This window comes from Nitrosopumilus sp. b2, from assembly GCF_014078535.1.
Lineage (GTDB): Archaea > Thermoproteota > Nitrososphaeria > Nitrososphaerales > Nitrosopumilaceae > Nitrosopumilus > Nitrosopumilus piranensis.
Genome location: NZ_MU078704.1, coordinates 1 through 54,968 on the forward strand (window position 1 = coordinate 1; position 54,968 = coordinate 54,968).

Below are 54,968 nucleotides of genomic sequence, written 5' to 3' on the forward strand. Positions count from 1 at the left end.
TGCCTTTTTACTCTTTGTCGATAAATTCTTCTGCTCTTGGAGGGTCTGGAGCAAGTCCCTTTCTCTTTCGAATGTCAGCAACAGCTGCTGTAAGCATGGATTTAGGAACTTCGGTCCATGCCTTAAAGGAAGTATTCCATGTTGCACGTCCTGCAGTTTGACCTCTCATCTCTTCAGATAATGTAAATGTCTCAGAAGCTGGTATCTCACCTGTAACAATACTTGATGCACCTTTTTGTGCCATATCTAGAACTTTGCCACGTTTTCCAGAAAGAACTGTTGCAACATTTCCAACTAGATCAGTTGGTACACGAACTTCAATTGCCAAAGTTGGTTCCAAGACAGCAGTTCCTGCAGTTAGCAATGCACCCATACATGCTCTACGAGATGCAGGTCCTAATTGAGATAGACCTCTGTGTGCAGTATCCTCGTGAGGAACAAAGTGAGTAAATATGAATTTACAGTCCCTCATCTGCTCTTTACAGAGAGGCCCCTCTTTCATTACTTCATCAAATCCAGAGTTTATAGAATCAGTTGATTCCTGTACAAATTGAACACCTTTTGTTCCGTTAATCAAAACATTACCACGAGAATCAAATCGCATAACTCTCTTTATTGTATCAGTATCCCATCCGGCGCCCTTTAGCAAATCTGAAACAATCTTCTTGTCTTTCATATCACTGATTTCACCGGTTCTTAGCATGTTTGCAATTTCAGGCTCTAGTGGTTCAACTTTCATGAATATTTTGTTGTGCCTGTTTGGAGATTTTGCCATGATTGGCTCACATGCAGATTTTACAGTTTCTCGATAGTTAATCAAAGGCTCAGATGTAACAATCTCTACTTTAGCATCCTGAATACGGTGAGTAGCAACATCAAGGTGCAAGACACCCATTCCTGCAACAATTGTCTCTCCGCTTTCTTCATCAATTTTTACAATCAAGTTAGGATCTTCAATGGTTAGTTGTTTGAGAACTTCGACTAGTTTAGGTAAATCTTTAGGATGTTTTGGTTCAATTGCAACTTGGACAACAGGTTCTGAAACATATTTGACTCCTTCAAACATTGGAATGTCTTTAACAGATGATAATGTGTTACCTGCTCTAGCTTCAGTTAATCCTAATAATGCAGGAATGTTTCCAGCACCAAGTTCTCCTACTTGTTCTCTTTGGTTTCCCATAAAGAAATTTACAGATTGAACTCTTCCTTCACGTTTTGCATCAATGATGTTGATTGTTTGTCCATCTTTGATTGTTCCAGAGAATAATCTTCCAATAGCAACAGGCCCTGCTGCAGGATCCAATACCATGTTTACAATCATCATAATTGTGGGACCAGTATCATCACATGCAAGTAATGCCTTTCCAACATCAGATTCTAAATCACCTTTCCAAATTTGAGGAATTCTGTATGTGACTGCCTCATGAGGGGCAGGATGATGTTTTACAACCATACCAAGAACTGCATCAGCTAGTGGTGCTTTCTCAACTAGATCGTCGACTTTTTCATTTTCATAAGCGTCAATAACATCTTTGAATGTAATACCTCTTTCTTTCATTAAATCAATGTTGATTGCCCATCTATCTTTTGCAGAGCCAAAGGTCACACTTGCATCTTGAATTGATACCTTCCATTTTTCTTTGTATTCAGGTTCTGCATATGTATCGATTAATTGATTAAAGTTTGAAACTACTTCTGCTAATTGAGCCTGCATTTTTTCAGGAGTTAATCGCAGTTCTTTGATTAGTCTATCTACTTTGTTGATAAATAAAACAGGCTTTACTCTCTCTTCAAGTGCCATTCTAGTAACAGTTTCAGTCTGAGTCATGATTCCTTCTACTGCATCACACACTACAACTGCACCATCAATTGCCCTAAGACTACGAATTACCCTTCCACTAAAATCTACGTGTCCAGGTGTATCAATCATGTTAATGACATATTCAGTACCTTTTTGGGAAAAGAGCAAAGTAACATTTGCTTGATAAATTGTAATTCCTCTTTGTTGTTCTTCTTTATCAAAATCCATAGCAAGTGCTTTTCCAGCAGCTGATGGGGCAATAATTCCAGAGTAAGCTAAAAGGCTGTCACTCATAGTAGTTTTTCCATGGTCAACGTGAGCAATTACACCAAAGTTTCGTATCTGATCCTTATTTTTGATAATTTTCATTACTTCACTTGTTGACTTGAATTTTACCATATTCGCAAACCCTAGGATTCAGCTATTAAACCTTAGCCTTCCAAAAAGATCAATAGATCATGTCATTACTTACATTACGAATCTTTTTTGCCGTCACAAAATAACAGTCTTTTTTCCGTTTTCTTTTTGCCTCATTTAGTGCAATGAATTGAGAGAAAAATGTACAGTACAACACTTGAGATATTTTATCAGATGGCATACTGAGATGAACCACATTAATTCCAATTTTTTTAAGATTTTTTGTCAATTGCACATTATGTAGATTTTTTTCTTCAAAAATTATGACAGTGTCACCACTTTTAGCTGAAAATAACTCCATGTGAGAAAACTGCTCTATTCTACAATAGTGTGCATCATACCCCAACACCTCATAGAATTTTGCAGCACAATACATTGCAAGAGGGAAAGTCAATAAATTGCCAAGGATGTAAATTTTTTTAGAGATTTGGACTCGCTTGGAATCAGATTTTGCTTTTGAATATAATCTAGCAGGATGGGAGATACGTATAGGCGCAACTAGAGAAATGCAACATAAGGCACTTTCTAAAAATGAGATGCTGCCTGCAGTAAAAACTCCATTATCAGGAGAGTCAAGTAGAATTACATCATTAGAGACTTTAGCTAATTGGCCATCAGACTTTGATGTAATTGCAGTTGATTTTTTTGTAATTTTTGCAACCTTGACATTAGTAATGGTGTTACCAGAAATTGAAACAAAGTAAACATGTTTTGATTTTACTAAAGATCTATTTTTGTACAAGTCTAATGGATCCATTGCCTTTACCAATCCATTAGAAAAAGATTCAGCCAACATAGAAGACACCATTGAATCACCACTTCCAGAAAAAATGATATTTTTTTGCAGAGTCTTTGAAATAGGTTTTTGCTTTTGAAAGGATTTTAGAAAATCTACTTGGAGATGAATGTCTTTTTCAAATGCATCCATAGTATTCATCAATTCAAATAATTTTTTGGCATATATTAGAAAATCTGTTTTAGCTGTGTTTTGATTTTTATTACGACTAGAATTGAACTAATTATGGAAATTTCAGTAGGGCATACTCCTGATTCTGATGATGCATTCATGTTTTATGGTATGTTTACAGGAAAAGTTCCATCTCCAGATTTTGAAGTAAATCATGTCATTGAAGATATTGAAAAATTAAACCGCAAAGCAACAAATCCACAACTAGATGTCACAGCAGTTTCAGTTCATGCATGTGCATATATTCCAGGATACACTGTTTTACGAAGTGGCGGAAGTTTTGGAATTGGATATGGCCCCATAGTTACTGCAAGAAAACAAATGACTATTGATGAGATAAAAAAATGCAAAATTGCAATTCCAGGAAAGATGACATCAGCATTTTTACTACTACAACTAATGATCGGAAAATTTGATTATGTTGAAATGAACTTTAGCGACATTCCAGAAGCTGTAAAATCAGGCAAAGTCGATGCAGGGCTAGTAATTCACGAGACACAATTATCATATGAGCAAGAAGGGAATGCCAAAATTCTAGATGTAGGAGAATGGTGGGATAAGACAACTGGCGGATTGCCAGTACCACTTGGAATTAATGTCATGAGAACAGACTTAGGATCAGAGACAATACAGAAATTTGACAAATATCTTCAAGCATCAATTGAATATGGATTAGAAAATTTTGATGATGCACTAGAGTATGCAATGCAGTATTCCAGAGAAAAGCCAAGAGAATTGATTGAAAAATTTGTAAAAATGTATGTAAATCAAGTAACAGTCAATATGGGAGATTCTGGGGAAGAATCCATAAGAAGAGTATTTGAGATGGCAAAAGAAAAAAATCTAGTTCCAGATTTTGAACTAAGCATAGCCATCAAGTAATTATAGAACAAAAAATTTTTACAATTAATGGGTGACGGAATAGGCGGTCCAGTAATTGGCATTCTAACTAACAATGCATTTGAATTACTTGTAAGTCATGTTAGAAAAGACAACAAAGATGAATATGGTAAAACAGAAAAAATTATCATGAGCAAAATTGACAATCCAGACGACCCACAATATGAAGAAAAAACAAAAGAAGACTTGGAAAGAGCACTAAAAGGAAAGTTTGTTTCATGCAATGTTCAATACAGAGATAAAAAAACAGATGCACTCATTTGCAATGTATTTGTACAAAAGCCACCTGAAGGATTTTGAAATTTTAGCTAGACTCAATGATGTAATGTAATTTTGTCACACGTGATCGTTCTTTTATGCTAATAGAGCACAAAATTTTCGTGAGATACATTTGAGATTTACAGCATGACTATTAGTATTGTATTTATCACAAAAATGGAGTCTGCAAAGTTGCAGATTCAGCAGGAATGCTGATAATTAATTCAGGAGATCAAGGTACAATTTCACTCAAGTTGCACATGGAAGAAAAATAAATACTGAGGATCCAATTTCCTAATATATGATAAATACAAAATAATATCAAATTGGTACTAATTGACAAGAAAATTTTTGGTGGAGGCATTGCCATGATTGTTGCAGGAATTGTTATCGGCTTATCAATTGGAGAGCCACCCACAGGTCAAGCTGGAATGTCTGAAGAAGAGATTATTGATTTAATGGTAGCAGAAGATGAAAACCAGGCTTTGCAGTTATTGTATGGACTTTTAATTGGTGTAGGATTTTTGTTGATTTTAATTAGTTTTGGAGCAAGGCGTAGAAAGGGCAGTGCAAAAAGATCAGAGAAAAAGCCTGCAGAGTAATTCAAACTTTTTAATCCAATTAAAGTACAGAAATAAAGTTGATTCATGCAGAAATTAGTATATATCCAATAGCGACAAAAACTACTAGCGCAAGTTTTTACATTGCAAAAGCAATTGAATCAATTCAAAAGATAGAAAATCTCACATACGAAATTAATTCAATGGGGACAGTTTTAGAGTCAGATGATATGGATGTAATTAACAAAGCAACAAAACAGATGACAGAAACAGTTCACAATCTAGGAATTGGTAGAGTAGAAGTTGTAATTAAGATAGATTCAAGAAGAGACAAACATCTAAAGATGCATGAAAAGATAGAGTCAATTAAAAAACATTTAGATTAAAAATTCTTTAAAATTCCAAAATGAGTATTACGTTGGGCAGGAGTACGGCCTATTTCTTTTACCATAGTTGCAAGCTCATCAACTGATGATGTTGTCGGTTTTCCTGCAGCACGATAAATCTCCTCAGAAAATGCAGTTCCAACCAAGTCACTTCCACCATTAGACAAGGCAACTTGAGCAAGTTTCTTTCCATATGCTACCCAATAAACAGAGATGTTGTTTAGAGTATTTGCAAGCATAAGTCTTGATAATGCAATGATTCTCAAATCATAAACAGAAGAACATTCATTATTTACCAAATGCTCTTGTTCTAGTTCGGTATTATCTAAACTGAATTTTAGTGGAATGAGTGTGATGAATCCATTTGTCTTTTTTTGTAACTCACGAATTTTTACAAGATGATCAACAATGTGTTCAGGTTTTTCAATGTGTCCATAAAGCATAGTTACATTACTTTTGATTCCCATATTATGGGCTTCTTCAATTACATCTAACCATTCTTGACCAGTACATTTTCCTCTTACAATCTTTTTTCTAATTTCTGGATGAAATAGTTCTGCTCCACCACCAGGCATTGAATCAAGTCCAGCACCTTTCAGTCTAGACAGAATTTCTTTAGTGGAATTTTTTGTAAGTTTTGATAGATAAAAAATCTCTGCTGCAGTTAATGCTTTGATGTTTAGTTTGGGATGATTTTTCTTAATTATTTTCATCATGTCTTCATAGTATTCAAGGGGAAGTTTGGGATGAAACCCTCCAACAATGTGTACTTCAGTTGCACCCATCTGTTTTGCAATTCCTACTCGCTGTTCAATTTCTTGAGGAGTTAATGTGTAAGCATCTTCAGCACCATCTTTTCTATAAAATGCACACATCTGACAACTTGCAGCACACACATTTGTGTAATTCATGTAGTATGATGCTGCAAAAGTTACAGTGTCACCAACTAGTTCCTTTCTTCGGGCATCAGCTACTGCTCCAAGCAAGTGCAGATTATCATAATTCATCAATTCAAGACCATCTTTGTAGGATAGTTCTTGACCTGCTATGGCGCGATCTAGTGCCTGAGAATCACCTACTAGTTGTTCTAGCATACAATAAGACTAACCCATCATGATATATTCCTTAGTCAGACTCAAGAAATAAGTAGTCAGATAACAATATCACTACATGGTGCTCCCACTAGTAGATGAACACAAACCAAAATGCTATCTATGCCATGAAGGGTTTGATAATTTAGAAAAACTCAGAGAGCATCAAAAATCAAAACATACAGATTTTTTTGAATCACATGAAAAAGAGATGAATCGAGAGCCAGCACCTGGCGATGTTACAGTGTTTTAGTTTGTTCTTTAATTGATTTCAGTAAATCTTGTGCCAAATCTTTTGAAATATTGGCCAGATCAAATCCTTTGTCAATAGATAATGCTTTTTTAAAATGTTTTAGTGCATCTTGTAATTGTCCAATTTCACCTAAAGACAGTCCTTTGTATGCAAGAGCCATTGTGCATTTTTTATCAATTTTTAAAATCTCATCATAGCATTTTATTGCCTCAACATATTTTTGATCAGAATGCAGTGCAGTACCTTTGTTTAATAGAGCATCAAGGTTTGCAGGAGAAATTAGCAAGGCTTTATTGTATGAGCGGATTGCAAGTTTAATTCTGCCCATATTTTGTAATGTAACTCCTTTATCAATAAGGGCACTGACATTTGCAGGTTCACTTTTCAATACTAAATCATAGAGGTCTAGCGCATCATCAAAATTACCATCTTCAACACACTCATAGGCTTGAGACAACATCTTTTTTGTATTATTCAATATATCAGATAATATTTTGTTAATAAAGTAGTTTTACTTTACAAGATATTATACGTACAAACAATGAATTTACCTCCATGATCGGTTTATGATAATATGGTATAAAATTAGATTTTTTGATTAATTATTGATTAGAGGTAAACTGTGGATTAACTTCAGATCAGGAAATTCTATCCACTCGCATGTATCCTTGAGGCTTGCTATTTGACTGATCCCAACAAGTAATCAAGAAGTTCATTTTTCTTCTTGTTTTTGTACTGTATAGTGTAGTATGAGGTCTATGAGCATTGCCTAAAACAATTGTTTTTTTACCATATTGCTTGAATTTTCCATCTACAACATATCTCATGATATTTGCACCAGATGGAAATTTTACTTTCTTTTTTAGATTATAATCTTTTACCGTAAGTATACCAAAATTATTTTTCCAATATACCATAGAAGACATTGAATAGTTATGACCAGTTTTTTGAAGAATTTTTGAACTTGATGTAATTTGCCATTTTTTATCAACAATTAAATGAATTAAGCTACCTTCAACTGTTTCAACTATTTTTTCAGGCATGAATGCCATAAAGCATGGAGACACATGAGCAGGGCATCTTCCCGTTTGTAAATAAGCAGTGCCACCGTTTGAGTAGTTATGGTGAGAATCAGTAGGAACAGTTTTGACACCTTTTCCAATTCCATTAATGCCAAACTTGCAAATAATCATTCGAGGTTTACCAGTGGAAGATTTGTCACCATGTTGAAAAAGTGCAACTGCAATACCATTTTTTTCTTCTACAAGAAAATGATCATTTGTTACTGTATTTGGGAATCCTTTTGAATTTCGACTGCTGTATACTGAAAATTTTCCAATACGATTAAAATTACTATCTAGTTTTAACAAAAAACACTTCTTTGCACTTGCTGTGGAAAATGAAATCCAATGATACCCATGAGCAAAAACATGCCAGTGATCTGCAATATTTTCACCACCAGAATCTACTGAAGTTGCAACTGTAGTCCAAGATGGCGAACCAAAAGATGAGGGATTAAGAGGATCAACTCTAGACATAATAATTTCTCCGTTTGTTTCTGCAGACAAAACTAAACCTTGGGAATCATCTACTACTGGGAATAACCACAAATCTGTACCATAAACTGCAGTTTTTTTTACAAGTGAGACTAGTGTGGGAGGTTCTTTTGTCACAGAATACAATAAGATCATATATTGATAAGGGTTCTATCTTTTATTATCATACAGAATTAAGTTATTTTTCATAATATATGAAATAATAATATAGATTCAATATTTGTCAATATAAAATCAAGAAGAATACCTATCACGAGGATCAATTTGCAATGATTTGTTAAAACAATCCATTGCTTCTTCGTATCTCCCAAGACTGCGAAGTGTAATTCCTTTGTAATTCCACAAGTCAGGATCATCTTGATTCAAAAGAAGGGCTTGCTCAAAAAATCCTAGCGCATCATCAAAATTGCCATCCTCTAGGAAAGACTTTCCTTGTGAGATAAGTTCTTCAATTTCACTCATGAAAATATGATTCCAAGCATTTGTTTTAAATTTGACATGACTGAAAAAATTTGAGCCTAATCAATTAAACAGATTTTTAGTTATTTAGTGAAAATTTAAATAAATTTTTTCAATATAACTAGTGTGAATTTAGATAAGACAGATGAAAGAATTCTAAAAAATTTGATGGTAGATGCAAGATTATCAGCAAGACAACTTGCATTGAAATTAGGAATGTCAACTGTAACTGTTCTATCTAGAATAAAAAAAATGGAGAAAGCCAACATCATAAATGGATACTCAGCAATAGTTGATCATGAAAAACTTGGTTATTCTCTTACTGCAATAATTGAAATTATTGCAAATAATGACAAAGTTGTGGATATTGAGGAAGAGTTATCAAAATTTGAAAATGTTTGTGGAGTGTATGATATTACTGGTTCAACAGATACGATAATTATTGCAAAATTTAAAGAAAGAAATGAACTAAGCAAGTTTGTCAAAGGTCTTGCAGTTATCCCAAATGTTGAAAACACAATTACACATGTAGTATTAAATACTGCAAAAGAAGATTTTAGATTAGCATAGTGAAAAAGAATTGAAAATTGTAAGTATTTTTCTAGTTTTAGTAATGTTATTTCTAATACAATCATCATACGGACAAAATGAAGAATTAGATATGGAACTTGAAGTTTCAGATGAGGAAAAAATTATTCTATTTGGAGGGTTTGCAATAGCTATAATTGGATTATTCTTGTTTTTAGCTAGAGATATCATTCTTAGAAGAAAGACATCATATGATAAAGAAGAGTTAGAATCAAAAAAAGACAAGACACAAGAAAAATATCATTCTGATTGGGGAGATGATTACGAAGAGATTGGAAAAAGAAGAAACACCATTAAAGATAAAGAATTTAGAGATGCTGTAAAAAATAATGAATTACCAAATTACTATAAAATTTTAGGGGTTTCAAAGGATGCAACACAAGAAGAGATAAAGAGTAAATTCAGAGAACTAGCAAAAAAGACACATCCAGATATAACAAAAAAAGACTCTGAAGAAGAGATGTCAAAACTAAACAAAGCTTACGAAGTACTTTCAGATAAAGAAAGTAAAGAAAGATATGACAAGTATTTTGTAGATTAAACTGATTCTAGTTTTACAATAATCATACTAAGTTCAATTGAATCAGGTGTTTGAACACTATTTGTTAGATTTGTGAAAATTTCCAAATTTTTTGTGGAATCATTAATGCTCACAATAGTTGTGATTTTTATTTCGCCAAATTCTGTATTGGGTCCAAGCATCTTTTTTGTAAGTAATGGAACTACAGAAAGATCCTTAATTGTACCCTTCATCTTATAAGCAAATTTTTCTGAAAAATATACCCCACCACGGGTGGTGGGTTTGTTTACTGGAATAGGAGAATAAGTTACAGAAACATCTGTCAATATGTATGAATTATCTTTTAAATCGAGTTTGAATTCAAGAGAATCAGATTTTGTTGAATCAATTAAAAATTTTAAAATGTTTTCATCAACAGTCATTTAAAAATAGCAAAATAGTAATTCTATTGAATCTTTCTACAGGAAATTAAAATTTCAATCAGATCAACTTTAAAAATAAGAAAAAAGACTGATGAATAATGCAATTATTTGCAAATACGCAGGTAATGAGAAATAATATTTTAGATTTATTGATAGAGAATAGACTAGAAGACGATTGCTATGTAGAAATGCTAGATTACACTATTGACTTGTTTGAAAGTAGGGGTCTTGGTAGAGATTATTATGGATATCATAATATCAATCATGAATTAGAAGTAACATATTTTTCATTATTAGCTGCAAAACAAGAAAAAATAAAATTCACACGTGAGGACATAAAATATCTATATGTTGCAGCATTGTTTCATGATTTTGATCCAGAAAAAAGTGTCGACAAACCTCATGAAGAAAGTGTATTAAAATTTATTGCAACTGACAAAAAACTTGGTCAATTAATCAAAACTGCAAAAATTGATTTAGAAATAATCAAAGTGTTAATCTTAAGAACAACATATCCTTGGGCAGGTCAACTTAAAAAAAATGCTGAAGAGCAAATCAAGCAATGTTTTCAAAATTCAGAATTGACTAGAAACAACATCGAATATCAACAACACATCATGAATATGGGATGGTATCTCACAGTAGTTGACAGAGTTAGTGGATACGCATTAGGTGATTTTTCCAAGGCTATGGAAATGGCAAAAATGAATGCACATGCACTAGCATGGAGACCATCATTAATTGTTAGAAGTGCAGTAGCATATTTCGAAGAGCTGTTAAACAAAGAAACAGAGATGGTAAAGCCTGTTCTCAAAATACTTTCAAATGAAATGAGAAAGAATTTTTTTGACACAGTTTTATCATTTATGAGAATCAGACAACAAGAAATTACCATTCAAGCTGATTGTGCATATAGAAATCTTAGATTAGTGCCAACTATCGAATGCATGTCTACTAGAAATGATCCAAATTTTATCAATTCATTACATGACATATTATTAGAACTGCCTAGACCTTTACAATTCACAGACAAATTTGAAGAGTCAATAAAAGATCCAGACACCATTATCACCACACTAAGATTAAATGGAAAAAAAGGAGAAATTGTAGGATATGCCAAGGGTGGCGCTCTTGAAAATTATAATCTAAGAGAAGAAATTAGAGATGAAAACTATGGTCTAGGAAATACAGTATTTTTGGAACCAATCGCAGTAAAGATGGGGTATTGGGGATTAAAAGGAGGCAGTGAGATGCGCCACATGTTTGTAATGCAGGCTCACTCAAAAAAATTCAAGTATCTTACAAGTTTTGCACTCAGAGATGTGATTCAGGCAAGAATTGAAAAAGAGCAAGCAGAGTTTGTAGCACAGTTTGATCCTGAACGATGGGATTATTATCGAATCAAGATTTAGATTCATCAAATGAATTCTTTGAAAACAGTATTATCAAAAGCAATTCAAGGTCAAATACATTCAGAAAAAGAGTTTCAAAAATTTTACTCAGTAGATGCAAGTTCATATCAAATCATTCCAAAAATGATAGTTATTCCAAAAAATGAAAAAGACATCATCAATACAATTAAGATAGCAAAAAAATTTAAAACAACAGTAACTGTGCGTGGTGCAGGTACGGGGTTAGTTGGTAGTGCACTAAATAATGGAATTATTTTAGATATGAAAAATTTTGATTCAATAAAAATATTCAAAAATCATGCAACTGTAGGTCCAGGAACAATCAAAGGTAAATTAGATAAAAAATTAGAGGAAAAGAAAAAATTTTTTCCACCAAATCCATCGATTGGTTCCTTTTGTTCTGTAGGAGGAATGCTTGGAAATAATTCAAGTGGAAGTAGAAGTCTAAAGTATGGAAGTGTAATTGACAATGTAATTGAGATAACAATAATCGATGGTAACGGTAAAAAGATTATTCTACCAAAAGATAAAAAAATTTCAAATAAAATTCAAAGTAAAATTAGTGTAGATGAGAAACAGTTTCCAAATGTTTCAAAAAATTCTTCAGGATATAGAATTGATAAAATAAAATCAGGAAAAGACACTCATAAAATTATTATCGGTTCAGAGGGAACATTAGGAATTATAACATCAGCAAAACTCAAAATTAAAGACATACCAAAAAAAAGAATTCTTTTCGTAATAGAATATAGTTCAGTTAAAAATGCAATAAATGATTGTATCAAAATAAACAATACAAATCCTTCTGCAATTGAGTTTGTAGATCATACCACATTAAAACAAATAAATTATATTTTTCAAAAAAATACAGAATGTTTACTTTTTGTAGAATATGATGAAAAGATTACTCTAAACGAGAGAAAAATAAAGTCAATTATTTCAGGAAATATTGTAAAAAAACTAACAAAAAAACAAGATATTCATCAATGGTGGAAATATAGAGATTCATCATTATTTTATAGCCTCAAAAGCATAAAGAAAGAAAATAGAATTCCCCACATAATTGAGGATGCAGCAGTACCAATAGAAAAATTGCCAAAATTATTTTTGATTTTAAAGAAAATTAACAAAAAATTTCAGACAAAATCAGCCATATACGGACATATAGGAAACGGCAATCTACATGTTAGACTAATTTCAAAGAGAAGAAAAATGTCAACAATTAAAAAAATTGCAATGGAGTATTTTGATGAAATAATCAAGATTGGCGGAACAATTACTGCAGAACATGGAGATGGTTTAGCACGTTCAGAATTTATCAAAAAACAATATGGGAAAACAAACTATGAAACATTTAAAGAAATTAAGAAATTATTTGATCCAAAAATGATATTAAATCCAGGAAAAATAATTACTAAAAAAAGTACAGTAATTAGAAATTTTGAGAAAATCTAATTTTGAATTCGATATCAAACTAATTGTTTAAAATATTTTAAAAGAGATCAGATAAAGAATTTAAAACTAATTTTAATTATTTAAAATTAAAAAATAATTTTTGTGAACTCAAAATAAAGTTATAATACAAAAAATGAAAAATATCTAATATTTAAAAAATATGCAGAACTTGTTGCTAAATTTACCCAAATTACATCCATTACGAAAAAAATGAATCCAGAATGTAATAATTAAGATCGGAGATTTGCCTCTTAGTGAAAAAAATTCAACAAGTTCTTGCTAATAGAACCTTGAGCCTAGTGAGGGTATGACAATAGGATATTGCGTAAAATGCCGAGACAAACGAGAAATCGGTGGCGCTAAACCATACACAATGAAAAATGGTAAACCTGCAATCAAAGGCACATGCCCAACATGCAGTACTGCCATTTTTAGAATCGGTAGAGGATAGATTTCTTATATAGAAATTTAGTACTGCCATTCATCAGTAAGGCCATTCCATAGCGAACGCATTGGGGATGGATCTTTTTCTATTTCTTCAGTAATTCTATTTTTTAATACAAAAAAGAAGTTTTCTAGTGCATCAATTCCACCATCAGCATATAGTTCGTGGCCTATCTCAGTAATTCTCTTATGTTTTTCAGGGATTTCAGAAGAATTTGGATTTTGTAGACAAAATGTCATCAGATCAATTAGTTCTTCTTCAAGCATAAAGTCCATTACACAATTACCAAAATTCTAATCAAATTTAGGTTTTGGTAAAAAAGAATTAAAGAGATTACTTTAGGCGTTTGTAAATCTCTTTGAATTCAAGTGAAATGTTGTATGACATGTTAAGAAGATGTGCAAGTTGATTCATAGATGTTTTGTCATGACCTAGTTGTCTCAAAATAGTTAATGCCTTTTGTGGAGAACTTGACAATAACGGGTTTTGCCCCGACCAAGTCTTAAATGCCTCCTCCACATCCAAACTGAAATTTAAAACAAATTCTTTCCAGTTTGGCATTTTTTTTAGTGCTTTTTCTGTTAACAAAACTTGAGATAGTTCTCGAAATTCATTTTTTCTGTCTACATACAACATGTCTAATGCTTGCTGAATTTTTTCTTCCCTATATTCAGGGGTGTTTAACATATACATTCCAGATTTACTCATAACATCATTATTCATGTTATTAGTGATAAACAGTATAGTTGATTCTCTGAAAATTTGTTAGCATTTTTTAATTAAATTAAACAAATATGAGGAATTGAAAAAGAAAAGAGTGGATCTTATTGGAATGGGTCAATAAATGGACAGTTAACTATATGGTCACTATCCATTGGACGTGCAATACCAATATCGATCAAGCCAGCCTCTTTGTATGCATTCAAATCATCAATGGTTTCTAGCAATTGAGCATTTTCTGGATTTGTCCAGTCAGTCATGAAAATTCTCCACATGGGGGAATAGTTTGCATCACCAGGAGCTCCAGCAGCAATTCCTGCTTGAAATCCCAATGGGCCAGAACCAGTCAATCCATTTTTGAATTGAAATAGATCAACTGCAGCTGAATTTGCAATCAAACTTGCAGATGTTGGTGAACTTACAACACCCATCATTCCAGCAGGGCCACTTGGAGTAGCATCTGTTACAATGTAATAGATTGTTCTACCATCAGGACCCCATCCACGATGAGCTATGAAAGTTACAGTCATCTCTTCTGTATCGATATCAAGAACTTGTCCACCACCATAGGGTGTTTCATCAGTCAAAGTTTTGTCTTCTTTGACCATCATTTGACCATCAGGCCAAACAATTTGTGGCATGTTCAAAACCACATCAACAGTAGTTAATGTGACTTCACCATTGTCTGCAGCTTCCATTACCATTGCATCAGAATTCAAAACTCTTGGTGTAACACCTTCATTCCATGTTACATGTACATGTGAAGTTAATGCACTATACACATCTGGTTGTGCAGGAGTACTAGTAAAAACTTCTCCTTGGAAACCATGTACACCATTACCTTCTATTCCATTTGTAAACATGTAGGTTTTTGAAAGTGCCTTATCAGGAGCATTCTTTAACAATGGAGCAAGCTCTACTTTCCAACCTTGATTTTTTGTTATCAAGTCTGCATGAGTTGGATCACTTGAATCTGTGATGATGTAATAAACATCTCCACCATCATAGAATCCTTGATGCATAGGAATAGTTGCAGGAACGTTTGCTCTTGACAATCTAAGTACAGACCCCAAATCAGCCTCTGTTATCTTTTCCATCATAGTTTCTTTTTCCATCATGGTTTTTTCCTTCATTTTTTCAGAAGGTTCAGAAACTGGAGCTACAGGCTTGGATTTTCCTTGTTCTGCCATCCATGCGGCTTTTCCACCAGAAATTTCAGAACATAGTTGTAATCCACAAACATTTGTGCTAGAACCATATTTTGAAGAACTAACACCTTTGCTTTTTAGGGCTTCAGCGTCTGTGAAAGAACCGGTGGTAATTCCAACTGTAAACAAAGGGAGTATTGCAAGTAATGCAATGTATCTTAGACTCTTGTTCATTAAGGAGAAAAACCCAATTTTCTTTAAAAGAATTTATCCAAATCAGCACTTATTCTGAAAGTTCTGAGAATCTATTTTCCACATAATCCCAATTTACAACATTCCACCATTCTTTAACATAGTCAGGTTTCTTGTTTTGGTATTTCAGATAGTAAGCATGCTCCCATACATCTAATCCCAGTAAAGGTATTTTTTGCAAAGTCCAAGGACTCGTTTGGTTTTCAGTGGAAATTATTTCTATTTTATTATATGTAGAATTAAAAACTAGCCAACACCAACCACTGCCCTGAATTCCAATAGCAGTATTTGAAAAAATTTTTTTGAAATTATCAAAGCTGTCATAGTAAACATCTATTGCGTCTTCCATCTTTCCTCCGGGCGAACCATCACCATTTGGAGTCATTGTTTCCCAAAACAATCTATGATTTTCAAAGCCACCTCCAAAAAAGTTAATTTTATTTCTTCCAGATTCAGGAATCAGGTTTAGATCAGATAGAACAGATGTTATGTATTGGGGATGAGATGCACTACCAATTTCTTCTAGAGAGATATTCAAGCCATCAACATATGATTGATGATGTTTCTGATGATGAATCTTCATCGTTTGAGCGTCAATGTATGGTTCTAATTCATCATAATCATAAGGTAAGCGTGGCAGTTCATATCTAACCATAGAAGAAATTAGAAATATCCACATATAATCTTCAAGAAAAAATCAGGTTTTTATTTAAAATTAAATTCTAAAATATATTGGTTCATCCAGTAATTACACAAATTTTTTCAAAAGAAGAGAATGCAGGAATATTTTTTTCATGGATTTCTAAGAAAATAAACAATGCTAATGCATTACAAGAATTCTTTGAATGGCATTTACAAGTAATCTCAGAAGTAGTAAAAGAAATCGAAAATACAAAAAAAGTAAATTTTGAAGATAAACCAGAGTCTGAAGTATGGGCAAAGAATTTTTTAGAAAATTATGATGAAAAAATTAGAAACATGAGAAAGAAAAGCAACCAAATATTTGAGAGGTTTCATGAATTAAAAAAAGAGTTCAATAATACAATTCCAAAAGAACACGAATATTATAAAAAATCAAATGAGATAATGCAAGTATTTCTCAATAATCAAGAATTGTTAGTTGGAAAAATCATTTTTTCATACAGAGAAACATGGTTTTTAGCAAATCAAATTATCGATTCAAATTTTAAATTAGGTTCAATCAAAAACTATCAAAATTGGGTTGAAGCAAACTTTTCAAATTTAAAAAAAGTTAAACAAGCACTAGAATACATTGAAAACGAAATTTCAAAGTAGAAAAGATGATAAGAGTTGAAAGAAGTAAAAAAATATGAGAAAGTTAGGAACAATTGATTTAGAAATTTTGCATTTAGCAGTTAAAGAAAATGGTACTTTTAATGAAACAAACCTTGAAAATTCAGAATTAAAACGACTAGGGGTAGGAAAAATTTTGGATTCGTTAGGAACTTTGAAGGATAGAAAATTTCTTTCATTAAATAGTGATGGGTCATTTTCAATAACACCGGTTGCAAAAGAGATTCTATGGACTGAAAACATACCAGTTTGGGCTAGAATATTACGTCTTCTCCAAATTAAATCATGCAACATGGACCAAATTATTGACATTCTAAGATTACCTGAAGATAAAATTTTAGAAGAAATTGAAAAGTTAAGGCAAAATCAATTGGTGTTAATGTCTCCACAAAGACAAGATGATAAAATTGTCAAGGTGTATGAAATATTACCTGAAGGAATTGAACAAATTGATAAAACAGAAAAAGAGGGTTTTGATAAAATAAAGTTTGGACAAATAGAGCCTGAATTTGAGATTCTAAGTTTAATTGACGAAGTCACAAAGGAGATTCAGGATTCACAAATAGAACCATACAAGAAAACCAGAATTGTGGAAAAATTATCGACCCTAAAAAAGAAATTAGACATTTAGTTATTTTGAACGTATTTTATCTTGTATCTGTGCCAAAATGAGCTCGGCCTTGTCTTTATTTTCAAAGTTTTCAACACTTTCATCCATAATTTCATCAATTTCATAACTTTTGTCAACTAGAACATTTGCAACATGATCATCCAAAGTACCATTTCCAATCAGATAATATGCAAACACTGTATTTTTTTGACCAATTCTATGCAGTCTATCCTCAGCTTGTCTATGTATTGCAGGACTCCAGTCAAGCTCTGCAAAAATAACGTATTTTGCCCTAGTCAAATTTATACCAACATTTCCCGCACGAATTCCTGCAATCATTAGTTTTGATTCGCCTTTTTGGAATTTATCTATCTGATCTTGTCGTACAGAATCTGACTGTCCACCAATGATAGACACTGGTGAAAACTCCTGGAGGCTCTCATGTAGTAATTTATGAATTACTTTATGATGACAGAATACAACAACACTTTCTTCAATCTCCATAATATTTTTTACAAAATTAATAACATGTGGGAGTTTGGCTAATCCTGCAATCTGTCTTTCACTTTGTATTGCACGATGATATGAAGCAGATTTTGAGAATTCAGATTCTGCATCCTTTTGTTCGTCTTCTAGCTTTTTCCAAATCTTATCTAATTCCTCAAGATAATAATCAGTATCTGCAGCAATAACTTCCTTATAGCGAACCTTATCTTTTAGTTCCTTTAGTACGTCAGATTTTTTTCTTCTAAGCATAACATGTTTTTGTAGTTCATTTCTTAGCGATGCACGCTTATTTTCTAAAACTATTGCTTTGCCTTTTTCATTAACATAACAAAAGTATTCACAAAATTCTTTAAAACTTCCAAGAAGTCCAGGTTTTAAAATGTCAATAATGGGCCATATTTCAGAACCACGATTGTAAATAGGAGTTCCGGAAAGACCAATTCTGTATGATACGGACGACAAAGCTGCTAGTTTTTTTATTGATTTGTATTTCTGGGTGGTTTTAGATCTCAAGTTATGTACTTCATCACAAACAACAGTTTTGATTCCAATTTTTGCTAAATCATCATATCGCTTGAAAAGCAATTCATAATTAATTACATAAATATCAGTTTTAGGAAGTTCTTTTCGTTTTCCAGTACGAATCAAAGTAACACTAGGAGAATCAGATTCTAATATTCGTCCATTTCTACTTTTTTTCTTGAGGAATTTTTCAATCTCTCTTTCCCAATTGTTTAATGTAACTAATGGTGCAACAACTAAAACAGGAAATGTTTGTTTTTCTGTAGCAACATAAGACAGAGTCTGCACCGTTTTACCAAGGCCCATTTCATCAGCTAAAAGTGCATTACCAGAAGATTTTATTAAAAAGTCTAATCCCTCTTTTTGAAAATTGAGTAATTTTCCTCTAAATTGGTCACCAGCTTTTGCTCTCTTTAACTTATGCTTAATTGGCGGTAAAGTCGGTTTGGGAGCATAAGTTTTTACAATTTTTCTCTGCCAAGTGGTTTTCGATAGAATCTCAAGGGGGTATCTATCAAGGATCAGTTTGATCTGTTTGACGTTTTCAGTACTATCAGGAATTATAACTTCATTGACATTTTCACCATACCATGCCTCAGGCACCAATCTTGAAATCATGCTTACAGCACGCTCACCAGTTATCTTCCAGCACCAGATTTTGGAGTATTTGTCAAGGACATACTCAAGTGTTCCAATGTTTTCCATGGATGTTTCCATAATTTGTCGATAGAATGTTTTTTTGCCTTATGAATCTTCATGTTTTGTTCGATCATTAAAAAGAAAGTCAAAAATCGCAAAGAGTTAAAATATGATAGTGTTTTTACGTATTGGAAAAATCTATTCTTTAGTAGGCTCAAAATTAAAAACAGTTATCTTACAAATTTCATGATCAAATACAAAAATTACTGTATTAAAATTAAGAATTATAGAATTTTAAAATATTTTTTGAACTAGTATATGTTTAAAGTTCATGGAATTTTTAATCAAACATGGAATTCAAACAGGACGAAGAGCCAAATGTTGAAAAACCAATACTGATTGCTGCAATGCAAGACATGGGAAACGTTGGCAGTATTGTAATAAATTTTATCAACGAATCATTAAGAACAAAAACATTTAGAATATCAAAAACTCCTTTTCCAACATATATTGTAGATAGAGGAGGATATATTGATCTTCCCGATGAAAGTTGGGATTACAAATACACAGATGATTTGATTGTTTTTGGAGGAGGTAAAGGCCAACCACAAAATACTAGTGAGTTAAATGCACTTTGTCAAGATGTAATTGATGTGGCAAAAAAATATTCTGCTAAATTCATCTACACACTTGGTGGCTTTCACACAAATAGAATGTTCAATAATAATCCTAGAACATACATCACTACAACATCACAAGAGCTAACAAAACAGATGGAGGGGTTAGGTGTAGACATTACTCCACAAAAATCAATCATCACAGGTTTTAATGGATTAATTTTGGGGTTTGCAAAAAAGAATGGAATTCACGGGATTGGGATGTATGGAGAGTTAAATGAGCCCGAAATACCGCAATATCGAGCAGCAATCAGCATAATCAAAACTCTTGAAAAATTAACCTATAGAAAATTTGGAGATACAAGTAGACTAGAAGTGATGGCACAAGAAATTGAAAGAAAATTTAAAAATTAATCTCTAATGTGACTTTCCCACTGGATGGGGTTCAGTATTTTCATCATGACAATCACATGAGCAGAGATGGGTCTTGTGATTATTCATACAATCAATGCATTCAAAATGCTTTCGTGTTTCACAAGCAGCACATATCATCTTACTACATGTATTAACCAGATGAATTTGAATTTTTTCTTATTTTTACACCTAATACACTATTCCACTTCTATCAAGCAGATCATTTGTTAAATCAACATAACCTTGTGGATCTAACTCCCTAACAAATCCACCATCAATATTGATAAGATATATGGAATGTAAATGGGCATTCAAAATATCATCATATTCTATAGGAGGATTTTTGTAATATCGATCACACAAGTCTTTTACTTTTTTTACATCATCTTTTTTTCGTGCATTAGGAGGCAACAAGAAAATTTTTGGGATGGGTAAAATTCCAGTTGCAGGACTAGCTAATGAAAATTTGGAGCAGTGTTGGCTATATCTGGCAATCTTACTCATTATTCTTGCAGTAAAATAATCTATGGTATCCATGGCATGCTCTGGCGGAGTGAATCCCGTTTCAATTTCAATAATGGTGTTGCCCCCTCCTTTTTTTGCAAAAATATCACAAACTAAAATTTCTGAAATATCTTTTTCAACATCTACAGCATAACCGCGTGAAATTAAATTACTTGCACATATTAGCTCCAAAATAGAATGGTTGATTTTTACTAGGTTTTTTTGATACATATCAATTAATTGTTGTCGCACATAATTTAATTTCGAAGTGTCCTTTTCTTGTAGATTTACAGACAGCTTCTTTGTCATATCATACACATCATTACGAAATTTTTCTAAGTCCATAATTCAAGATTAGATGAATTTAGGGGTTTAAGAATAGTCTGAAATTACAAAGTTCGATATTAAGCACAAAAATGGTCAAGATTAATCAAATAAAATTTAAAATTAGCGAATTTTTATTCATACTTTGTCTTAACAACAAAAAATAACACAGAATCAAGTGTACAAAAAAGCAGGAATAGTAGGGATATTTTCATTTTTGATGCTATTTTCATTTATCCAGACATCTGAGGCGGAATTATGGGAGTTAGTCATAGACCTCAACATGGAGAAAAGTGCAATAGTTTCAGGAGAAACAGTAGTTATCACAGGTAAGGTAGTAGACCATGCATATAATCCCATTCAAGGAGCAGAGGTACTAATCAGAACAGGTTCAGATACCACAAAAGCATTCACTGACCCAGAGGGAGTGTTTAGAGTGGAATTCAAGGATTTTGACAAAATTCCAGGAACCTATACAATTAATGTAATTGCAACATGGAATGGAATGACAGGACTCAAAACAACACAATTCCAAGTAAAGGGGGACATTTCACCTGTTTCAGCATTACAAGAAAAATTAAACACAGAGGAGGCAAGAAGATATCTTGGTTCAAATGAAAGTGATTTTGAAAAAGATCCAATTGGGCAAACCCTCTTCAAATATTATCATGGATTATTACAAGAATTATTTTTAGAACAAAAAGATGAAAGAGAGTCAATTGAAGAAGACTTGTACTTAGAAGAACAAAGAATCATAGCAGATGAACTAAAAGTTCAAGCAATTGAAGAATATAATCCAGGTTATGGAGTGTTTGAAGGGTTAAACTATGAAGACTATGTAAATAACTTGAATCCTGAAATTCAAGACATCGTTAGTAGCCAATTAAACTTTACAAAGAATATTTTTGAAGAAGCACAAATAGTAAAAGCCCAAATTTTAGCAGATGGTGGAACATATGAAGAAGCACAGAAGGCATATCTTGAAATGTTATCAATTCCAAAAGAGAAATTAGACGAATTTATTGATGAAAAACTAAGAGAATTAGAAAATTCTGAAGAATCATCAGAAGAGAATTATGAAGAAAAGAACGATTGATAAATTCTACGTGCGCCTTATATTCAAAATTCACTGAGATTATTTATGAAAATAGATATTCCAATACCATGCCCAACTTGTGGTGGAAAAATGTATTCAGTTAGTTATGAATCATCAATTTCTCTTTTAAAGAAAAGAAGTTGGCAAGTATGCAAAGAATGTGACTTTGAAAGAAATTCTGAAGAATTTAAAAAATCAATTTGCTGTGCATAGCAGCACAAATATTTTTTCTAAACAATTTTTAATCATATGCAAATACAATCTATGAATTGAAAGTATTTCACAAACCCACATGCATTACATGCAAAAAAACCATATCAGAAATAGAAAGAATGCGTGTAGATATTGAAAAGAGGGATTTTTTTAAAGATCCATTCTCTGAGGCAGAATTAAAAAAGATAGTAAAAATGACGGGGAAAAAGCCATCAGAACTCTTAAGAAAACGAGATAAAATGTTCAAAGAATTAAATTTGGAAAATAATAAAAAAACAGATGCTCAAATAATCAAATTGATGGTCAAGTATCCAGGACTAATTTTAAGGCCAATCATAATATCAAAAAATAAAGCATACATAGGAAAAGTCGATCCGGCTAAAATAAAATAATTTTAAGGGTTTTCTTTTTTGAATATTCTTATTGCCTCTAAATGAGAGCAATTTGCTTTTAGTCCCTTTCCATGATGAAATTTGTAAAAATTTTTGAATCCAGGGCACTCACAGATATCAGAAGTTACAAAATAAGATTTATCAGGATCAGAGGAAGATTTTATTTGAAATAAATCATCATCAATTTTCGATACGCCACCACTCTCAACTAATTTTTTGGCTTTTCGAATTGTGTTAGCACTCATCATAATATGAAAGACATTATCATTTTTTATTCTTTAATTTTTTTAGTATGTTTGCCCATTCTTTGTCTTGAGCCATTGCATTTTGATAAAGAAGTTCAAATGTCCATGCAATAATTTCATTCCAAATTGCTTTTAGAGATTCATCATCAGTCCATAAAACACTGGTTTTAACTGCAGTCATTGCAATAATGTTCTTTGCGTTTTTTGATGGATTTTTATTCCATTTTTTTATTACCCTGTCACAAAATTCTAAAATTTCAGATTTGGTCAATACCAATTCATCAGGATCAAAGAAATTTTTACCATTCTTTACCATAGATTACCAATCACATAACAGATTATAATTTTTTAGAGTAATATTTTCATAAAATCTTAAATAATGTTAACACCATAGTACAATGACGAGAGGCCTGCTTTTCTGCCCAGAATATATGCCTAGAGTTCGTTTCACTCTCGTCAAATTGTACAAGTTAATTTTCAAATGATTATAAACTAATTTTCATATCCGTGATTATTGAGTATGAAAAGATATGTTGCCACACGTTTGGCAACAATGTTTGGGGTTCTAATGATTACATTGCTAATTACAATTGCATTAGTTGGCTCAAATATGGACACCATTCTCAAACAAGGAATAGTGTTTCAGGTAAGATCAGAGATAACTGAAAATCCAGCAATTGTTGAAAGTTTTTCATCTGTTGATGAGTTTGAGGAGTTTATACAAAATCAAATTGATCAAAGAACCAAAGTTTTAGGATTAGATGAACCATGGTATTCACCACAAAGAATAGGATTTACAATGTACAAAATTTTGCTTTTAGATTTTGGTCATGCCACATTTCTTACTAGTGATGTAGGGTCATCAGATGTAAAAGATATCATATTTGAGAAACTTCCAAGAACGATTCTTCTATTTACGACAGCCACCATAATAATTTCAATAATTGGGATTTTCTTAGGATCATTATCTGCAAGTAAAGTGGGTTCAATTATAGACAGAATTACATCTAGTTTTGCAATTATTAGTTCTAGTTTTCCGGTATGGTGGATAGGAATGCTAATGATATTTCTATTTGCATTCACATATCAAATATTTCCAGCAAGAGCAACACCAGACATTCCTACAACAGATCCAGAATACATTGGTTCGTTGTTATACCACATGGCATTGCCACTAATTACAATTGTAATGATTGGATTTGGATCATGGGCATATTTGGTAAGAAATTTCATGGTAGGAATTATGCAAGAAGATTTTATCATGGCAAAAAGGACAATTGGAATAAAACAAAAAAAGATAATATACATACACGCACTAAAAAATGCAGCACCCCCCATTGTTACAATTTTAGCTCTTAGTCTATCAGGTTCTCTAGGAGGGGCAATAATTACAGAAGCAGTATTTGATTGGCCCGGAATGGGCAGATTATATTTTGAGGCAATAACAGTTATGGACTTGCCTGTAATAATCGGAGCCACATACATCCTAACAGTATTCTTTCTAGTCAGTATATTTATCGCAGATTTACTGTATGGGTACTTTGATCCGAGGGTGAGAACTGGTCAATGAGTAGCATAACCCCCCAAGAAATAAAGCAAGAATTTCTAAAAAGCAAAATAGGAATTGCAGGAATTGCCATTCTCAGTATTCTTATTGCAATATCAATTATTGCCATAATTGCCATTCCAGTTGAGACATTTCAAGAATGGAACAATCCTGGAAACTGGATCCTGTATCCCAAAGTCGCAATTCCTATTTGGGTAAATATTTTCATGACTGAAAAAATTCCTGAACATAAAATTCTTGAAAACCCAACCATCCAAACTAATTCTGAAGGTGAAATTAATTTATCATCACATAAATTTGGAATTGATTTTGACTATGAGTTTTTTCCAAATGACTTTATCTATGTTTTTTCATCAGAATATTCTGAATCAGTGTTATTACAAATGTCAGTTATTAGACCTGACGGAATAAAATTAGAACTGATATCAACATCATTGCCACATTCTAATTCAAAAACAATTCATACAGAAAGGATCTTTTCAACAGATGAAGCAATAAAGAAAAATTTGTTTTTGCAATCAGAAATATTTGATTTTAGTTTAGAAAGATTATCAGCTGAAGACATTGTATTTTCAAAAACTAAAACAAACGAACCACTCAAAGGAAAATATATTTTTTCAATCGATACATATTCTATTAATTCAGAGATTAAGACTCACGAATCCAAATTGATTATTGGTGGCAAAGCATTTGGAATGATGGGAACAGATGAATTAAGACGTGATCTTGCCATAGGATTGCTATGGGGAACCCCACTGGCATTATTCATCGGATTAGTTGTATCTATTGCGTCAGTAATTATGGGATTATTGTATGGAGTTTATGCAGGATTCAAGGGCAAAAAAACAGATGAAGTGATGATGCGCTTTAATGATGTCATATACGCATTGCCAGCACTACCATTTCTCATTATTTTATCAGTTACAATTAGCAACAGCATATTTGTTCTAGTAGGATTTTTGATGATTTTTGGATGGGTAGGCATTGCAAAAGTTGCCAGAAGCATGTCATTACAAATCAAAACTAGAGGATATGTAGATGCTGCAAATATGATGGGACAAAAAAATTCCAAAATTGTACTCAAACATATCTTGCCTCAATTACTGCCCTATGCATTTGCAAGTATTGCAATATCAGTACCTGCGGCAATTACTACAGAGGCCGGTTTGAGTTTCTTGGGGTTAGGCGATCCATCATTTCCAACATGGGGGCATATTCTTCACGATGCAAATACATTTGGTGCTGCAGCAAGAGGATTGTGGTGGTGGATAATGCCGCCAGGAGTAATGATTGCAATTGCAGGTCTGGCATTTGTGTTTATAGGAAACGCATTGGATGCTATTGTCAATCCAAAACTAAAAAGATGATTAAAAATAATTTCTAATTGTATCTACTGCAGATTCATTAAGTTTGATTGTATAAGTTTTAGAATTTGGATCAGTCTCTTTTGTTTGAGCTAAAATTTCAGTAAATTTTGTTTTTTCTTCCTCAGTGGCTCCAGCTTCATGAGTACAAAGATTGAAAGCTTTGAGATTAAGATTATTCTTTAGCAAATATGCTATGAATTTCTTATACTCTTCAGGATTTGTCCAATCTTTGTTTTTTTCTCCACACGCAATGATCCAGACATCCACAGAATTATGAAAAATTACTTTTTGACGAATTTCATCAAGAGACATTTTTTCTAAAAGTCAGCACGTTGCATCTTAGAACCACATCTTGGACAAGACCCACCTTTGTGTTTGTTGTTACATACAAGACATACATAACGAACACCGCCAGAACCACCTTGTGAACCCATTCCAAAGAATCCACCACCAGTTCCAGAATCACTGCCACCATAACCTCTCATACGGTTCATGTAGCGTCGTCTCAAAATTAGCGGAAATGCGATAAATATTGCAAGGGCAGCACCTAAACCATATGGGAAGGGCAAGACCATCTGCAAACCAATGCTGATTGCAAGGGATGCAAATAAGAATATCAAATAAGTTTTGTAATTAAACAATTCATTAAAAGTACCTTCAAAAAGGTTATAAAGTTTTGTTAATTTTTTTAAAATTTAACTAGAGTTTTAAGAATAATTATTTTATTGAAATTGGAATGGCATTACCACTGCTATCCCATGCAAAAACAGAATCATCAGAATAGGGGGATTTCACGATGATTGAAACAAGCCCAAAGAAATTATGAAGATCAGTTACCGAGGGTTCAGCAGAACCGCTAGGATGAGAATGAACAATTCCAACATAACTCATATCAAATGGTAAGAATGAATGAGGAAACCCTGCAAATGTAGGCCCAGTGTAATTGAAAGGGGGAATTACAAGTCCATCAATCTTAATTTCGCCATTTTTTGATTTTCCTTTAAGAATCAAAATTCCTTCATTAGGATGTTTCATCTGACAATAAGATAAAATGCTATCAAGAACATCTTTTTCAAGTATCACTTTTCGCTCAAATTTTTTCCTTTTGAATAACACAAGAATGCTAGAGTTTTGAACTAATTTAATTTTAAGACATCAAAACCGTATATTTTGTGTTAGAGAATGAACGCAGTTTTTTCTCTATTTCAGAGACGAGTTGGGGCAGGGTAGAATCAATCTCGTCAATTTCACCTTGAAATGTTTCAGATTTTAGTTCCAAATCATCCTTTAACTCAGAAGTTTTTGCAAGCTCAGTTTCTAATGCAGTTAATTTTTCAGAACGAAGTGAGTTCAGATCATCTTGCATTTTTTTATATTTTTGATAGTACTCAGATACCTTTGAAATAAACCCATCTAATGTTTCTTCAGTTTCAGTAATTTGAGAAAAGGTCTTTTCAGTATCTTTAACAGATATTGAACCTGAAGCAATTCCCTTTCTGACATTTTCTAAAATCAAAATTATTGAATCTCTGTTTTCAGGAATTAGTACATCAAAAGGATCATTTACTAATTGTGTTAGTATATTTTTTTGGTCTTTATCTAAAGATGAAGCGTATTCATATCTTCCAAGAGGTCTAGATATTTTTGTAAATTGGAAATTGATTTCATCTTTGATTCTTGATTTTTGGTTTTCAAATGACTCTAGTAGTTTTTTTGATTCAATGTATTTTTTATAATTATCAGAAGATTTGATTTCTTCAATTGATTTTTGTAATGAGACAATATGTTCTTTAGTAGATTCCAACTCATTGTGAGTATCAATAATTTTTTGAGTTTTTTCTATTTTTTTTGATTTTAATTTATCAATTTGTTTCAAAGTGTTTAAAATTTCTTCAGAAGTCAACTTTGTATTTTCAAAGTTTTGAAGAATGTCATGAATCTCAGAGTGATTCTGGTTCATCACTTCTAAACTATCTTTTAATTGAGCTGCATATTTTTTGGCAAAAATATGGATGATTCTAGTTTGACGACCCAGTACATCACCCACTTTTTTTAGAATTTGATTTAAAGAGACATCTAGTTTTTTTGCATCATCAATAGAAGATATTTCAGGAAGGGGTACCACTCCCTTTTTTATTATGTCAATAACCTGCTTTTTACCTCGAACCACAATGATTGCAAGATGCTTATCAATATCATCAACATTTAGTGTGTCTTTTTCTAGTTTGTCTCCAATTTTGATTAAATCGTCAATTAATGGGGCAGTGCCATTTCTAAGATGTTTTATTTCAGAGATAGTTTGAGATTCTCTTAATTTCGCTAAATCAGCCACAATTTTTTTTACATCAGATAAAGGAATCTCTTTTGTTTGAGTAATATCCTCTACAGGTTTCTCTTCTTGCTTCTTTTTTCCCCATCCAAAGACCATTTGATGATATTTGCTAAAGGGGATTAAAAATGGTTGTACAAAATTTAAAAATCACAAGATTTGAGTCCCACATATGGCAAAAATTCAAAAAAAATCATTTCATACAGGCACGGTAAAAAAAACAATAAAGATCAAGGCATCAAATCATAAAGTTTGGAGGAAAATTAGCAATATTGTTGGGCTTCCCACATGGCTAGTAGATGTAAAAGATACAGTATATCTTTCTAAAAAGAAAAAAGGAGTGGGTGCAATACGATTAATCACTTTTGCTGATGGTAATGAAATAGAAGAGCATGTAGTAGCATGGAAAACTGGAGAATATTTTACATATATTGCCACAGAAGGATTGCCACTTAGAGCATATGTTGCAACAATATCAATCAAACCAAAATCAAAAAATCTTGTGGAGTTAACATGGGAATCATATATCAATAGTAAAAAAATGACAGAAAAACAATTCACAGATTTTCTTGTATTCATGGGTTCATTTTATGAGGCATCATTAGAAAATCTCAAAGCACTGTTAGAAAAATAACACCAGAGTATTTTTAGGTTAAAATGTAAATACTGTAAATCATAAAAAGTACTATGAGCGATATGCGATTTATCCTTATTGGGATAGGTCTTACTTTTGCAGGATTTCTTGTCTTAGGTGTAATGGGATCACAGTACCAGGCTGCAACTTTTGAATCAGACGAATTTGGAACATGTTATGAATATTTTGAAGACAAACCCCCACAAGAGATTAATTGTTCATTTAAGATAATGGACCAAACTGTTTTCTTTGGATTGGTAATCGGATTACTTGGTGCAGGAGTAATTGCCCTAATAAAGGGAGTAAGAGGAGATTGGGACAGGAAAGTAAAACCCGAGGACATAGTAGGTCCAGGTAATACAGAAAACGAGGATTCAGAGAGAAAACAAGATTAAGAAGTTTTTTTAGATTTTATTTTTTCATACTCATTAAACTCATCTTCTTCTAATCTTTGAAAGTATATTTCTTCATATGGCATTTTTATAATTATATAATATCCAAATTTACTTTTAAGCTTAAAGAACAATTTGTACTAGTCTAGGCTCAAGATGACTCTATGATTTGTTTCATATTTTGAACCATTTCTCCAATCTCATCTACTCTTTGATTGAATTGTTTATCTGTTATCTCATCAGGTTTATTCAGAGTAATCATTATTTCAGAATATTCATCATTTGAAATAACTCTCATAGGAACATCCCATACAGATTCTTCATCGATGAATTTATGGTCCAAAATTCCAAGGGATTTATTTTCGTTGAATTTCAGTTTGGATTTTCCATGAGGTCCAGTAAATGACCACCATCCATCTTCATTGATTTTTGCATCAGGCATCATTTTAGGAGGAAGCTGCAAGATTGCATCAAATGTATCGCCAGTCTTTTTCTTTACAGTGATACTAATAGTCCTAGATCTTGACACGATATAAAATCGAATTAATGATTAAAAAGGATATAGTAGTAATAAGACGTATTATATGAAATCTATTTATTCAAAAACTCTTTAATTTTTTTCAAATTTTCAACATTTGATTCATGAAACATCACCATTGATTCTGCAACAGAGTTTGGTAAAACTGTTTTGAGGTTTTTGACTAATTCATCACCACTAGAAATCATATTATCAATGAGTTTATCTATCTCATTTTTTTCGTCGACCATCTAAATCAAGATGGGCCTAATCTTAATTATCTTTTTTTATGAGGGTTGCAGTAGAACGAACTTTGTCTAATTTTTGAATATTCCATGAAACAATTTCCCTGATCTTCTCAAAATTCTCTGCCTGTAATTTTACTAGCATATCATGAGTTCCAATAGTTTCAAAAACATCTGCGACTTGTTCAATCTCTTTGAGTTTTTCGATTATTTCAGTCTCTGCACCCAACTCACAATTTAACATCACATAAGCATCAGTCATGAATCTAACAAATTGTTTTGATTATTTAAAGATGAATAATTTTAGGAGGAGCTTACCATGTAACATGAACCAAGTCCTTGAGATTTCGTCTTGGTTTTGGGAATTTGGTTTGTTGAGGATATCCGATACATAATACGGAGGAAGGAACTAAATCAGTCCCAATTACATCCATCACTTTTTGCTCATCAAACATGCCAATCCAAATTGAACTCAAACCCAAAGCTTGTGCTGCCAATTGGGAGTAGCCTGCAGCCAAAGTAGCATCTTGAATGGCAAATTTCTTTAAAACATATTCAGGAAAATCAAATTTTACTCTAGAGGGGTTTTTGCAAAAAACCAACACGACTGGAGCATCGACATAAGGTTGTTTGTTACATGCCTCAACTAGTTGTTTTTTCTTTTCAGGGCTTTTTACATAAAAAATTTCAAACCCCTGATAGTTACCAGCTGTAGGAGCAGTATCAGCTGCTGCAATAATTTTATCAATTTTTGCAGTCTCAACAGGTTTATCTAAAAACTTTCTTGTCGAACGTCTTTTTGCCATAACAGCAAACAAGTCAGTATCAACGACTTCAGTGGGTCCTGATTTTAAAATGAAATTAATTAATTGATTTCGGACATTTGGATCCGTCTTTTCAGGTGTTACATGTGGCTCATAACCTAAAGGATAAATTTTCTCTTCTTTTACATCAGGGCCCATAAACAATGTAGAGAAAATAAGTATTAAAGAATTTGAAGTTACTCTGCTTCAAATTTGTCACAACCAGAAGTACAGGGTTTATTCATTACACCTTCACATTTGCCTGCAGCATCATGCATGATTCTATGGTGTCCACATATCTTGCATTTTTCTCGAAAATGAGAAATTAATTCAGCAGTAGAAATTTCTGATTTTTGAATCTTTAATTCAATATCTTCAACCATATGGATCATCTTCTAAAGTACTTTAAAAATTGATTCTAATTTCTGGCCAAATGTTACATAGACAAAACATGAAAAAATCATTAGGTAATATAGTTAAGAAAAAAACAAGGGGGATTATTCTTTATAATGGACAATCAAAGAATTATCCATAACAGGCATCACAGCAATAACATTTTCACCTTTTTCAGCTAAAAAGTCATTTACTACATCTTGAAGATACACTCCTTGAGAAAGAGTCTTTGTTTCAAAATAGCGAATCTTATGAATCATTGTAACATGAATATTATTTTCAATGCTATTATACTTTGAAAAACATACCAAAAAAATCTTAGGTAAAATCAGACAAATTAAAATTAATTTTACTTATTTTGCTTTCTTTGAAATTGGAATTTCAATTGTTGAAACATCTCTTTTTCGTCCATCTTGAGATTCAAGAGATTCAGAATTAATTTTAACACATCCGACTTCAAACACATTTGTTTTTTTCAAAAGGACTTGAGTGACATCAACTGCCAAGCCAATACTCATTCCTCTAGCTTTAATGGTAATAGAGTCAAGTGATGCTAATTGAATTATTGCAGAAGTAACGTATGACATTAGAGGTTTCTTTCCAATGAAAATCGTGTCAGTAGTATTATCTAACATGTAAAATGGCAATTTTTACCTCATTTAAACCGAGTACACACGTGCAGTCACAAATCTTAATTAATAAAAAAATTTGAGAGTTATCTAAAAATAATCAAGTTCAAAGTTAATCAAACGAAACTAATCTAAATCTTCTACTTTCTGTGTTTTGGTAAACATTCTTTGCAATATACTGGTCTGCCTTCTTTTGGTTCAAATGGAACCTCAGAATCTTTTCCGCAGTCAGCACATGTACATTTGTACATTTTTCTGTCTTGTGACATAATTCAAACTACAGTCTTGCCTATAATAACATCCGTATTTGGACAAAAATGTGAAATCATATCAAAAAGTAAATTTTTAGAAATATTAAATCATAAAAATTAACTGATTATTGAATAATTAAGTAGACTGTTTGAAAATATGGTAATTTTACTGATCCATTCAAGAAAAAAGAATCTAACAGCTATAGAATAGAGTAAAAAAAGTGAACGTATCCTGTATTTGAGCAAGTGAAAAACAAAAAGTTCATGGCACAAACAAAAGCCCAACGTAGTGCTGCAGCACAAAAAGCTGCTAGAACTCGTAAAAGAAATGCAAAACTAAAGGCAGAAGCTGCAGCAAAAACTGCAGCCAAGCGAAAGAGATCAACTGCTGCTAAAAAAAGAGCAGCAGCAAGTGCTCCAAAAAGAAAAACTGCTTCTAGAAAGGCCCCTACAAAAAGAAAGGCCCCAAAAAGAGCAATAAAGAGTACAATAAAATCAAAAGGAAAGAAGCGATAAATGACATTCAATCTTATTCTAGAGCGTTTAGCTAGTCATTATCTAGAAAATGAAGATTATAGAAATTAATTCAATTTTTTCTCTTTTTCTTTTTTTAACTTCAACAAAGGATTGAAATTCAATATAATCATATCCCCCAACAAGGAATACTGCAAAATAACGCCGGGAAAGGGATTCGAACCCCTGCACGCTTGCACGTAGCCGTTTTCGAGACGGCCGCCTTACCACTTGGCTATCCCGGCAATTAATCTAAGATTTTCTCCATAATAAAGCAAATCAGAATTAGAGTTTTTTATCAATATCAAACAGTTCACCATTGAATCTTTTTTTGATTTGTTCTTTGGTTTTGTTCCATTCTTCTTCAGTAATTGTATCTGTAAAAATAGAATGAAATTCAGAAAATTCGATATTCATAATTGAGATGATTTCTTGTTTTTCATACTTAGTTAATGGAAAATATGACGTTATCTTTGAGACATATCCATCAGAATATTTGATTTCAAATATCTTGTCTTCCAGATTGGGTGAGAGTATCAGATTGACCACAATAAAATACAATCAGCATCAACAATAAAATCGATTTTATCTAAAATACCGATCAAATAGAAAAGATAAACACAAAATAGCTTAAAATTTCAATTAAAAATATGGGCTTAAATCTAAAAGACTTGGTTGTAAGGGAGAAAACAACTCTTGAAGCATTTTCAAATAAAGTAATTGCAATTGATGCGTACAATGCAATCTATCAGTTTTTAGCAAGCATTAGAGGTCCAGATGGATTACAACTATCAGATGCAGAAGGCAGGATTACAAGTCATCTTAGCGGTCTTCTTTATAGAAATGTGAATTTCCTATCTTTAGGAATAAAACCAGTATACGTATTTGATGGAAAGCCCCCATCCTTAAAAACTGCGGAAATCGAGCGTAGAAAACAAATCAAAATGGATGCCACAATAAAATATGAAAAAGCCATTGCAGATGGAAACCTAGAAGATGCCAGAAAATATGCTCAGCAAACTACCAGTATGAAAGATGGTATGGTAAAAGAATCAAAACAACTTCTAACATATTTTGGCATACCATACATTGAAGCCCCATCAGAAGGAGAAGCAACTGCAGCTCATCTTACAAACACTGGTCAAGCATACGCCTCTGCAAGTCAAGATTTTGATTCAATTTTATGTGGCGCAAAAAGACTTGTTAGGAATTTTACAAATAGCGGAAGAAGGAAAATACCAAACAAAAACACATACATCGACATCGTTCCAGAAATTATTGAAACACAGAAAACACTAGAATCATTAGAATTAACACGAGAAGAACTTATAGATGTAGGAATTTTAATTGGAACTGATTTTAATCCAAACGGTTTTGAACGAATCGGTCCAAAGACAGCACTAAAGATGATCAAACAACATTCAAGATTAGAAGACATACCTCAAATTCAAGAACAGTTACAAGAAATCGATTTTCAACAAATTCGAGAAATATTTTTGAATCCAGAAGTTGCAGAGATAGATGAAATTATTTTTAACGACATAGACTATGAGGGAATAACTAATTATCTTGTAAAGGAACGAAGTTTTTCTGAAGACAGAGTCAACTCTACATTAAACAGATTAAAAAAAGCATTAGAGAAAAAAAGTCAAAACTTAGATCAGTGGTTTTAACTAGATTGTAATTTAATAACTAGTTGTTACAATTTTAAAAAATGCCACAAACGGAAGCAAGAAAAACACTCAAAGATGCACCAGTAATGTGGAGAAGAATCAACTCTATTGGGGCAATATTAGATTGTAATTCCACATATGCTTCAAATCTAGGATATGCCAAATCCGAGATTTTAGGTAAAACAATCTTTGAACATGTACCTAAAGAAGAATGGGAGACTATGAATAATTCCCTCAAAACATGGTTTGAAACAGGCAAAGTGACAGATAGAAAAATTACCTTTAAAAGACAAGATGGAAGTACATTTCCAGGATTATTGCAAGCCACTAGCCTATATGATGAAAACAAGAATCTTCTTGGAAGTAATACAGTTATTTTTGATTTAACTCAAATGACAGATCAAAAAATTAACGAATATCAAAAATTTTTCAAAGATGCAAATGACAGATTAGATGAGATTAAAGAGAAAGAATACAATGAATTTGACAAAGAATCAAAATCAGAATATGACGGACTAAAAGAGATGTTCAAAATGTTATCTACTATGGACTTAAAAAGTCTTTAACAATTAATCTGAATTTTGTATTGATTTTTGAATCTCATCAAATGCTGTTTGCACTTCAGTAACAGCAGCACCATCTTCCAAAGTACTAACATCACCAATCTTTTCATTATTTCCAATTGCCTTTAATAGTCGTCTCATAATTTTTCCACTTCTTGTTTTTGGTAATTTTGATACAAAGTAGATTTGTTTAGGCGTTGCAATTGCACCAACATCATTTCTAATCTTTTCAAATAGTTCTTTTTCTAAAATTTTTGTGTCAGTGGCAACACCTTGTTTGAGAACAACAAATGCAATTATTACTTCACCTTTTACTTCATCAGGAATCCCACATACGGCAGACTCTGCAACATCATCATGAGACACAATACAGCTCTCAAGTTCTGCAGTTCCAATTCTATGACCTGCTACTTTGAGAACATCATCAGCTCGTCCAAGCAACCACAGATATCCATCAGAATCTTTTAGTGCATAATCACCAGGATAGTAACAGTTTTTGTATTTTGACCAATACACCTTTTTGTATTTTTCATCATCACCCCACAATGTCAAAAGCATCCCAGGCCAGGGGTTTTTGATGACTAGATATCCCTTAGTGTTAGGTGCAACGTCTTCTCCATTTTCATCTACAACTGCAATATTCATACCTGGAATTGGACGAGTTCCAGAACCAGGTTTCAGAGGGATTGTCTCCAGGCCAGGCAAAGGGGAAATTAGCATTCCTCCAGTTTCAGTTTGCCACCAAGTATCAATAATTGGACATTTTTCTTTGCCAATAGTCTTGAAATACCATTTCCATACTTCTGGATTAATTGGTTCGCCAACAGTTCCAAGTAGCCTCAATGAAGAAAGGTCAAATGAATTTGGAATATCATCTCCAAATTTCATAAACATTCGAAGTGCAGTAGGAGTTGTGTAAAAAATAGTTGCGTTGTATTTCTGTAAAATATCCCACATTCTAGATGCATCTGGAAAATCTGGTGCACCTTCATACATAATTTCAGTTGCACCATGTAGCAGTGGAGCATATACAACATAGCTATGGCCTGTCACCCATCCAATGTCAGCAGTACAAAAAAATACATCAGAGTCCTTAATGTCAAATGCCCATTTGAAAGTAGAATAAAGATGAGTTAGGTAACCACCAGTACCATGTAAAACCCCTTTTGGCTTACCAGTAGTTCCCGAAGTGTACAAAATGTAAAGTGGATGTGTGCTTTGTAATTTTTCAGGAGGACATACATCGGATGCATCTTTCAGCAATTCATCCCAAAGTTTGTCTTTGTCTGTTATTGAAATTTCATTTTTTGTTCTTTGCACAACAATTACATTTTCAACAAAATCAAATCCCTGTATTGCCTCATCAACTACCTCTTTTAGTGGCACAATCTTTCCACGTCGATACCCACCATCTGCAGTTACAATGACTTTAGATTTTGAATCATCGACTCTATCTCGAATAGAAGTTGCACTAAATCCTGAAAAGATAACAGTGTGAATAGCACCAATTCTAGCACAAGCCAGCATCGCAATTGGCAATTCAGGAATCATTGGGAGATACAAAGTTACACGATCTCCTTTTTGAACACCTAAAGATTTGAGTGTATTTGAAAATTTTTGAACTTGGGCAAACATTTCCCCATATGTAAGAATTCTAGAATCACCATTTTCACCCTCCCACAATATTGCGGGTCTTTTAGATTTTGAGTTTTGATGGACATCCAACGCATTGTATGAGGCATTAATTGTGCCTCCAACAAACCATTTTGCAAAAGGTGGATGCCAATCCAATGTTTTGGACCAAGGCGAAAACCAACTCAAGTTACGTGCCTGCTTATCCCAAAAGGAGACATAATCAGAGTCAGCATTTAGCCTAGTTTCAGCATCATTATTTCCAAGTCCAATGTTATAGGTCTCAGACATCAAAGAGTGTATGTACTAAGATCTTTCTAAATGTTAAAAAAATAATTAAAAAAATTATTGTGCTTCCATTCTAGCAAGCCAATCATTATCGTTGTTATCTTTTGGAGTTTCTGCTGTCACCTGTTGGGGTGGTTCTGGAAATGCAAATGTTACTTCAGATTCTGTTGGAGGTTCTGGCATAGGGGCTGCCTCAGCTTCAATTGGTTCTGAAGGTGTTTGAACGGGTTCTGTTGGTGCTTCCGGAAGACTTGTTTGAACAACTTGTTGTGGTTCATTTGTCTCCAGATATGAAACGGCGGATTCTTGGATGTCTGGTGTTGGAGGGGCTGTTATTTCTTGCACTTCCAATCCTAAATCTGCAATTCTACTCTTAACATTTGCAATTTCTGCTGTTTCGTGAGTTACATGCTCAATTACCTCAGTTGTGCATGATTTCACAGTTTCAAATGTTTCTTCAGAGATTTCATTGCTCTTGAATTGTACTTTTGCATCAAACAATAACATTTTTGCAGACTTCATTTGTTCATCTAGCTCTGTCAATCTTGCCTCAAGTTTGGCTTTGATTTCACTTTCTGTCTCATCTAATGATACAAGTTTTGACTTGTATTTTTCATGAATGATTTCTGCATCTTCTTTCATGTCATCATTTTCTGAAACAATATCAATCAAGGCCTTTAGACGACGTAGAGTTAGTTGTTTTTCACGAATGAGTCTTTGAGAGTCGAGTCTCCATTTTGGAATGTATATAACAACATCACCTTGAACTACCAGTTGCTCATATTGGATTTGCTGTAATCCTTGAGAACCGCAGTCAATGCCGACGGATTGAATACTACCATCGATGTCAGTTATAGTTCCTGCGACTTTACCCATGAATGTTCCGTACATGTCTTTGACGTTTTTACCGATTATCTCGATATCATCTTGGGTCATGTGAGTAACTTTAGAGATACGTATAACCGACAAAGTGTAAGGAATCTTTTTAGTTTTAGTAAGATTAATTTCACTAACTCAAAAACACGAATTTTATAGTAATTTTAAAATTTAGAGGCCAAATAGTAGGCTCATGATTCAAAGAGAAGAACTAGAGCAGATTTTGAGTTTTGTATCAAATAGATGGACTGAAGTCAGTAGAGAAAAAGAAAGCAAAATCATGGAAAATCTGCCAAGTGACTTTTGGATGAATTCTGTAGGAGGAAAAACTGCCAACGGCGGATTTTGGGTAACAACTTTGATGTATACCGAAAATGAAGCTGATGCAGCTGCATTCAAAGAAGTTCTACTCAGATGGCAAGCTAAGGGTCAAGACAAGGACAAAGACAAAGGACCCGATCTAATTCAAATTGGAAAAAAGAAATAGACTATTAATAATTGAAAATCCTGACAGGAATATTGTCAGAATTTTCATCTAATGAAAAAAAGATTCTATCAGAACATTTTTCAAATACAGATGGAAATGTGTTTGCCATAATTACTCCACAACAAGTTGATCGTGGAGCACTGATGTCAAGATACAGTAGAACAGACAAAAGTATGAGACGAATATTTCTTGATGAGTTTTTGAAAAATAAAAACAGAGGGGAGGAATTTTACAACAGAGTTCTTTTAGAATATGGGGACGACTCTGTTGCAGAACTTGGCGAAGCACAAATTGCAATTGAAGGGTTATCAAACATTGCAGTAAAAAAAATTGAAGATAGAAGAATTGGATTATCATATTTAGAAAAATCATCAAGATATGTTGCATGGAATAAAAAAGAAAATGGAAAATACAGATTTTATCGAGACCCAAAAATTATGAAATCGAGATTTGCAGATAGGTATGAAGAAACATGTAACTTTTCATTTGATGTTTATTCAAAAAATATTGAACCCATGATAAATTATGTGAGAGAAAAATATCCAATTGAAAAATATAGTTTTAAAGATTCTAAGGATGGAAAAGAAAAATCATTTTCTAAATTAAAAAATGAAAATGATATAAAATCAGCAAACATGATTTACAAAGGTTCAACAAAAGCCAAAGCACTAGATATTTTGAGAGGATTACTGCCAGCATCAACTTTGACTAATGTAGGAATTACAGGCAATGGAAGAGCGTTTGAATATTTATTAACAATTTTAGGCTCATCAAATCTCAAAGAAGAGCAAGATTTAGCCTCAAAAATCAAGAAAGAACTAGACAAAATCATCAAATCATTTGTTCGAAGAGCAGATGACAAACATGGAAAAGCGTTTCAGAAATACCTTCGAGATGTAAAAAATAAATCAAAAACAATTTCTGCCAAAGAGATCAAGTCCAAACCAAAAAAAGGTAATAGAACAAAATTAGTAGATTATGAATCAGAGAAAACTGCAATTGATAAAATAATTACCAGTATAATGTATGAACAATCCCCGAGTACATCGTACCAAGACATTTTGCAGCAAGTAAAAAAAATGTCAATTAAAAACAAAACAAAAATTATTGAAGAATTTGCAAAACTTAGAACAAATAGAAGACATAGACCATCACGTGCATTTGAAAATGTATACTATACATTTGATTTGTATAATAATTTTGGAATGTTTAGAGATTTTCACAGACACAGAGCACTAACATTAGAAAGACAGTTACTTACAACAGATCATGGGTATAATATCCCCAGTGAAATTAAGATTCTAGGTATTGAAAAAGACTTTAAAGATTGTATGAATAAAACTAAAGAAACATTTGATAAAATCAGAAAAAAGTATCCAGAACAAGGACAATATGTAGTAAACTTTGCATACAACTATCCCTATTTTATGAAATTTAATCTAAGAGAAGCTTGTCACTTAATTGAACTAAGAACTGTGCCACAAGGACATGTAGATTATAGAAGAGTTGCACAACAAATGTTTACACAAATCAACAAAGTTCATCCGAACTTGAGTAAAATTATGAAGTTTGTAGATATGAAAGAGTATGACTTGGAGAGATTTGAGTCAGAAAAAAGAACAGAAGAAAAAAGAAAGAAGTTGAAATAGAAAAAATTCAAATATTTTAAAAAGGAAAACATATCATGACAGAAAAGATCACAAAAACTACAGAAGAATGGAAAGAACAGTTAACTCCAGAACAATATGAAATTTGCATAAATCATGGTACAGAACCCCCATTTTCAGGAAAATATAACAATTCAAAACTAGAAGGAAAGTTCAAGTGCACTTGCTGTGGAGAAGAGTTGTTCTCATCAGATACAAAGTTTGATTCAGGTTCAGGATGGCCAAGTTTTTGGAAGCCAATTTCAGTAGACAAGATTGAGTATATTTCAGATACATCATATGGAATGGTAAGAACTGAAGTTAATTGTAACAAGTGTGGAGCACACTTAGGACATGTTTTTGATGATGGACCCAAGCCTACAAATCAGAGATACTGTATCAACTCTATTTCATTGAAACATGAAAAAGATGATGAAGAGCAGTAATTTCAAAAATTATTAATAAAACACATTTAATGATAAGAAAATCAAATGAAAAAGAAAATGAGCAACAATCATGGAAAAAGGAATGACGTAATTTGAGGATAATATTATGTGGATTTGGTGTTGTTGGCCAAAGTTTAGTGAAATTATTTGAGTCTAGATCAGAGGACTTGTATGCAAAATACGGACTCAAACCTAGAGTGGTAGGGGTTTTTGATAGTAAGGGAAGTGCTGTCAATTCTTCAGGATTGGAATTAAACAAACTCATTGAGGTAAAGAAGAAATTTGGAACTGTAAAAAATTATGGAGGTACAAAAAATTCAATGTCAGGCATTGATATGCTCAAAAATGTTGAGGCAGATGTTCTGATTGAAACTACTGCTAGTAATTACAAAGATGCAGAGCCAGGAATGACACACATTACAACTGCAATGAAAAAAGGGATGCATGTAATCTCAGTAAACAAAGGACCACTTGCGCTTGCATTTCCATCTCTAATGGAGCTTGCAACATACAACAGGGTTATGTTCAAATTTAGTGGAACAGTAGGCGGCGGAACACCAATTCTAGATTATGCAAAAAACAGTCTTAGTGGTGAAAGAATCACGTCATTTGCAGGCATCCTCAATGGCACTACAAACTACATCCTAACAAACATGGCAACTGGAACATCTTATGAAGATGCACTCAAAGATGCGCAAGACAAAGGATATGTCGAAGCTGACGAGGCATTGGATTTAGATGGTCTTGATGCTGCTGCTAAATTAGTAATTCTGGCTAATTGGATTATGGGAATGAAAGTTACAATGCCAGACATTAATTGTACAGGAATTCGCAAGGTAACAACAGAGGACATCAAAAAAGCTGCCAAAAATAACTGTGCAGTAAAATTAATCGCATCATGCAATAAAGAACTAATTGTTGCACCAAAAGAGATTCCAAATGATGATCCACTTTGTGTAAATGGAACACTAAATGCAATTGCATTTACATCAGAGCATTCAGGGACGCAGACAATAATTGGAAGAGGGGCAGGAGGAATGGAGACTGCTAGTTCCATACTAAGAGATTTGCTAGACATAAGACAAGAGATTGCTAGAACTTGAAGTCAAATTTAATTTCAAAGAGTGAAACATCTGCACTCTTGAAAACAGTTTCAGAACAATGGGGGATTGAATTTCCTAAAATTAAAAATCTCAAAGTACATCAAATTCTAGACAATGCACAAATTATTACAGGTAATGGGATTAAAATTCTAAAAATCAATGACGAGTATCTCCCATTTTTATCAGAAACTAAGATGTTGGAGAGATTTCCAAATGTAACAGTGGACATGGGGGCAGTCAAATTCATGTGTAAAGGTGCAAATCTGATGAGACCAGGAATTAAATCATTTACAGAATTTGAAAAAGATAAACTAGTTTGCATTGTTGAGGAATCTCAACACAAGTTTTTGGCAGTAGGAAAATCAGTGGTGTCAAGTTCAGAACTAGAAAAAATGGATAAAGGTGAAGTTCTAAAAAATCTTCATTATATTTCAGATAAATTCTGGGAAACAGGAAAAACAATTTATGATTAAAAAATTTATTTTATTTCTTCTGTAAATTCTTCAGTACCATCTTTAGTAATGACAAGAACATCCAAGCCATCACCACTAGCAGAATCTCGTAAAGATGCAGCACGTACTGCACGTTTTGCCAAATCAATTGCTTCATCCTTAGTCATGTTTGGCTTAAATTGTGGATCAAGTACGCCTAATGCCATTTCAGCTCCAGTTCCAACTGCAGCATATTCATCAGGAAGAACAGAACCCAAAGGATCAAGAGTATACATAATTGGTTTATCAACAACTCCGCCAACAATTACCTGAGTCAATAACGGAAAGTATCTTCTCTCATACATCATATTTGACATCATTTTAGCGACAGTATTTGGAGGAACATCACGTTTAAGTTCCATTTTTCTAATTTTTGCAAGAGCAGCAATTTGCAATGATAAGATTTGCATATCTGCGACAAGACCAGCACATGTTGCTCCAACTTTAGGAGTTATAGGAAATGTCTTCTTTGTTGTTTTGCTAACAAGAAAGTTTCCAAAAGCGATCCTTTTTTCACTGGCAAAAACTACACCACCATCAAATGTAATTCCAACAGCAGTTGCTCCTGGCATATACATGGACATATTTCAAATAATTTTGCAGCATAATAAAGGGCTTTCTACATTCCACACAGAAATAATAGGAAAAATAGTTATACTGAAAAAAGCTGTTAGAGTGCATGGCTACTAGTGAGATTAGCAAAAGAAGCGTAGTAGACATTTCGTTTATGGGATTACGATCATCAATTGGAGTGATCTTTATTGTTGCAGGCATGTCCAAACTAAGCAATCCAGGATTTGGAGGATTTTTGAGCAGTCTTGGCATGCCAGCAGAGATGCAAGTTCCAATTGCATTAGCAGAATTGATTCCAGGAATTTTGTTAATCATAGGTGTTTTGAGTAGATTATCTGCATCATTATTATCAATAATTATGCTAGGAGCTATTTTCCTTGTAAAGGAAGCTCAAAGTCTAACAGGAGATGGAGGATATCGTATTGATTTGATCTTGTTAGCAGCATGTCTGGTAATTATTGCAGGAGGTCCAGGTAGAGTATCATTATCTCACATTGTGAAAAAATTACCTAGATGTCTTCACTAGTCTTTGCCAAAATTTTCCATAATTATACACATACACTTTGTTGTCTTCTTTAGCAGATCAATTCTTGCAAACTCATTTGGGGAATGAATTCTAGCAAACATGTATGTGCTTCCAATTGCAATGCATGGTGCCTTTAGAACATCAACAAATGAGTACATAGGACCAGTACCAGCATTTGAGACATTGAGAATTGATTTTCCAAAAGACTTGTCTGCAGCCATCTTTACCTGATTTACAAAGGGTTCAGAAGAATCAGTCCTTGCAGCTGCCTCCCCATGAAAAACTTTGATTTTAACATCACCAAATCCTTTGGATTTTAGATGTTTTTTTAATCGCATAATCTGCTTTTTTGGTTCCATTTTTGGAATTAATCTAAAATCAATTTTGACTAATGCCTCGCCAGGAAGAACAGTTTTTGCACCATCCCCAGTATAGCCAGAAACAAATCCGGCGATGTTACATGTTGCATCTCCAACTAGAGCTTTTTTTGCATCCAATCCTTTCTTAGCACCAACAAATGATTTGATGCCAAACTCTTTTTTGAAAACATTTTCATCAAAGGGCTCTTTTTTTATAATTTCTAAATCATTTTTTGAAAGCGGAGACACTTCCTTGTACCAATCTTTAATGAGAATTTTTCCATCAGAGTCTCTAAGGGTTTTTACAGCATCAATTAATCGCCATGCAGGATTTTTTATTAACACTGCCAAGCTGGAGTGGGCATCTCGAATTGATTCTTTTACAGATAATTCAACAAACAGCAATCCCTTCATTCCAAGTCCAATAATAGGTCTGTTTTTTGCATCAACATATCCAAATTCCCAGATAACACCATCGCATGAAAATTTCTTTTTGTATTTTTTCAAATATTCTTCAATATGAGCACTGCCAGTCTCTTCTTCTCCTTCAATTACAAATTTTATGTTACAAGGGACATCACCTGTTGTTTTTAGACAAGCTTCAACTGCTTTGATTCTAGTAATCAATTCACCCTTGTCATCAGTAGCTCCGCGTCCAAAGATTTTGTTTCCTTTACGAGTTCCACTAAATGGAGGAGCATCCCACAGTTCAAATGGTTCTGCAGGTTGGACATCATAATGATTGTAAAACATGAGTGTTTTCTTTGGATTTTGTTTTGATTTTATTTCTCCATAAACAATAGGTGCAACACCTTTTTTTAGTCGTAGAATTTCAGATTTTATTCCAGATTTTTTTAATAATTTTTGCACCAATTTTGCACATTCTTCAATTCCTTCATTTTTTGCAGAAACACTTGGTTGTCTAATCAGGGTTTGAAGATCTGAAATTAAATTTTCCATGTTAGTATCAACATGTTTTAGAGGGTTCATTGTATCACACTATTTTATCAAAAGGTTTCATAACTAATGGAATCTCGGATAAGAGATCCATAGAAGTCATATGCAATCCTAATTTCTTTTGCACTACCTTTCCTGCCAATCCATTGATGAAGGTCGCAGCTGCTGCAGATTCCAAGGGCTTTCTGTTTTTAGATAACAATCCTGCAACCAATCCAGACAACACATCGCCAGTTCCACCAACAGTCATTGCAGGAATTTTTTTCTCATAAAGATAAGTTGTAGTTCCATTAGAAATTACATCAGTTGAGCCTTTTAGTAATACTGTAATTCCAAATTTCTTTGCATTTTTTTCTACTAGTTTAACTCGTTCGTTTTTTGAGGAAGGTGGAGATTGTCCAAATAATCTCTTAAATTCACCAGCATGAGGAGTAACTACCACATTTTTGTTTGCTAAAAGTGGCAAGACATCAGGAATCAATGCACTAGCATCAAGAGACAATCTAACATCCCGATCAAGAAGAGATTTTACAAGGTGTAAAAGAGAGTTTTTCTCCTGAATTGCCAATCCCATTCCAATTGTAGCAGAATCAAGATTACGTGGCAATGCACCCAATAGTTTGTTTACCGCACCACGAGTCAATTTTTGATCAACTAAGGGAATTACAATCAGGTTTGGAGATACTGATCTAGTTGATGCAACGTTAATTTTTGGAACAGAGGTGTAAACCAAATCAGTACCAGACCTCAATGCCGCAATTGAAGATAAAATTGGGGCACCATGGTAAATGTAACTTCCTCCAACAACTAGAACAATCCCATTTTCTCCTTTACGTGATTTTGATTTTCTAGCAGGGATGAATTTTTTTACAATTGTAGAAGTTAGAGTTTTTTGCGCCAATATGATATCTCTAAAGAATAGATGAATAAATCTTGTTTTGAAGATTATGATGATTTTTTACGTGTCTTTTTAGCAGTTTTCTTGGCAGGTTTAGTAGTGGTTTTAGTTTTAGTAGGCTCTTTTGATTCTCTTCCAAAAAACGCCTTTCTTGCATAACAGAGGTATGTAGTGTGGCCTATGCCTTGAAATGAATGTCTTGTCTTTCCTTCTCGAGCTTCTATTGTACGTAAAACATGTTCTGTTGATTCGATATCAGTAAACTCATTTTCAACTAGAGCCATAGTTAATTTTTCTAATTGATTCATAGTAGGGCAAATAGCAAAAATTGAGCCACTGCCCTTTAACATTTTTCTTACTTGTGGAATAACTATCCAAGGATCACCAAGATCAATCAATGCAACATCCATATCTGCCAGAGGCATTTTCTTGACAGTCTTCAAATCCAAGTTATGCTGGGTGACATATTTCGAAACACCTGCCTTTTTGATGTTTTTTTCTGCAATTTTCATAAAGTTTTCATCAACATCAAATGTGTAAACATGACCACGGGGTTTTACAATACTTGCAACACATGAAGTCAAAGAGCCACTGCCAGTTCCAATTTCTAGAATCTTTTGACCGCTTTCAATTCCTGCTCTTGCAATGATATAACCAATGTCTTTTGGATAAACAATCTGAGTGCCATGTTGGATTTTCATTACATAGTCATACATCGTAGGTTTTAGCAGATAGACATACTTGTCCTTGTTTGTGACAAGTCTAGAACCATACTCCTTACCTATGGCATCAGAGTGTTTGATGACTCCAATATGAGTATGAAGGGATTCTTTTTTAGATATTTTTACAAGCCATTTTTTTGAATGATTAAAGTAGAATAGCACTGGTGAATTTTGTTTAATTTTATCCATAGAGTTTGCTAAGAAATTTTAGATAAGAATCTACTGGTTTTTCATCTTTTAACTGATATCCACTACTGTTAAAAATAGCCAAGATTAGATTGAAATCATGACACGAAAGAAAAAAGATTTGAAACAACGCCAGAACCTTCAGTGTCATTGGCATTGCCCTTGCGACGATTGCAGAGCTGATGAAACTCAGCAATATGCTTAAGTTGATAATTAGCGCAAAAAATTCATGGATCTTAACGAGTTACACCAAAGAGAGATAGATTCGCTCAGAGATGAAAATATCGAATTAAGAAAAAAGATAGAAGAACTAGAGGCCAAAGTCAAAGAATTAGAGAGCAAAAAATGAATTTCAACTGCGTATTCCCAGATTGCAATTACAAGCAAAACGATATTACAGAAGATGAATTTCTAAAACACTTGAAAGAAAACCACCATGAGGAGATTATTAGAATTTCAAAAAAGGAAAACATACCAATCAAGATGGCAGAGATGATTACAATATCAAACTCCAAAGTATTCATTAATTCATAGATTAGAATTTTCAACAAGTTAGCATTAGGTGATAATCAAGATCAATCTTAAATATTAATTTGGCGTATAATTAGTGACGAGAAAACCGTTATTCTGCGTCGTAGAATAAAGGTATGGAAAGCATTTCATGTTAGGTTTGCGTCCTAGGAAAAACATGCTTTCCGTGTGTCTCGTTGTTTTCTAAAAATCCATTTTAATACAAATAGTATTTTAATGCCAAAATAAAGAACAATTTGAAATGACTGAATTAAAAGTTCAAGGTTCTGGAGGATACGTAATAGCAGATTTAACAGAAGAACAAGCAAAAAAAGCAGATTTAGGGGTTGGAAAATTATTTTTGGCTCCAATCGGAAAGATTGAAACTGAAAAAATGCTTAAGCATTATTGCAATAATTGTGAAACAGAATTTGATAGTCCACCAAAAATTCAGTTAGAAGAAAGTCCTAATGAAGAAGTTGCAGATAATTTGATCCTAATTGAAAGAGGTCAATACGTCTGTGAAAAATGCAGTTCTGTTATCGGCGAATACAGAGAATTCAAAAAGAAAGACGAATCAAGCGATGTTGGAAATGCAAAACCTACTGGATGATAGGCATATAATTAATCCGTATTCAATAAATACAGCAAATTTTGATTAAATGCATGGCAAATCAAAAATGCGTTTCTTGCGGCATAGGATTTTTCTCACCAACAGGTTCAGACAAATGTTCTAGATGTGCAGGAAAAGAAACAGAGGGTCATGGAGGACATGATTCCTGCGGTTGTGGACACAGCCATTAGTCTCTTTTTTCTATAACATGCATATATTGCACAAATGATGAGTGGTTTTATGGTAAAAACTTCAGAAGAAATGAAAAATCTTGTTGAAGAGTTTATCAAAGTAACTAAGATTAATTATGAAGACCAAACAGAAAAAGTTAGAGAGAAAAGTCAGTTAATTGAATGGCAATTCCGAGTCGGAACAAATGTTATTGTCAGTAAAAATGCAAACAGAACAGATAGAATTCATTTGAATGTAAACATGAGATTTCCAGCAGAAGATGCAAAATTATTGGTGATAAAAAATCCATCATTTTCAAAAGCAGTTATGGATATTAGTGAAATTTGTACAATGTGTAATGTTGGACATCAATGGGTTAAAGACAAAAACGACATTGTAGGTCTAGCAGTATTCTCACATGTAGATGAAGAGATTCTAGACAGAGTTTCATTTCATGATAGGTGGGATAATGTGGCACGAGTCACAGCACATATACAAAAAATCTTACGTTCAAATTTTAGTGGTTTTTCAGGACAGCCAAACCCAGCAGATGAAACTACTGAAAAATCAATGTATGGATAATTTAGTTTGAGTTAATCATTGGTTTTGTGTTTTTTGTGAGTTTTTTCATGTGCCAATACTTTATCAAATGAGTCAGGGAATCCTTCCCAAGAAAATTTACAATCTCGACAGTTGTACTTCATTTGTTTTCCTCATTTTGGAATTGTTTCTGAAACATCAAATACCCAAATCCACATTTTGTTGGTTTTTTAGTCCTTTGAATCGATTTCTTATGGTAACTTCTGTAACGTTGGCAGCTTCTGCAAGGTTTCGTTGAGTCATGGCTTCCTTATTTTTAAGGCAAGAGATGTACAAGGCAGTGGCTGCAAGCCCCATGGGGTCTTTTCCAGCAGATTCTTTGTTATCCTGAACATCTTGAAGAATTTTTACTGCATGTCTTTTGGTTTTTTCTGAGAGTTCCAGTTTACTTGCAATTCTTGAAATACATTGGATTGAGTTTACAACAGGCATCTTTAGTTCCAATTCATGATGGAGTAATCTGTAGCATCGTGCAATATCTTTTCGTTTTACATTTGCAGCAGTAGATATATCATTTAGAGTTCTGGGAGTTTCTGTATCGCGACATGCAGCATAAAGGGATGCTGCAATCATTGCAGAGATAGATCTGCCTCTAACTAGTTTCTTATCCAAAGCCTTTCGATACAGATAAGCAGCCTTTTCAAGAACATTTGCAGAAAGTGCAATCTTGTCTTTTAATCTAGATAATTCGTTAAGAGCTTGTCGAAGATTTCTATCAACAGGGGCATGAGATTGACTTCTACTATCCCAGGTTCTTAACCGCTCAATTGTGCTTTTCATTGATGTAGAAAGCGGTTTACCTGTTGCATCCTTATTTTGAGGATTAATTACGGTAGATAACCCCATATCATGCATCAAAAGAGAAGAAGGGGCACCGGCTCTTGCAGGATTTACATTTCCTTCGGTTGAAAAAGATCTCCATTCAGGACCAGATTCATTTGATTTTTCAGAAACAACATACCCACATTTTGAACAGAACTGTTCTCCAGTAACATCATCAGTTAGCAAAGAATTTTTTCCACAGCGCAAGCAGTTAGAATTTGTGGTTGAAACTACCATGTAAGGTGCTGTTATGCCGCCACCTTTTTGATTGTGTTTTTAATCAAGTGGAAATCTTTTTTGAAATCTTTAGATTCTGTAGTTTCAGCATCACCTATCATGGTATCTGAGGAAATGGTATTTTTAGTTGTTAATGCATCACGGAATTTCTCCAACATAGTTCCATCCATGTTAGCTTTGAAAAATAGAAATTCTAACTCTAATCTCTTTAGTCGATTCATTTCTGCTAATTCCTCTTCGATTCTTTTTGTCATAATTCTATTTCAGTTCATTTCATTTAAGAATGATTGTTTTTTAGGCAGTTACAACCACAGTCAAACATTCCTGCTTTTCCCATGCATTGATCATGATGTTCATTATAGCATTTATTGCAAATTAACAAAATATTTCGTTTATTTCCCTATCTCTTTTGCGCAGTTTGATGAGCATGTGGAATCATTAGTCAAACTTTCATATTCCAATCCACAATGAACACATGTTCTAAAAGACATGTTATCTTTACTTGTTCATACTATAAAAGACAGATAGATTTGTGAATAATTTTATCATCACATTTAGTCACTGAAAAATGATGTATTTTAGGTCAAAAGAAGAAAAATTAGTTGAAAAACAAAAAAAAGTTCAAGTTAATTCAAATAAAACAAAGAAATCCAGGTTAGGGATTGAAAATAACAGGCATTCAAAATTTTGACATTCAATACCAACGTTAATAGCATTAGAAAGGCGTAAAATGCGTTGGGAAAACGACAAGTAAAAAATGAAAGTGCTCTAAAAGAAATCAGACTTCCTGAAACAGATGAAGAGATGTTTGGCAGAGTCATCAAAATGTTAGGGGGAGAAAACCTTCTAGTCAAATGTCAAGATAAAATTGTAAGAAGAGGTCGAATTAGAGGCAAACTAAAGAGAAGAGTTTGGATAAGAGACAACGATGTAGTAATAATTGCACCTTGGACTTTTGGGAAAGAGGAAAAAGGGGACATTTTGTGGAGATACACATTATCTCAAGTTGAATGGTTAAAGCAAAACAAACACATCCCGTTGGATTTTTAGTTTACAGATTAATTTAGAATTAATAATGCACCACGAAAATGCTTTGAAACATCCTCAATAGTACTTGGAAAATGAATCTTTTCAAATCTCGTGAGTTTTTTCAATCCCATAATGATTAGATCTATATCATTTTTTTCAGTGAATTCAAGAATTGCTTGAGAAGGCATGTTGGTTTTAACCAGTTTAGATTTTAGTGAAACACCATGATCTTTTGCAAAAGATTCCAGTCTTGAGTGTTCTTTTAGGATCAACTCCTTTTCTTTTTCAGATTCTTTTTTGTTAGTTTTTGTCTTAAACAAGCCAAATGTAGATTTATCTTCCATACAAGTCAAAATGGTGATTGTGGAATTTTCCAATACTGCTAAAGATATTGCTTTTTTGAATGCCTTTTGACTGCCTGGGCACCCATTATAGGGAACCAAAATATTGTTAAAGGCTTTATCCATCTTTCCTCATAAAAGTCATAATTACAAATACCTTCTGTTTAAAACAATTAAGCAAAATAAAATAGTCAATATTTTCATCTAATATCGCCTCCTATGTCACCTACAATTTCTTCTAGTAGATCTTCTATTGTGATAATTCCTTGCAAATTCTCATTGTCATCTAAAACAACGGCCATATGGCTCTCATTTTTTTTAAGTTCCACAAGCAAAGCACTGATTTTTTCATCAGAATAAACAAAAAATGGTGTTCGCATAATTTTTCCAACTTTTATTTTGGCAAATTTATTTTCAGGAATTTTTGCAATATCCCAAATATGTAATATACCAATTATGTTCTCAAATGTTTTAGAATAGACCGGTATTCGAGAAAACCCTTTTGTAACAATTAATGAAAAAACCTCAGATAGTAGGATTTCATCATCTAATGAAAAAATATCATTTTTGGGAGTCATTACATCAATGATAGGTTTGTCATCAAATTCAAGGGCTTTTTTTACAAGTCGATGCTCTTCTTTTTCAATAGCTTTTTCTGACAAACCTAGATCAACAACTTCTTGAATGTCTTCTTCAGTAATGGGTTTTGGGTAAGATTGTCCTCCTATCAATTTCAAAAATGATTTCGTTAATTTGTCTAAAAACCAAACAAATGGGTACATGAGATATGTAAATGCTAGAAGAAAATTACTGAAACGTAAAGCCATTTTTTCAGATTGTATATGAGAATATGTTTTTGGAAATATCTCTCCAAACACCAAAATAATAAAAGTCATAATGCCTATTGCAATTCCAACACCCTGATTTCCCAGCATTTTAATTGCAACATCTGCTGCAAGGACAGATGACGCCACATTTACCAATGTATTTCCCAGATTAACGCTCGAAGTCATCATACTTGGGTTTGATTTTAATTTGTAAAGAGCTGATGAGCCACGTATTTTTTTACGATATAATCTCATAACCTTTGAACGTCGAATTCCAACTATGGCAATTTCTAATCCACTAAAAAGTGCGTATAACCCAATGAGAATGATTATGGCAGAGATCTCAATTAAAAGAAAATCCAATTAATACCAGTGGTTTTGTTATAAGTTAAAAGATTTTTAGAATATCATATTTGAGAATGAATTACAAATAAAATCATTAATTAAATTTTTTGAGTTAATTTGGTATTTTTGACATTAGAAAATATTTGAATCATTATTTGTCATTTTTACTTCGGCTGATTTTCACTTCATCATGAAGGTCTTTGACCATAGATATCAATAATTCCACCTCATGTTTCTCAAGATTTTCAATCTCCCGAATTTTTTTGATAATTAGAGCTTTTGTAGATGATTCAACGGATTCATGTTTTTTTAATCTAGAACCAATAAGCATAGCACCAAATGCAGAGATAAAAGTACCAATTATGGCAATTCCAACAAACATTAGCCCTATTCCCAATAATCTTCCAGCTTCGGTGACTGGAACAACATCACCATATCCTACAGTAGTGACAGTAGCAGATGCCCACCAAAAAGCATCAATTAGATTTGTGATTTGAGCGTCATCATGAGGAGACTCAATAAGGTAGATGGCAATACCGCTTCCCCCAACCACAAGAAATGAAACAATAAATAGGTAAATCAGTAATTTCAACGAGTATTTTATCAAGACATCTTACTAAAACTAAATTAAGATTTTCAACTCGGAGAATATGACTACTTTTTTTATTAGATAAAACATATCACATGGGATGGAGATAAGGTCTTTTACACATTCTATTCCTCAAATAAGATATCTCATAAAGAAGAAGCTTTGGGCGCAGGTACTTGTAGCGCTATTTGTAGGATTGTTAGTAGGCCTTGCATTAGGACCAGAGACAAATTGGGTTGAAAAAGAGACTGCTGAAACAATTACAGAATGGCTGTCAATTCCTGCCAATCTATTTCTAAAAATTATTCAGATGATTATAGTGCCTCTAATTTTTGCATCAATTATTAGAGGCTTGACATCATCAGGTAGTATCGAACAACTCCAAAAACTTGGATTTGGTGTTGCGATATATTTTGTAATTACTACTGCAATTGCGCTTACCATCGGAATCTTGATTGTTACAACAATACAGCCGGGCAATTTTATTGACAGTGACTTGATTAGAGAAAGTTTTGGGATTGAAGATTTAGAGATAGTTGAAAGTACGGATCTTTCGATTCAAGATATTCCTCAAAGCATAATTGGTTTGATTCCAAGCAATCCACTTTCTTCGTTTATGTCGGGGGAAATGCTGAGCATAATCATTTTTGCATTAATTGTGGGTGTTGCAATGATTACGTTACCTCCAAAAAGCTCAAAGTCTATTCTGGATTTGCTAGAATCCATACAGGATTTCACAATGAAAGTTGTATCTTGGGCAATGCGTCTTGCACCATTTGCAGCATTTGGCCTTATGGCAGGAATTGTTTCAAAGGTTGGGCTTTCTGCATTAACAGGACTTGGGGCATACATGGCAACAGTAATTGCAGGATTATTTGTAATGATGATAGTCTACATCATCATCATCAAATTTTTTGCAAAAAGACCACTTTCATCTACATTGACAGCAATACGAGATCCACAGCTTTTGGCATTTTCAACATCTAGCTCTGCTGCAGTAATGCCAGTATCTATCAAAACAGCAGAAGAAAAATTAAAGATCAAACCTAAAGTTTCTCAATTTGTTATTCCCTTAGGAGCAACAATTAACATGGATGGTACTGCCATGTATCAAATAATTGCAGTATTTTTCTTGGCCCAGCTCTTTGATGTGAATCTAAGCTTTACAACCATAATCCTAATTGCATTAACTGCTCTTGCCGCATCAATTGGTGCACCATCAGCTCCTGGAACTGGAATCGTAATATTATCAACAATATTAATTGCTGCAGGAGTTCCAGCTATAGGAGTCATTTTACTTTTAGGAGTTGACAGGTTATTAGATATGACTAGAACGATGATAAATGTGACTGGAGATCTCACTGCCTGTATGTTCTTTGATAAGAGACTCAAGATAGATGATAATAAGAATCAAAATCATGAGGTAATTAAAAAATGAAATCTATGATTTGTGATGCATTATCTTAAAAGTTTGATTTTTTGATATATTCAGATGTAAAAATCTACAATTATTTTATAACTTTGACACAGTATAAGTTACCAAATGGAAACAATCGTGATAAGGGCAAAAGACTACAAGGATTTGCCTGATCTAGAATTGTGTGTTGAGGGATTAAAAAAAGATGGAATTCTAAAAGCCCTTGGTGAAAAAAATAACATCACAGTTGAAGAGTTATTAAAAAAACCATTTTTAGAAAAAAAGGCTATAATTTTTGAAGATACAGAGTATACTGATTTTAAATCAGGAGATATTCTTATTTATCAAAATGGGAATTTTAAAATCTTTACAGGAATTAGTAGAGATGAATAAAGAATAGTAATTGTTTTCAACAATGATAATTTCAGATGGGTTTAATTGTAGATTTTAGGGATTAAAGTCATGGAACTAAAAGGAATGTACATGCTAAACATACCAGAGTACACTGAAGAAAAAGTTCAAGAATCACTCAAATTATTATATACAGATAGACAAAATGAATTTAGCGTAATTGCTGAAGTGTTTCTAGGAAAAGAAAAATTATCGCAAAATCCCAAGTGGAAGGAATTTGTGTTGAATTTTTGTCTAGATGTGGAAGACTCTTTTAAAACGTGGTCTGGTCAAAAACCACCATCTGCGACATCCCCACAAAAGGCTTTGACTATTCTAAGACAGATTGGTAAGGATATGAAATCAATGAATCAATTAACGCACATACTAAATATTTCATATAACATCTCAAAAGAATTTAAAGAGATTTACAGACGCCTGAAATAATACATTGAATTCATCTTAGCCCTGCTTAATTAATAATCAAGTCTATAATGATTGATAGGTTTCAATTTGAATTAAATTCTTGATTCAGCATAGAGTCACATAATTGATCTATATTGTTATCAACAAATTCCTAAAACGAATAATGGTTTTGAAATTATTATTGAGTTAAATATGATTAAAACGGTAATCACTTATGGCAATTGGAATTTACTTTGGCTCACAAACCGGCAAGACTGAGATGGTATGCGCCAAGATAAAAAGTGAGTTAGGTGACGCAGTTACAGATCCTAAAGATGTTTCTGAGATTGGAGGAGATCCAAGTCAATTTACAGAAATGGACGGTCTCATTTGTGCTATCCCTACATGGAATACAGGCGAGGAGGAAAATAGATCAGGTACTGCATGGGACGACCTATTAGAAAAAATTGGCAAGTTAGACCTCAAGGGAAAACCCGTTGCAATATGTGGCCTAGGTGATGCTGCAGGTTATGCTGACAATTTTGTTGATGCAATGGAGGAATTACACAGATATTTTGAAAAAGCAGGGGCAAAAATGG

77 protein-coding genes and 1 tRNA gene (1 of these 78 running past the window's edge) are annotated in these 54,968 nt (G+C 33.1%); 38 read left to right on the top strand and 40 right to left on the bottom strand.

Going from position 1 to position 54,968, the window contains the following annotated elements; genetic code table 11:
• Positions 1-7 precede the first annotated feature (7 nt).
• Positions 8-2,200: an elongation factor EF-2 gene (locus tag C6989_RS06665; protein WP_148703498.1), complete on the bottom strand. Its 2,193-nt coding sequence runs from the start codon at positions 2,198-2,200 to the stop codon at positions 8-10.
• Between the two features lie 49 nt (positions 2,201-2,249).
• Entirely contained in the window at positions 2,250-3,155 is a 906-nt protein-coding gene (locus C6989_RS06670; RefSeq protein ID WP_182126730.1) for a phosphoheptose isomerase family protein, read from the bottom strand.
• 84 nt (positions 3,156-3,239) lie between these two features.
• Here C6989_RS06670 and C6989_RS06675 point away from each other — a divergent pair, with 84 nt between their 5' ends.
• The 4 genes from C6989_RS06675 to C6989_RS06690 all read left to right on the top strand — a co-directional run bounded on the left by C6989_RS06675 (position 3,240) and on the right by C6989_RS06690 (position 5,289).
• Positions 3,240-4,067: an MqnA/MqnD/SBP family protein gene (locus C6989_RS06675; RefSeq protein WP_148703500.1), complete on the top strand. Its 828-nt coding sequence runs from the start codon at positions 3,240-3,242 to the stop codon at positions 4,065-4,067.
• Positions 4,068-4,094: 27 nt separating this feature from the next.
• Positions 4,095-4,385: a hypothetical protein gene (locus C6989_RS06680; protein WP_148703501.1), complete on the top strand. Its 291-nt coding sequence runs from the start codon at positions 4,095-4,097 to the stop codon at positions 4,383-4,385.
• Between the two features lie 266 nt (positions 4,386-4,651).
• On the top strand, positions 4,652-4,945 hold the full coding sequence (locus tag C6989_RS06685) for a cytochrome c-type biogenesis protein (RefSeq protein WP_148703502.1): 294 nt from the start codon (positions 4,652-4,654) through the stop codon (positions 4,943-4,945).
• A 38-nt stretch (positions 4,946-4,983) separates the two neighbouring features.
• Entirely contained in the window at positions 4,984-5,289 is a 306-nt protein-coding gene (locus C6989_RS06690; protein ID WP_148703503.1) for an MTH1187 family thiamine-binding protein, read from the top strand.
• On the opposite strand, the gene C6989_RS06695 is transcribed toward C6989_RS06690, so the two are convergent.
• Positions 5,286-6,383, bottom strand: a complete 1,098-nt coding sequence (locus tag C6989_RS06695) for a radical SAM protein (RefSeq protein WP_182126731.1) — start codon at positions 6,381-6,383, stop codon at positions 5,286-5,288. The two genes, C6989_RS06690 and C6989_RS06695, sit on opposite strands and share 4 nt — an antisense overlap.
• Before the next feature lie 76 nt (positions 6,384-6,459).
• Between C6989_RS06695 and C6989_RS06700 the strand changes: the two genes are divergently transcribed.
• Positions 6,460-6,633, top strand: a complete 174-nt coding sequence (locus C6989_RS06700; RefSeq protein WP_182126732.1) for a C2H2-type zinc finger protein — start codon at positions 6,460-6,462, stop codon at positions 6,631-6,633.
• Here the strand turns inward: C6989_RS06700 and C6989_RS06705 are convergent.
• The 3 genes from C6989_RS06705 to C6989_RS06715 all read right to left on the bottom strand — a co-directional run bounded on the left by C6989_RS06705 (position 6,620) and on the right by C6989_RS06715 (position 8,651).
• On the bottom strand, positions 6,620-7,111 hold the full coding sequence (locus C6989_RS06705; protein WP_148703505.1) for a tetratricopeptide repeat protein: 492 nt from the start codon (positions 7,109-7,111) through the stop codon (positions 6,620-6,622). The two genes, C6989_RS06700 and C6989_RS06705, sit on opposite strands and share 14 nt — an antisense overlap.
• A 160-nt stretch (positions 7,112-7,271) precedes the next feature.
• On the bottom strand, positions 7,272-8,306 hold the full coding sequence (locus C6989_RS06710) for a hypothetical protein (protein ID WP_182126733.1): 1,035 nt from the start codon (positions 8,304-8,306) through the stop codon (positions 7,272-7,274).
• Positions 8,307-8,423: 117 nt separating this feature from the next.
• Positions 8,424-8,651, bottom strand: coding sequence for a tetratricopeptide repeat protein (locus C6989_RS06715; protein ID WP_148703507.1), 228 nt, complete (start codon positions 8,649-8,651; stop codon positions 8,424-8,426).
• A gap of 123 nt (positions 8,652-8,774) precedes the next feature.
• Here C6989_RS06715 and C6989_RS06720 point away from each other — a divergent pair, with 123 nt between their 5' ends.
• Both C6989_RS06720 and C6989_RS06725 read left to right on the top strand, forming a co-directional pair.
• The gene (locus C6989_RS06720) at positions 8,775-9,218 is read left to right on the top strand and encodes an Lrp/AsnC family transcriptional regulator (protein ID WP_148703508.1); all 444 of its coding nucleotides are present in this window, start codon (positions 8,775-8,777) and stop codon (positions 9,216-9,218) included.
• 10 nt (positions 9,219-9,228) lie between these two features.
• A complete protein-coding gene (locus C6989_RS06725; RefSeq protein WP_182126734.1) occupies positions 9,229-9,777 on the top strand; it encodes a DnaJ domain-containing protein in 549 nt (182 codons plus the stop codon).
• Here C6989_RS06725 and C6989_RS06730 read toward each other — a convergent pair.
• On the bottom strand, positions 9,774-10,178 hold the full coding sequence (locus tag C6989_RS06730) for a hypothetical protein (protein WP_148703510.1): 405 nt from the start codon (positions 10,176-10,178) through the stop codon (positions 9,774-9,776). The genes C6989_RS06725 and C6989_RS06730 overlap by 4 nt on opposite strands.
• A 98-nt stretch (positions 10,179-10,276) precedes the next feature.
• Between C6989_RS06730 and C6989_RS06735 the strand changes: the two genes are divergently transcribed.
• The 3 genes from C6989_RS06735 to C6989_RS06745 all read left to right on the top strand — a co-directional run bounded on the left by C6989_RS06735 (position 10,277) and on the right by C6989_RS06745 (position 13,496).
• On the top strand, positions 10,277-11,590 hold the full coding sequence (locus C6989_RS06735) for an HD domain-containing protein (protein WP_182126735.1): 1,314 nt from the start codon (positions 10,277-10,279) through the stop codon (positions 11,588-11,590).
• A 9-nt stretch (positions 11,591-11,599) separates the two neighbouring features.
• Positions 11,600-13,045, top strand: coding sequence for an FAD-binding oxidoreductase (locus C6989_RS06740; protein WP_182126736.1), 1,446 nt, complete (start codon positions 11,600-11,602; stop codon positions 13,043-13,045).
• Positions 13,046-13,352: 307 nt separating this feature from the next.
• Positions 13,353-13,496 (top strand): DUF5679 domain-containing protein, encoded by a 144-nt coding sequence (locus C6989_RS06745; protein WP_012215116.1) that lies wholly within the window; start codon positions 13,353-13,355, stop codon positions 13,494-13,496.
• Between the two features lie 17 nt (positions 13,497-13,513).
• Here C6989_RS06745 and C6989_RS06750 read toward each other — a convergent pair whose 3' ends face one another.
• The 4 genes from C6989_RS06750 to C6989_RS06765 all read right to left on the bottom strand — a co-directional run bounded on the left by C6989_RS06750 (position 13,514) and on the right by C6989_RS06765 (position 16,265).
• Entirely contained in the window at positions 13,514-13,765 is a 252-nt protein-coding gene (locus tag C6989_RS06750) for a hypothetical protein (RefSeq protein ID WP_148703513.1), read from the bottom strand.
• A gap of 58 nt (positions 13,766-13,823) precedes the next feature.
• On the bottom strand, positions 13,824-14,198 hold the full coding sequence (locus tag C6989_RS06755; protein ID WP_148703514.1) for a hypothetical protein: 375 nt from the start codon (positions 14,196-14,198) through the stop codon (positions 13,824-13,826).
• A 116-nt stretch (positions 14,199-14,314) separates the two neighbouring features.
• Positions 14,315-15,592: a DUF7482 domain-containing protein gene (locus C6989_RS06760; RefSeq protein ID WP_148703515.1), complete on the bottom strand. Its 1,278-nt coding sequence runs from the start codon at positions 15,590-15,592 to the stop codon at positions 14,315-14,317.
• 49 nt (positions 15,593-15,641) lie between these two features.
• The gene (locus tag C6989_RS06765; RefSeq protein ID WP_182126737.1) at positions 15,642-16,265 is read right to left on the bottom strand and encodes a superoxide dismutase; all 624 of its coding nucleotides are present in this window, start codon (positions 16,263-16,265) and stop codon (positions 15,642-15,644) included.
• 77 nt (positions 16,266-16,342) lie between these two features.
• Here C6989_RS06765 and C6989_RS06770 point away from each other — a divergent pair, with 77 nt between their 5' ends.
• Both C6989_RS06770 and C6989_RS06775 read left to right on the top strand, forming a co-directional pair.
• On the top strand, positions 16,343-16,906 hold the full coding sequence (locus tag C6989_RS06770; RefSeq protein WP_182126738.1) for a hypothetical protein: 564 nt from the start codon (positions 16,343-16,345) through the stop codon (positions 16,904-16,906).
• A 34-nt stretch (positions 16,907-16,940) separates the two neighbouring features.
• Positions 16,941-17,555, top strand: coding sequence for a hypothetical protein (locus C6989_RS06775; RefSeq protein WP_182126739.1), 615 nt, complete (start codon positions 16,941-16,943; stop codon positions 17,553-17,555).
• Here the strand turns inward: C6989_RS06775 and C6989_RS06780 are convergent, their stop codons facing one another.
• The gene (locus C6989_RS06780) at positions 17,556-19,280 is read right to left on the bottom strand and encodes a DEAD/DEAH box helicase (protein WP_148703519.1); all 1,725 of its coding nucleotides are present in this window, start codon (positions 19,278-19,280) and stop codon (positions 17,556-17,558) included.
• 272 nt (positions 19,281-19,552) lie between these two features.
• Here C6989_RS06780 and C6989_RS06785 point away from each other — a divergent pair, with 272 nt between their 5' ends.
• On the top strand, positions 19,553-20,233 hold the full coding sequence (locus tag C6989_RS06785; RefSeq protein ID WP_148703520.1) for a PAC2 family protein: 681 nt from the start codon (positions 19,553-19,555) through the stop codon (positions 20,231-20,233).
• 189 nt (positions 20,234-20,422) lie between these two features.
• Here the strand turns inward: C6989_RS06785 and C6989_RS06790 are convergent, their stop codons facing one another.
• The gene (locus tag C6989_RS06790) at positions 20,423-21,082 is read right to left on the bottom strand and encodes a hypothetical protein (protein ID WP_148703521.1); all 660 of its coding nucleotides are present in this window, start codon (positions 21,080-21,082) and stop codon (positions 20,423-20,425) included.
• 157 nt (positions 21,083-21,239) lie between these two features.
• Here C6989_RS06790 and C6989_RS06795 point away from each other — a divergent pair, with 157 nt between their 5' ends.
• The 3 genes from C6989_RS06795 to C6989_RS06805 are packed head-to-tail and all read left to right on the top strand — an operon-like array spanning position 21,240 to position 22,762.
• Positions 21,240-22,157, top strand: a complete 918-nt coding sequence (locus C6989_RS06795) for a carboxypeptidase-like regulatory domain-containing protein (protein WP_182126740.1) — start codon at positions 21,240-21,242, stop codon at positions 22,155-22,157.
• A 45-nt stretch (positions 22,158-22,202) separates the two neighbouring features.
• Positions 22,203-22,370, top strand: coding sequence for a hypothetical protein (locus C6989_RS06800; RefSeq protein ID WP_182126741.1), 168 nt, complete (start codon positions 22,203-22,205; stop codon positions 22,368-22,370).
• A gap of 56 nt (positions 22,371-22,426) precedes the next feature.
• Positions 22,427-22,762, top strand: coding sequence for an arsenate reductase family protein (locus tag C6989_RS06805; protein WP_148703523.1), 336 nt, complete (start codon positions 22,427-22,429; stop codon positions 22,760-22,762).
• A gap of 2 nt (positions 22,763-22,764) precedes the next feature.
• Here the strand turns inward: C6989_RS06805 and C6989_RS06810 are convergent, their stop codons facing one another.
• Both C6989_RS06810 and C6989_RS06815 read right to left on the bottom strand, forming a co-directional pair.
• On the bottom strand, positions 22,765-23,007 hold the full coding sequence (locus tag C6989_RS06810; protein WP_182126742.1) for a hypothetical protein: 243 nt from the start codon (positions 23,005-23,007) through the stop codon (positions 22,765-22,767).
• A gap of 19 nt (positions 23,008-23,026) precedes the next feature.
• Positions 23,027-23,323 carry a hypothetical protein gene (locus C6989_RS06815; protein WP_182126743.1) on the bottom strand — a complete coding sequence of 99 codons (297 nt, stop codon included), beginning with the start codon at positions 23,321-23,323 and terminating at the stop codon, positions 23,027-23,029.
• A gap of 204 nt (positions 23,324-23,527) precedes the next feature.
• On the opposite strand from C6989_RS06815, the gene C6989_RS06820 reads away from it, so the two are divergent.
• Positions 23,528-24,577 carry an ABC transporter permease gene (locus C6989_RS06820; RefSeq protein WP_148704168.1) on the top strand — a complete coding sequence of 350 codons (1,050 nt, stop codon included), beginning with the start codon at positions 23,528-23,530 and terminating at the stop codon, positions 24,575-24,577.
• The gene (locus C6989_RS06825) at positions 24,574-25,941 is read left to right on the top strand and encodes an ABC transporter permease (protein WP_148703525.1); all 1,368 of its coding nucleotides are present in this window, start codon (positions 24,574-24,576) and stop codon (positions 25,939-25,941) included. Before C6989_RS06820 ends, C6989_RS06825 begins: the two co-directional genes overlap by 4 nt.
• Here C6989_RS06825 and C6989_RS06830 read toward each other — a convergent pair whose 3' ends face one another.
• The 4 genes from C6989_RS06830 to C6989_RS06845 form a co-directional block, all read right to left on the bottom strand.
• Positions 25,942-26,253, bottom strand: coding sequence for a hypothetical protein (locus tag C6989_RS06830; protein ID WP_148703526.1), 312 nt, complete (start codon positions 26,251-26,253; stop codon positions 25,942-25,944).
• Between the two features lie 5 nt (positions 26,254-26,258).
• Positions 26,259-26,516 (bottom strand): hypothetical protein, encoded by a 258-nt coding sequence (locus C6989_RS06835; protein ID WP_237087637.1) that lies wholly within the window; start codon positions 26,514-26,516, stop codon positions 26,259-26,261.
• A 142-nt stretch (positions 26,517-26,658) separates the two neighbouring features.
• Positions 26,659-27,057, bottom strand: a complete 399-nt coding sequence (locus C6989_RS06840) for a Mov34/MPN/PAD-1 family protein (protein WP_148703527.1) — start codon at positions 27,055-27,057, stop codon at positions 26,659-26,661.
• Positions 27,058-27,088: 31 nt separating this feature from the next.
• On the bottom strand, positions 27,089-28,369 hold the full coding sequence (locus tag C6989_RS06845) for an exonuclease SbcC (RefSeq protein WP_148703528.1): 1,281 nt from the start codon (positions 28,367-28,369) through the stop codon (positions 27,089-27,091).
• Between the two features lie 73 nt (positions 28,370-28,442).
• Between C6989_RS06845 and C6989_RS06850 the strand changes: the two genes are divergently transcribed.
• Positions 28,443-28,904, top strand: a complete 462-nt coding sequence (locus tag C6989_RS06850) for an SRPBCC family protein (protein WP_148703529.1) — start codon at positions 28,443-28,445, stop codon at positions 28,902-28,904.
• A 62-nt stretch (positions 28,905-28,966) separates the two neighbouring features.
• A complete protein-coding gene (locus C6989_RS06855) occupies positions 28,967-29,299 on the top strand; it encodes a hypothetical protein (protein WP_182126828.1) in 333 nt (110 codons plus the stop codon).
• 148 nt (positions 29,300-29,447) lie between these two features.
• On the opposite strand, the gene C6989_RS06860 is transcribed toward C6989_RS06855, so the two are convergent.
• The 8 genes from C6989_RS06860 to C6989_RS06895 form a co-directional block, all read right to left on the bottom strand.
• Positions 29,448-29,825: a hypothetical protein gene (locus C6989_RS06860; RefSeq protein ID WP_182126744.1), complete on the bottom strand. Its 378-nt coding sequence runs from the start codon at positions 29,823-29,825 to the stop codon at positions 29,448-29,450.
• Positions 29,826-29,887: 62 nt separating this feature from the next.
• The gene (locus tag C6989_RS06865; protein WP_182126745.1) at positions 29,888-30,064 is read right to left on the bottom strand and encodes a hypothetical protein; all 177 of its coding nucleotides are present in this window, start codon (positions 30,062-30,064) and stop codon (positions 29,888-29,890) included.
• A 22-nt stretch (positions 30,065-30,086) separates the two neighbouring features.
• Positions 30,087-30,320, bottom strand: coding sequence for an Lrp/AsnC ligand binding domain-containing protein (locus C6989_RS06870; RefSeq protein ID WP_148703531.1), 234 nt, complete (start codon positions 30,318-30,320; stop codon positions 30,087-30,089).
• A 52-nt stretch (positions 30,321-30,372) separates the two neighbouring features.
• Positions 30,373-31,020 carry a nitroreductase family protein gene (locus tag C6989_RS06875; RefSeq protein ID WP_148703532.1) on the bottom strand — a complete coding sequence of 216 codons (648 nt, stop codon included), beginning with the start codon at positions 31,018-31,020 and terminating at the stop codon, positions 30,373-30,375.
• A gap of 38 nt (positions 31,021-31,058) precedes the next feature.
• Positions 31,059-31,244, bottom strand: a complete 186-nt coding sequence (locus tag C6989_RS06880) for a hypothetical protein (RefSeq protein WP_148703533.1) — start codon at positions 31,242-31,244, stop codon at positions 31,059-31,061.
• A 114-nt stretch (positions 31,245-31,358) separates the two neighbouring features.
• A complete protein-coding gene (locus C6989_RS06885) occupies positions 31,359-31,514 on the bottom strand; it encodes a hypothetical protein (RefSeq protein WP_192827840.1) in 156 nt (51 codons plus the stop codon).
• Between the two features lie 93 nt (positions 31,515-31,607).
• Positions 31,608-31,889 (bottom strand): AlbA family DNA/RNA-binding protein, encoded by a 282-nt coding sequence (locus C6989_RS06890; RefSeq protein ID WP_148703534.1) that lies wholly within the window; start codon positions 31,887-31,889, stop codon positions 31,608-31,610.
• 134 nt (positions 31,890-32,023) lie between these two features.
• Entirely contained in the window at positions 32,024-32,152 is a 129-nt protein-coding gene (locus tag C6989_RS06895) for a CxxC-x17-CxxC domain-containing protein (protein WP_148703535.1), read from the bottom strand.
• A 246-nt stretch (positions 32,153-32,398) separates the two neighbouring features.
• Between C6989_RS06895 and C6989_RS06900 the strand changes: the two genes are divergently transcribed.
• Positions 32,399-32,650 carry a histone gene (locus tag C6989_RS06900; RefSeq protein ID WP_148703536.1) on the top strand — a complete coding sequence of 84 codons (252 nt, stop codon included), beginning with the start codon at positions 32,399-32,401 and terminating at the stop codon, positions 32,648-32,650.
• Between the two features lie 160 nt (positions 32,651-32,810).
• Here C6989_RS06900 and C6989_RS06905 read toward each other — a convergent pair.
• Both C6989_RS06905 and C6989_RS06910 read right to left on the bottom strand, forming a co-directional pair.
• Positions 32,811-32,892, bottom strand: a tRNA-Ser gene (locus C6989_RS06905).
• A gap of 40 nt (positions 32,893-32,932) precedes the next feature.
• Complete coding sequence (locus C6989_RS06910) at positions 32,933-33,196, bottom strand: hypothetical protein (protein ID WP_148703537.1); 264 nt, start codon at positions 33,194-33,196, stop codon at positions 32,933-32,935.
• Between the two features lie 101 nt (positions 33,197-33,297).
• On the opposite strand from C6989_RS06910, the gene fen reads away from it, so the two are divergent.
• Both fen and C6989_RS06920 read left to right on the top strand, forming a co-directional pair.
• Positions 33,298-34,320 carry a flap endonuclease-1 gene (gene fen / locus C6989_RS06915; protein WP_148703538.1) on the top strand — a complete coding sequence of 341 codons (1,023 nt, stop codon included), beginning with the start codon at positions 33,298-33,300 and terminating at the stop codon, positions 34,318-34,320.
• Positions 34,321-34,361: 41 nt separating this feature from the next.
• Complete coding sequence (locus tag C6989_RS06920) at positions 34,362-34,886, top strand: PAS domain-containing protein (RefSeq protein WP_148703539.1); 525 nt, start codon at positions 34,362-34,364, stop codon at positions 34,884-34,886.
• A 3-nt stretch (positions 34,887-34,889) separates the two neighbouring features.
• On the opposite strand, the gene acs is transcribed toward C6989_RS06920, so the two are convergent.
• Positions 34,890-36,806 (bottom strand): acetate--CoA ligase, encoded by a 1,917-nt coding sequence (gene acs, locus C6989_RS06925; RefSeq protein ID WP_182126746.1) that lies wholly within the window; start codon positions 36,804-36,806, stop codon positions 34,890-34,892.
• A gap of 54 nt (positions 36,807-36,860) precedes the next feature.
• Positions 36,861-37,739 carry a CdvA-like protein gene (locus C6989_RS06930; RefSeq protein WP_148703541.1) on the bottom strand — a complete coding sequence of 293 codons (879 nt, stop codon included), beginning with the start codon at positions 37,737-37,739 and terminating at the stop codon, positions 36,861-36,863.
• A 133-nt stretch (positions 37,740-37,872) separates the two neighbouring features.
• Between C6989_RS06930 and C6989_RS06935 the strand changes: the two genes are divergently transcribed.
• The 5 genes from C6989_RS06935 (at position 37,873) to C6989_RS06955 (ending at position 41,834) form a co-directional block, all read left to right on the top strand.
• Entirely contained in the window at positions 37,873-38,166 is a 294-nt protein-coding gene (locus C6989_RS06935) for a hypothetical protein (RefSeq protein WP_148703542.1), read from the top strand.
• A gap of 32 nt (positions 38,167-38,198) precedes the next feature.
• Positions 38,199-39,815 (top strand): FAD-dependent thymidylate synthase, encoded by a 1,617-nt coding sequence (locus C6989_RS06940; RefSeq protein WP_148703543.1) that lies wholly within the window; start codon positions 38,199-38,201, stop codon positions 39,813-39,815.
• Positions 39,816-39,850: 35 nt separating this feature from the next.
• The gene (gene msrB / locus C6989_RS06945; RefSeq protein WP_182126747.1) at positions 39,851-40,258 is read left to right on the top strand and encodes a peptide-methionine (R)-S-oxide reductase MsrB; all 408 of its coding nucleotides are present in this window, start codon (positions 39,851-39,853) and stop codon (positions 40,256-40,258) included.
• Between the two features lie 92 nt (positions 40,259-40,350).
• Positions 40,351-41,361: a homoserine dehydrogenase gene (locus C6989_RS06950; RefSeq protein ID WP_148703545.1), complete on the top strand. Its 1,011-nt coding sequence runs from the start codon at positions 40,351-40,353 to the stop codon at positions 41,359-41,361.
• On the top strand, positions 41,358-41,834 hold the full coding sequence (locus C6989_RS06955; RefSeq protein ID WP_182126748.1) for a PUA domain-containing protein: 477 nt from the start codon (positions 41,358-41,360) through the stop codon (positions 41,832-41,834). The genes C6989_RS06950 and C6989_RS06955 overlap by 4 nt, the downstream gene beginning before the upstream one ends.
• A gap of 5 nt (positions 41,835-41,839) precedes the next feature.
• Here the strand turns inward: C6989_RS06955 and C6989_RS06960 are convergent, their stop codons facing one another.
• The gene (locus C6989_RS06960) at positions 41,840-42,436 is read right to left on the bottom strand and encodes an Ntn hydrolase family protein (protein WP_237087638.1); all 597 of its coding nucleotides are present in this window, start codon (positions 42,434-42,436) and stop codon (positions 41,840-41,842) included.
• Between the two features lie 95 nt (positions 42,437-42,531).
• Here C6989_RS06960 and C6989_RS06965 point away from each other — a divergent pair, with 95 nt between their 5' ends.
• Entirely contained in the window at positions 42,532-42,951 is a 420-nt protein-coding gene (locus C6989_RS06965) for a DoxX family protein (RefSeq protein WP_148703547.1), read from the top strand.
• Here C6989_RS06965 and C6989_RS06970 read toward each other — a convergent pair.
• The 3 genes from C6989_RS06970 to C6989_RS06980 are packed head-to-tail and all read right to left on the bottom strand — an operon-like array spanning position 42,948 to position 46,076.
• The gene (locus C6989_RS06970) at positions 42,948-44,300 is read right to left on the bottom strand and encodes a M20/M25/M40 family metallo-hydrolase (protein ID WP_148703548.1); all 1,353 of its coding nucleotides are present in this window, start codon (positions 44,298-44,300) and stop codon (positions 42,948-42,950) included. The genes C6989_RS06965 and C6989_RS06970 overlap by 4 nt on opposite strands.
• A gap of 4 nt (positions 44,301-44,304) precedes the next feature.
• Positions 44,305-45,168 carry an NAD(P)H-hydrate dehydratase gene (locus C6989_RS06975; RefSeq protein WP_148703549.1) on the bottom strand — a complete coding sequence of 288 codons (864 nt, stop codon included), beginning with the start codon at positions 45,166-45,168 and terminating at the stop codon, positions 44,305-44,307.
• A 44-nt stretch (positions 45,169-45,212) separates the two neighbouring features.
• Positions 45,213-46,076: a tRNA (adenine-N1)-methyltransferase gene (locus tag C6989_RS06980; protein ID WP_148703550.1), complete on the bottom strand. Its 864-nt coding sequence runs from the start codon at positions 46,074-46,076 to the stop codon at positions 45,213-45,215.
• 342 nt (positions 46,077-46,418) lie between these two features.
• Between C6989_RS06980 and C6989_RS06985 the strand changes: the two genes are divergently transcribed.
• From C6989_RS06985 to C6989_RS07000, 4 genes are all read left to right on the top strand, one after another.
• Complete coding sequence (locus C6989_RS06985) at positions 46,419-46,607, top strand: hypothetical protein (RefSeq protein WP_148703551.1); 189 nt, start codon at positions 46,419-46,421, stop codon at positions 46,605-46,607.
• Between the two features lie 238 nt (positions 46,608-46,845).
• Positions 46,846-47,196, top strand: a complete 351-nt coding sequence (locus tag C6989_RS06990; protein ID WP_148703552.1) for a hypothetical protein — start codon at positions 46,846-46,848, stop codon at positions 47,194-47,196.
• A gap of 53 nt (positions 47,197-47,249) precedes the next feature.
• A complete protein-coding gene (locus C6989_RS06995) occupies positions 47,250-47,387 on the top strand; it encodes a hypothetical protein (RefSeq protein ID WP_182126749.1) in 138 nt (45 codons plus the stop codon).
• Between the two features lie 49 nt (positions 47,388-47,436).
• Positions 47,437-47,949: a hypothetical protein gene (locus C6989_RS07000; RefSeq protein ID WP_182126750.1), complete on the top strand. Its 513-nt coding sequence runs from the start codon at positions 47,437-47,439 to the stop codon at positions 47,947-47,949.
• A gap of 156 nt (positions 47,950-48,105) precedes the next feature.
• On the opposite strand, the gene C6989_RS07005 is transcribed toward C6989_RS07000, so the two are convergent.
• Together C6989_RS07005 and C6989_RS07010 are read right to left on the bottom strand one after the other, a co-directional pair.
• Positions 48,106-49,026, bottom strand: a complete 921-nt coding sequence (locus tag C6989_RS07005) for a transcription initiation factor IIB (RefSeq protein ID WP_148703554.1) — start codon at positions 49,024-49,026, stop codon at positions 48,106-48,108.
• 11 nt (positions 49,027-49,037) lie between these two features.
• On the bottom strand, positions 49,038-49,280 hold the full coding sequence (locus tag C6989_RS07010) for a hypothetical protein (RefSeq protein ID WP_182126751.1): 243 nt from the start codon (positions 49,278-49,280) through the stop codon (positions 49,038-49,040).
• A gap of 481 nt (positions 49,281-49,761) precedes the next feature.
• Here C6989_RS07010 and C6989_RS07015 point away from each other — a divergent pair, with 481 nt between their 5' ends.
• Positions 49,762-50,076, top strand: coding sequence for a translation initiation factor eIF-1A (locus C6989_RS07015; protein ID WP_148703556.1), 315 nt, complete (start codon positions 49,762-49,764; stop codon positions 50,074-50,076).
• An 8-nt stretch (positions 50,077-50,084) separates the two neighbouring features.
• On the opposite strand, the gene C6989_RS07020 is transcribed toward C6989_RS07015, so the two are convergent.
• The 3 genes from C6989_RS07020 to C6989_RS07030 all read right to left on the bottom strand — a co-directional run bounded on the left by C6989_RS07020 (position 50,085) and on the right by C6989_RS07030 (position 52,160).
• Positions 50,085-50,522 (bottom strand): universal stress protein, encoded by a 438-nt coding sequence (locus C6989_RS07020; RefSeq protein ID WP_182126752.1) that lies wholly within the window; start codon positions 50,520-50,522, stop codon positions 50,085-50,087.
• Between the two features lie 74 nt (positions 50,523-50,596).
• Complete coding sequence (locus C6989_RS07025; protein WP_182126753.1) at positions 50,597-51,586, bottom strand: hemolysin family protein; 990 nt, start codon at positions 51,584-51,586, stop codon at positions 50,597-50,599.
• A gap of 133 nt (positions 51,587-51,719) precedes the next feature.
• Positions 51,720-52,160, bottom strand: a complete 441-nt coding sequence (locus C6989_RS07030) for a potassium channel family protein (protein WP_160272896.1) — start codon at positions 52,158-52,160, stop codon at positions 51,720-51,722.
• Positions 52,161-52,257: 97 nt separating this feature from the next.
• Here C6989_RS07030 and C6989_RS07035 point away from each other — a divergent pair, with 97 nt between their 5' ends.
• From C6989_RS07035 to fldA, 4 genes are all read left to right on the top strand, one after another.
• Positions 52,258-53,595 carry a dicarboxylate/amino acid:cation symporter gene (locus C6989_RS07035; protein WP_182126754.1) on the top strand — a complete coding sequence of 446 codons (1,338 nt, stop codon included), beginning with the start codon at positions 52,258-52,260 and terminating at the stop codon, positions 53,593-53,595.
• 105 nt (positions 53,596-53,700) lie between these two features.
• Positions 53,701-53,967: a hypothetical protein gene (locus C6989_RS07040; protein ID WP_182126755.1), complete on the top strand. Its 267-nt coding sequence runs from the start codon at positions 53,701-53,703 to the stop codon at positions 53,965-53,967.
• A gap of 69 nt (positions 53,968-54,036) precedes the next feature.
• Positions 54,037-54,411: a hypothetical protein gene (locus tag C6989_RS07045; RefSeq protein ID WP_148703562.1), complete on the top strand. Its 375-nt coding sequence runs from the start codon at positions 54,037-54,039 to the stop codon at positions 54,409-54,411.
• Positions 54,412-54,604: 193 nt separating this feature from the next.
• Positions 54,605-54,968, top strand: the 5' portion of a protein-coding gene (gene fldA / locus C6989_RS07050) for a flavodoxin FldA (RefSeq protein ID WP_148703563.1). Its footprint extends 161 nt past the window's final position; the window shows 364 of its 525 coding nt (coding positions 1-364); its start codon is at positions 54,605-54,607; its stop codon lies beyond the right edge, outside the window.

Coding starts and splice junctions, on each gene's coding strand:
- C6989_RS06980 (WP_148703550.1), bottom strand. CDS start 46,076: ATGGATAAAATTAAACAAAATTCACCAGTGCTATTCTACTTTAATCAT.
- C6989_RS07010 (WP_182126751.1), bottom strand. CDS start 49,280: ATGACAAAAAGAATCGAAGAGGAATTAGCAGAAATGAATCGACTAAAG.
- fen (WP_148703538.1), top strand. CDS start 33,298: ATGGGCTTAAATCTAAAAGACTTGGTTGTAAGGGAGAAAACAACTCTT.
- C6989_RS06750 (WP_148703513.1), bottom strand. CDS start 13,765: ATGGACTTTATGCTTGAAGAAGAACTAATTGATCTGATGACATTTTGT.
- C6989_RS06995 (WP_182126749.1), top strand. CDS start 47,250: ATGGCAAATCAAAAATGCGTTTCTTGCGGCATAGGATTTTTCTCACCA.
- C6989_RS06790 (WP_148703521.1), bottom strand. CDS start 21,082: ATGGACTTAGAAAAATTTCGTAATGATGTGTATGATATGACAAAGAAG.
- C6989_RS06835 (WP_237087637.1), bottom strand. CDS start 26,516: ATGGTCTTGCCCTTCCCATATGGTTTAGGTGCTGCCCTTGCAATATTT.
- C6989_RS06715 (WP_148703507.1), bottom strand. CDS start 8,651: ATGAGTGAAATTGAAGAACTTATCTCACAAGGAAAGTCTTTCCTAGAG.
- C6989_RS06745 (WP_012215116.1), top strand. CDS start 13,353: ATGACAATAGGATATTGCGTAAAATGCCGAGACAAACGAGAAATCGGT.
- C6989_RS06760 (WP_148703515.1), bottom strand. CDS start 15,592: ATGAACAAGAGTCTAAGATACATTGCATTACTTGCAATACTCCCTTTG.
- C6989_RS06810 (WP_182126742.1), bottom strand. CDS start 23,007: ATGAGTGCTAACACAATTCGAAAAGCCAAAAAATTAGTTGAGAGTGGT.
- C6989_RS06735 (WP_182126735.1), top strand. CDS start 10,277: ATGCAATTATTTGCAAATACGCAGGTAATGAGAAATAATATTTTAGAT.
- C6989_RS06665 (WP_148703498.1), bottom strand. CDS start 2,200: ATGGTAAAATTCAAGTCAACAAGTGAAGTAATGAAAATTATCAAAAAT.
- C6989_RS06815 (WP_182126743.1), bottom strand. CDS start 23,323: ATGGTAAAGAATGGTAAAAATTTCTTTGATCCTGATGAATTGGTATTG.
- C6989_RS06970 (WP_148703548.1), bottom strand. CDS start 44,300: ATGAACCCTCTAAAACATGTTGATACTAACATGGAAAATTTAATTTCA.
- C6989_RS06845 (WP_148703528.1), bottom strand. CDS start 28,369: ATGGTCTTTGGATGGGGAAAAAAGAAGCAAGAAGAGAAACCTGTAGAG.
- C6989_RS06920 (WP_148703539.1), top strand. CDS start 34,362: ATGCCACAAACGGAAGCAAGAAAAACACTCAAAGATGCACCAGTAATG.
- C6989_RS06935 (WP_148703542.1), top strand. CDS start 37,873: ATGATTCAAAGAGAAGAACTAGAGCAGATTTTGAGTTTTGTATCAAAT.
- C6989_RS06825 (WP_148703525.1), top strand. CDS start 24,574: ATGAGTAGCATAACCCCCCAAGAAATAAAGCAAGAATTTCTAAAAAGC.
- C6989_RS06780 (WP_148703519.1), bottom strand. CDS start 19,280: ATGGAAACATCCATGGAAAACATTGGAACACTTGAGTATGTCCTTGAC.
- C6989_RS06900 (WP_148703536.1), top strand. CDS start 32,399: ATGGCACAAACAAAAGCCCAACGTAGTGCTGCAGCACAAAAAGCTGCT.
- C6989_RS06680 (WP_148703501.1), top strand. CDS start 4,095: ATGGGTGACGGAATAGGCGGTCCAGTAATTGGCATTCTAACTAACAAT.
- C6989_RS07000 (WP_182126750.1), top strand. CDS start 47,437: ATGGTAAAAACTTCAGAAGAAATGAAAAATCTTGTTGAAGAGTTTATC.
- C6989_RS06895 (WP_148703535.1), bottom strand. CDS start 32,152: ATGTCACAAGACAGAAAAATGTACAAATGTACATGTGCTGACTGCGGA.
- C6989_RS06875 (WP_148703532.1), bottom strand. CDS start 31,020: ATGGGCCCTGATGTAAAAGAAGAGAAAATTTATCCTTTAGGTTATGAG.
- C6989_RS06730 (WP_148703510.1), bottom strand. CDS start 10,178: ATGACTGTTGATGAAAACATTTTAAAATTTTTAATTGATTCAACAAAA.
- C6989_RS06695 (WP_182126731.1), bottom strand. CDS start 6,383: ATGCTAGAACAACTAGTAGGTGATTCTCAGGCACTAGATCGCGCCATA.
- C6989_RS06675 (WP_148703500.1), top strand. CDS start 3,240: ATGGAAATTTCAGTAGGGCATACTCCTGATTCTGATGATGCATTCATG.
- C6989_RS06700 (WP_182126732.1), top strand. CDS start 6,460: ATGGTGCTCCCACTAGTAGATGAACACAAACCAAAATGCTATCTATGC.
- C6989_RS06965 (WP_148703547.1), top strand. CDS start 42,532: ATGGCTACTAGTGAGATTAGCAAAAGAAGCGTAGTAGACATTTCGTTT.
- C6989_RS06985 (WP_148703551.1), top strand. CDS start 46,419: ATGAATTTCAACTGCGTATTCCCAGATTGCAATTACAAGCAAAACGAT.
- C6989_RS07005 (WP_148703554.1), bottom strand. CDS start 49,026: ATGGTAGTTTCAACCACAAATTCTAACTGCTTGCGCTGTGGAAAAAAT.
- C6989_RS07040 (WP_182126755.1), top strand. CDS start 53,701: ATGGAAACAATCGTGATAAGGGCAAAAGACTACAAGGATTTGCCTGAT.
- C6989_RS07020 (WP_182126752.1), bottom strand. CDS start 50,522: ATGGATAAAGCCTTTAACAATATTTTGGTTCCCTATAATGGGTGCCCA.
- C6989_RS06830 (WP_148703526.1), bottom strand. CDS start 26,253: ATGTCTCTTGATGAAATTCGTCAAAAAGTAATTTTTCATAATTCTGTG.
- C6989_RS06960 (WP_237087638.1), bottom strand. CDS start 42,436: ATGTCCATGTATATGCCAGGAGCAACTGCTGTTGGAATTACATTTGAT.
- C6989_RS06850 (WP_148703529.1), top strand. CDS start 28,443: ATGGCAAAAATTCAAAAAAAATCATTTCATACAGGCACGGTAAAAAAA.
- C6989_RS06820 (WP_148704168.1), top strand. CDS start 23,528: ATGAAAAGATATGTTGCCACACGTTTGGCAACAATGTTTGGGGTTCTA.
- C6989_RS06880 (WP_148703533.1), bottom strand. CDS start 31,244: ATGGTTGAAGATATTGAATTAAAGATTCAAAAATCAGAAATTTCTACT.
- C6989_RS06930 (WP_148703541.1), bottom strand. CDS start 37,739: ATGACCCAAGATGATATCGAGATAATCGGTAAAAACGTCAAAGACATG.
- C6989_RS06890 (WP_148703534.1), bottom strand. CDS start 31,889: ATGTTAGATAATACTACTGACACGATTTTCATTGGAAAGAAACCTCTA.
- C6989_RS06870 (WP_148703531.1), bottom strand. CDS start 30,320: ATGACTGATGCTTATGTGATGTTAAATTGTGAGTTGGGTGCAGAGACT.
- C6989_RS07035 (WP_182126754.1), top strand. CDS start 52,258: ATGGAGATAAGGTCTTTTACACATTCTATTCCTCAAATAAGATATCTC.
- C6989_RS06990 (WP_148703552.1), top strand. CDS start 46,846: ATGACTGAATTAAAAGTTCAAGGTTCTGGAGGATACGTAATAGCAGAT.
- C6989_RS06855 (WP_182126828.1), top strand. CDS start 28,967: ATGCGATTTATCCTTATTGGGATAGGTCTTACTTTTGCAGGATTTCTT.
- msrB (WP_182126747.1), top strand. CDS start 39,851: ATGACAGAAAAGATCACAAAAACTACAGAAGAATGGAAAGAACAGTTA.
- acs (WP_182126746.1), bottom strand. CDS start 36,806: ATGTCTGAGACCTATAACATTGGACTTGGAAATAATGATGCTGAAACT.
- C6989_RS06775 (WP_182126739.1), top strand. CDS start 16,941: ATGAGAAAGTTAGGAACAATTGATTTAGAAATTTTGCATTTAGCAGTT.
- C6989_RS06800 (WP_182126741.1), top strand. CDS start 22,203: ATGAAAATAGATATTCCAATACCATGCCCAACTTGTGGTGGAAAAATG.
- C6989_RS06785 (WP_148703520.1), top strand. CDS start 19,553: ATGGAATTCAAACAGGACGAAGAGCCAAATGTTGAAAAACCAATACTG.
- C6989_RS06755 (WP_148703514.1), bottom strand. CDS start 14,198: ATGAGTAAATCTGGAATGTATATGTTAAACACCCCTGAATATAGGGAA.
- C6989_RS06670 (WP_182126730.1), bottom strand. CDS start 3,155: ATGAATACTATGGATGCATTTGAAAAAGACATTCATCTCCAAGTAGAT.
- C6989_RS06885 (WP_192827840.1), bottom strand. CDS start 31,514: ATGATTCATAAGATTCGCTATTTTGAAACAAAGACTCTTTCTCAAGGA.
- C6989_RS06740 (WP_182126736.1), top strand. CDS start 11,600: ATGAATTCTTTGAAAACAGTATTATCAAAAGCAATTCAAGGTCAAATA.
- C6989_RS07045 (WP_148703562.1), top strand. CDS start 54,037: ATGGAACTAAAAGGAATGTACATGCTAAACATACCAGAGTACACTGAA.
- C6989_RS06865 (WP_182126745.1), bottom strand. CDS start 30,064: ATGGTCGACGAAAAAAATGAGATAGATAAACTCATTGATAATATGATT.
- C6989_RS06765 (WP_182126737.1), bottom strand. CDS start 16,265: ATGGTTAGATATGAACTGCCACGCTTACCTTATGATTATGATGAATTA.